This window comes from Micromonospora sp. NPDC005299 (genome assembly GCF_042872345.1).
GTDB lineage: Bacteria > Actinomycetota > Actinomycetes > Mycobacteriales > Micromonosporaceae > Micromonospora.
On sequence record NZ_JBIAKG010000009.1, the window covers coordinates 50,900 to 108,570 of the forward strand.

Genomic DNA, 57,671 nt, shown 5'->3' on the forward strand with positions numbered 1-57,671 from the left:
CCGGTGGGCGGGGGGGGGCGGCGCCGGGCGCCACGCCCCCACCACTCCTCCCCCCGGTCCCCGGGCGCCCCGCCGGGGGCCCCCCCGGGGCCCCCCCCCCCCCCCCCCCCCCCCCCCCCCCACGCCTGGTGTCCCGTGCCGGGACCGGACGAACCGGTCAGGCCTTGGGGATCTCGATGTCGGGGACGACCTTGCCCGCGTTCACCTTGAACGCCCAGACCTTCACCTGAGCCGGGTCCAACTCGCCGGTGGACTCGAACTTGTAGGTGACGCCGGTCGCGCCGCCGGTGCCGTTGTAGGAGTTGATGAAGCTCAGCAGGTCGGCCCGGGTGCCCTTGCCGGCCTTGATGCCCTCGAGCATGATCTTCGTGATGTCGTACGACACGTCGGCGTAGGTGCCCGGCTCGGCGTTGTCGAAGGCCGCCTTGTAGTCGGTCACGAAGGAGCCCTTGGCCGCGGTGGCCGGGGCGCACGGGCAGGTCAGGATGGTGCCCTCGGCGACCTGCTCGCCGGCGACCTTGATGAAGTTGGCGTCGTTGACACCGTCACCGGCGACCATCGTGCCCTTCCAGCCCGCGCCCTTGAGCTGCTTGAGCAGCAGGCCGGCCTCGGTGTAGTAGCCACCGAAGAAGAGGACGTTCGCGCCGCTGCCCACGACCTTGGTGACCTGGGCGGAGAAGTTGGTCTGCTTGACCTGGATCTTGTCCTCGCCCGCGACCGCGCCGATGACCTTCTTCACCTCGTCCACCAGGCCGGCGCCGTACGCCGACTGGTCGTCGATGACGTACACCTTGTCGGCCTTCAGGACGTTCTTGATGTACCGGCCGGCGGCCGGGCCCTGCGAGGTGTCGTTACCGACGCCCCGGTGGAAGATCTTCCAGTTCTTGGTGCTCAGGCTCGGGCGGGTCGCCGACGGGGTGATGGCCGGCAGGCCGGCCTCGTCGAAGATCGGGTTGCCCACCTCGGACTCACCCGAGAAGGCCGGGCCGATGATGCCGACGACCTTGGCGTCGCCGACCGCCTGCTGCGCCAGGGCCGGCGCCTTGGCCGGGTCACCCTGCGAGTCGTACTCGGCGATCTGGACCTTGCAGTCCGCGTTGTCCTTGTTGTACTGGTCGATGGCCAGCTTGGTGCCGTTGCGCATGTGGATACCGAGACCCGCGGCGTCACCGGTCAACGGGCCGAAGAAGCCGATCTTCAGGTCGCAGGCGGCCTTGCTGCCACCCGCCTCACTACCACTGTCAGCCTTGCAGGCCGCGCCACTGAAAACGAGCGCACCGATGGCCACGCCACCCAGCACCCGTGCGAGCTTCTGCCTCACGGCTCGTACCCTCCTCCGTCCGATGGCCCGGAAACCACCCACCGCGAATTGGACCTTGCAGGGGGTGGCCGGACCGACCGCGATCCCGGTCTGGGCCGGGACGTTATCCCACCAGCGGGTCGCGAAGGTAGACCTGGGAAGCGGGGTTGACCTAACCGTTACGTTGAGTGGCCGGATTCACAGATGTGCTGTAACACACGGGACCGGAGGGAGAGAAAATCGGACATCCGACACTGACCGGAAAAGCCCTGGTGAGAGCCTCACGCGGGCCGCCAGGGACCCCGCGCCGACCACGCCTCCGCCCGCCCGCCGTCGTCCACCAGCAGCAGCGCCACCTCACCGGCCGCGGTCACCGCCACCGTCCGGTCACTGCCCGCCGGCACCGCCACCGGCAGCGCCACCGGCGACCACCGCACGCCGTCCGCGGAGAACCATCCCGCCCCCGCTGCCGACCCGGCCACCACCGCCCACAGACCGTCGCCGCGCGCCGCCAGCCCCCACACCCGGCCCGGCGAGTCCGTGCCCACGCCCCCCAGGCCCCCGCCCGGCCGCCAGGCGTCACCCTCCCCCAGCCACGCGCCCAGGCCGTCGCCGCGCCGGCCCACCGCCACCGTCCGGTCACCCGCCCGGACCACCCGCTGCAGGTCCTCCGCCGCCCCCGGCAGCACCGCGCGCCGCCAGGCCGACCCGTCCGCCGAGGACCACACCACCGCCGCCGATCCGGTACGCCCCGACGACAGCACCGAGCCCACCATGAGCCAACCCGACTCTGTCGCCGTGCCGTCCGCCGCCCAGGGCCGGCCGCCCGCGTCCGTCGCCAGCCCCGGCACGGCGCTCACCAACCGGAAGTCCACCCCGTCCGGCGACACCCACGCCGCCGCGCCGGTCGCCCGGTTGCCGGAGATCAGCCAGCCGCGCGGCCCGCCCGCGATCCGGCCCGCGTTCACCGCGTCCGCGCCCCCGAACACCTCGAACTCGGCCGGCACCTCGACCAGCGAACCGTCCGCCACCTGCCGCCAGGTGCTGATCCGCGGATTGCCGTGCACCCCGCCGCTCTTGCCGCCCACCGCCGCCAGCCGGCCGTCCCGGCAACCCGCCGCGGTCAGCACGTTCTCCTCGCCGTACGGGCTGCGCGGCACCGGACGCAGGGCCGTCCACGTGGCCGCGTCGGCGCTCGACCAGGCCGCCGGGTGCGTCGCCCCCGCCGCGTCCACCACGGCGCCGACCACGAACCACCGGCCCGCGCAGGCGGCCGCGTCGCGCAGCGCCAGCCGGCCGGAGAGGCCGGGCGGGACCGGCAGGGCGATCGGCTGCCAGGCCGGACGCAAGGGCTCGGGCGCGGGCTCGGCCCGGCCGGACGAACGGCAGGCAGCGAGCAGCACCACGAGCAGGCCGAGCACCGCCAGCGGACGCCGCATGGCGGCGATCGTATCGACCGGCCACGACGCGGGGAACCCGTCGAGCCAGGTCCCCGGATGGCCTGGGGCCTGCCCGACGCGGCGTTTCCCTCCGGCACGGCCGTCGGGCCGACGGAACGCACTGGGGGCGGCCCGACCGGGCGGTCGGGCGGTCGGGCGGGAATCAGGAGGCGGGCTGTGCCACCTCGCCGCCGGCGGTCTCGGCGAGGATCCGCTCGGCGACCTCCTTCATGGTCATCCGGTGGTCCATCGCGGTGCGCTGGATCCACTTGAACGCCTGCGGCTCGGTCATCCCGTACGCCGTCATGAGCGCGCCCTTGGCCCGCTCGACGGTCTTGCGGATCTCCAGCCGGTCGGTGAGGCCGGCGACCTCCGCCTCCAGCGCCGCGATCTCCGAGTAGCGCGACAGCGCGATCTCCACGGCCGGCACCAGGTCGCTCTTCTGGAACGGCTTGACCAGGTAGGCCATCGCGCCGGCCGCGCGCGCCCGCTCCACCAGGTCACGCTGGCTGAACGCGGTCAGGATGATCACCGGGGCGATCCGCGCGCCGGCGATCCGCTCGGCGGCGGCCAACCCGTCCATGATCGGCATCTTGATGTCGAGGATGACCAGGTCCGGCTTCAGCTCCTCGGCGAGCTTGACGGCGGTCTCGCCGTCACCGGCCTCGCCGACGACCTCGTAGCCCTCTTCCACCAGCATCTCGGCCAGGTCCAGCCGGATGAGCGCCTCGTCCTCGGCGATCAGAACGCGCTTGCGCTCGGCATCCGCCTGCATCTCGGCCACGAGCCACTCCCACCAGTTCATGCCCGACACCGCCGTGCCGGGTGTCGTCGCCCATAGCCTAATGGGTAGTCTGTCGAAGCCGGATTACGGAACGCCCCTGTACTCCAACCGGAAGAGAGACGGAGCTCAAACCTCCGACAGTGTGGGTTCGAGTCCCACCGGGGGCACCGAAAGTGTCGTACGGGCGTTCGAACATGTTGCCGTGCATCCACCCCGTCTGCGGGCACGCGCCCGCGAACTTCACTCCTGGGGCGGCAGTATCCGGTCGGTTGCCCGCACCCTCTCCCTGCCCTACACCACCGTCTGGCACTGGTGCGTCGATCGGCCGAAGCCGGCGGTCGTGGGCACCGCGGCCCGCTGCTTCCGATGCTCGCCCGACGTCAGCAATCCGACAGACCCCGCCGCCTACGCCTACCTGCTCGGCCTCTACCTCGGCGACGGCCATCTAGCTGTCTCCCCGAAGGTCCCTGTGCTTCGCGTCGCCTGCACTGACACCTATCCGGGCCTGATCGACGCCTGCGCGGACGCGATGCTCGCCACCCTCGCCCTGAAGGTCCAGCGCATACAGAAGAAGGGCTGCGTCTCCGTCGAGAGCAGCGGCGCGCACTGGCCCTGTCTGCTACCGCAGCACGGGCCGGGCAAGAAGCACGAGCGGCCGATCGTCCTGGCCGACTGGCAGCGGTCCATTGTCGAGCGGCACCCGGGCGACTTCCTCCGCGGCCTGTTCCACTCCGACGGCTGCCGATTCGCCAACCGGGTCACCGTGCGCGGCAAGCAGTACGTCTATCCCCGCTACATGTTCACCAACGAGTCGGCCGACATCTTGGGCCTCTGTCAGTGGGCCCTCGACCTGCTCGGCATCGCCTGGCGGATGAACCGCCGCAACTCGCTGTCGGTGGCGCGGCGGGACGCGGTGGCGGCGCTGGACCGCCACGTCGGCCCGAAGTCCTGACCCCTCAGAGCACCCCGAGCGCCTGCGCCAGGTCGGCGCGCAGGTCCTCCGGGTCCTCCAGCCCGACCGAGACGCGCAGCAGCCCGCCGCACGGCTTGGCGTCGTCCTCGACCGGCCGGTGGGTGAGCGAGGCCGGGTGCTGGATCAGCGTGTCCACGCCGCCGAGCGACACGGCGTGGGTGATCAAGCGGCAGGCCCCGGCGACGGCGGCCGCGGCGGGGGCGCCGCCGCGTACCTCGAAGGCGAGCAGGCTGCCGGGGCCGGACATCTGCCGGCCGACGAGCCCGGCCGGGTCCTCGACGCTGGGGTGGTGCACCCGGGCGACGGCGGGGTGGTCGGAGAGCCAGGCGGCGAGTTTCTCGGCGCCGGCCTGCTGGGCGCGGACCCGCAGCGGCAGGGTCTGCAGGCCGCGGTGCAGGAGGTAGGCGCCGAGCGGGTGCAGGACGGCGCCGGTGACGGCGCGGACCTGGCGCAGCCGGGTGGCCCACTCGGGGGCGCAGGCGACGACGCCGGCGAGGACGTCGCCGTGCCCGCCGATGCTCTTGGTGGCGCTGTGCAGCACGAGGGCGGCGCCGTGCCGGGCGGGTTGCTGGAGCACCGGGGTGGCGACGGTGTTGTCGACGAGCAGCGGGACGTCGCCGGCGGCGGTGGCGAGGGCGGCGATGTCGACCAGGTCGAGGGTGGGGTTGGCCGGGGTCTCGACGACGACCAGGGCGGTGTCGGGGCGGATCGCGGCGGCGACCTCGTGGGGCCTCGCCCAGGTGACCTCGGTGCCGAGCAGGCCGGTGGCGAGCACGTGGTCGGTGCCGCCGTAGAGGGGGCGGACGGCGACGACGTGCCGTTTCCCGTCGCGGGTGGCGGCGAGCAGGGTGGCGGTGAGGGCGGCCATGCCGCTGGCGAAGGCGACGGCTTCGGCGGTGCCTTCGAGTTGGGCGAGGGCGGTCTCGAAGCGGGCGACCGTGGGGTTCCAGAGCCGCTGGTAGACGGCGCTGCCGCCGGCGGGGAGGGTGCCGCCGGTGGCGAGGGTCTCGTAGTCGTCGCCGCCGCCGGCCACGGAGGGCAGCGGGTTGGTGGTGGAGAAGTCGATGGGCGGTACGTGGACGCCGAGGCCCGCGAGGTCCTCGCGCCCGGCGTGCACGGCTGCGGTGTCCACGGCTGTCATGGCGGAAGCGTCGAACATGAGGCCGTGATCAGGCAAGAGGAGCGAAGGAGATTCTGTTCGGAGCCCTTCCGGGGGAGGGAAGTTCGGGGAAGGATGTTCACATGCCTGTCGCACCGAATGATGTACGGCCCTTCGCGGCGCTGGACGACACCGACCGCGCGATCCTCGCCGAGCTGGCGGCGGACGGCCGGTTGCCGAACAACGCCCTCGCCGAGCGGGTGGGGGTGGCCCCGTCGACGTGCCTGACGCGGACCCGGGCGTTGCGCGAGTGCGGGGCGATCCTGGGGTTCCACGCGGAGGTGGACCCGGCGGCGGTGGGGTTGCCGTTGCAGGCGCTGGTGTCGGTGCGCCTGGCGGCGCACGAGCGGGCGGCGGTGGACGCGTTCCGGGCCCGGTCGGTGCGGCTGCCGGGGGTGGTGTCGGTGTTCCACGTGGCGGGCGCGGAGGACTACGTGCTGCACGTGCGGGCGGCGTCCGGGGACGCGCTGCGGGACTTCGTGCTGGACCATCTGGCGGTGGATCCGGCGGTGCAGCACACCCAGACGAGTCTGATCTTCGAGCAGGCGCGGGGTATGGGCTAGGGCACTCCGAGGGAACAGATCCGGCGCGCGGCGTGTTGGTGTGGCGTGTGATCGACGTACCCATGTCTGTTCTTGATCTTGCCCCGGTGGCCGCGAGCGGCAGCGCCGGTGAGGCGCTGCGGCACACCACCGAGCTGGCCCGCCGCACCGAGGAGCTGGGCTACCGCCGGTTCTGGGTTGCCGAGCACCACAACATGCCGGCGATCGCCAGTTCCGCGCCGGCGGTGCTGCTGGCGCACCTGGGGGCGCACACCTCGACGATCCGGCTGGGTTCCGGCGGGGTGATGCTGCCCAACCACGCGCCGCTGGTGGTGGCGGAGCAGTTCGGCACCCTGGAGGCGCTGCACCCGGGCCGGATCGACCTGGGCATCGGCCGCGCGCCGGGCACCGACCAGGTGACCGCGCTGGCGCTGCGCCGGAGCATGGAGGGGCTGTCGGCGGAGCACTTCCCCCGCGAGCTGGCCGACCTCATGAACTACTTCAGCGGCGCGGAGCCCGGGCCGATCACGGCGACCCCGGGCCGGGGGCAGTCGCCGGAGGTGTGGCTGCTCGGGTCGAGCGGGTTCAGCGCCCAGCTGGCCGGCCTGCTCGGGCTGCCGTTCTCGTTCGCGCACCACTTCAGCGCGCAGAACACCATCCCCGCGCTCCAGCTCTACCGGCAGAGCTTCCGGCCGTCGCAGTGGCTGGAGGAGCCGTACGCGATGGTGGCGGTCAACGCGGTCTGCGCGGAGACCGACGAGCGGGCGGAGTGGCTGGCCGGTCCGGCCGGGTTGTCGTTCCTGAAGCTGCGGTCGGGGCGGCCGGAGCCGCTGGTCAGCCCGGAGGAGGCGGCGGCCTACCCGTACTCGGAGCTGGAGCGGGAGTTCGTGGTGCAGCGCCGGGAGGGCCAGGCGACCGGTTCGCCGGAGACGGTGGCCCGGCAGCTCGGCGCGCTGCTGGAGCGCACCGGCGCGGACGAGCTGATGCTGACCACGATGGTCTACGACGTGGCCGACCGGGTGCGCTCGTTCGAGCTGATCGCCGAGAAGGTGGCCGGTGGCCTGCGCCGGAAGGGCTGAAACACGCTCTTCATAGCCACGTCACCCCACCGTCGCGTAGGCCGCCTACCTTTATTGCCGGTGGTGGTACGGCATTCCCGGTCGGGACGGGTCGGGAGTGCTGCGGTGTGGTGCACCGGGTCGCCGGCTCAGCGGATTCCGCGGCCGGCGGCCCGGTGCCTTCGTTTTCAGCGCAGGTAGATGTTCGGCGCGGGCGGGGTGCTCATGCCGTCGCCGAGGTGGAAGCCCGGGTGCGGCGGCTGGTTGTAGGCGGTGTTCTGCCAGGCCACGGCCACCCGGTACTGCGGGTCGTGCATCAGGGTCGGCAGGCGCAGTCCGGTCGTGACGGGCGTGCTGTAGACGCGCAGCGCCGTGCTGTCGGCGGTCCGCCAGACCACCTCCTCCCGCCAGTCGCCGAGGATGTCGCCGGAGAGCGCCGGGGTGGACTTGGTGCCGTTGTTCGCCGCGACGCCGCTGCCGGTGAGCAGCCGGGTGTCGCCGCCGGTGCCGTACTTGTCGATCCGGGTGCCGTCGAGGAGTTCGCGCACCGGGTCGCCGTCCCACCAGGCGAGGAAGTTCGCCGAGGACGGCTTGCGGCCGACGTTCTGCCCCTTCGTGTTGAGCAGGCCGTCGACGGCGGAGGACCAGGACTCGGCGCCGGGGCTGCCGGCCCAGACGTCGTCGGAGACGCCCCGGCCGTTGTCGCCGTTCGGCGCGGTCTGCCAGAGCAGCTGGCCGGTGCGCGCGTCGGCCAGCCACGAGCTGGGCCTGCTGGCGTCCTCGTCGACCTTGAAGACCTCCAGTCCGGCGCGGGCCGGGTCGAGGTCGCCGACGTGCATCGCGTCGCCGTGCCCGGTGCCGGTGGACCACAGCAGCCGGCCGTTGTCGTCGATGGTGGCCGCGCCGTACACGATCTCCTGGCGGCCGTCGCCGTCCACGTCGGCCACCGACAGGTTGTGGTTGCCCTGGCCGGCGGCGGCGCCGTTGCCGCTGGCGTTGGAGTCGAAGGTCCACCGCTTGCGCAGGGTGCCGTCGCGGAAGTCCCAGGCGGCGATCACCGCGCGGGTGTAGTAGCCGCGGGCCATGACCAGCGAGGGGCGCTGCCCGTCGAGGTAGGCGGTGGCGGCGAGGAACCGGTCGACCCGGTTGCCGTAGGAGTCGCCCCACGAGGAGACGGTGCCGCGCGGCGGGTCGTAGTCGACGGTGGACAGGGCGGCGCCGGTGCGGCCGTCGAACATGGTCAGGTACTCGGGTCCGGCGAGCACGTAGCCGCTGGAGTTGCGGTGGTCGGCCGACGACGAGCCGATCACCTGGCCGGTGCCGGAGCGGGTGCCATCGGCGGTCTTCACGGCCACCTCGGCGTCCCCGTCGCCGTCGTAGTCGTACACCTGGAACTGGGTGTAGTGGGCGCCGGCGCGGATGTTGCGGCCCAGGTCGACGCGCCACAGCCGGGCGCCGGTGAGGGTGTAGGCGTCGAGGTAGACGTTGCCGGTGTAGCCGGACTGGGAGTTGTCCTTGCTGTTGGAGGGGTCCCACTTGAGCACGAACTCATAGCGGCCGTCGCCGTCGAGGTCGCCGACGCTGGCGTCGTTCGCCGAGTAGGTGTAGGCCTCCCCGGTGGGGGTGGTGCCGCCGGGCGGGGCCTGGATCGGCACGTCCAGGTAGCCGCCCGCGAACTGCAGCGCCGGGGCGGAGGCCGCCTGCTCGGCGCCGTTCACCACGGCCCGCACGGTGTACGCCGAGCCGGCGGCCGCGCCGCTGTCGAGCCAGCTGGTGGCGCCGGTGATCGGCATGCTGTTGACCTTGGTGGCGCCGCGGTAGAGGTTGAACGACACCCCGGAGGTCTCGGTGCCGAGCAGCCGCCAGGAAACCACGTTCCCGCTGCCCGAGCGGACGCTGACCAGACCCCGGTCGAGCTTCTCCATCTGCTTCGCCCCGGCCGGCGGGGCGGTGGTCGTCGGGGTCGGCGTGGGGCTGGCCGAGGTGGGCGGCGGTGCGCTGGTGGGCGTGGTCCCGCCGGTGCAGGTGGTCCCGTTGAGCGCGAAGCTGGTCGGGGCCGGATTGCTGGCGTCGTTCCAGGACGCGTTGAAGCCGAAGGTCGCGGCGCCGCCGGTGCCGATGGCGGCGTTCCAGCCGACGTCGCGGGCGGTGAGCTGAGCGCCGGCCTGGCTGACCGTGGCGTTCCAGGCCTGGGTGACCTGCTGCCCGGCGGGGTAGCTCCAGGTGAGCGTCCAGCCGTTCACCGGGTCGCCGAGGTTGGTGAGGGTGACGTCGGCGCCGAAGCCGCCGCCCCACTGATTGGTGATCCGGTAGTCGACGCGGCAGCCGGTGGCCGCCGCGGCGGCGGTCACCGTGCCGAGGATGCCGGCCAGGAGGGTGGCCGCCGAGGCCGCGGCGAGCAGCGCGGTCCGGCGGCGCGGGATGAAGGGGTGCACGAGGATGCCTTTCGCGGAGGTCAGGCACGGGACGCGAGCCGGCCTGCCCGGACCGGCGGAAAGGGGGTACGCCGCGCTGACGTGACGGGAGACGCCGCAGATCGACGTCGGTGATTAGCTCCGCGCCCCGTCAGGGTAGGACAACGCTTTCCCGCGGCACAACCGCCCACTCCGGTACGGATGGCGGGCGGTGCCTCGACGCCGGTCCCCGCGATGGTCGTCCACGGCGTCGCGGGCGCCGGGCCGGCGCGTACGTCCGGGCCGGTCAGCCCTCGACGGCGGCGGCGAGCCGGCGGGGCTCCTCCGCGGTGGCGGCGGCCGCGGTGGCGGCGACCGGCCGCACGGCCGAGGTGGCCGGGTCGCCGGCGGGGGTGGCCGGGTCGCCGGCGTGGGTGACCGGTTCGCCGGCGGGGGTGACCGCGTCGCCGGCGGACTGGGCGGCGAGGGTGGTCTCGGCGGTGGCCCGGGCCCGGCGGGTGCGGCGCATCGCCCGCGTGGCCAGCACCAGGGCGACCAGCCAGCCGGCGCCGAGCACCGTGTAGGCCAGCGCCGGGACCGGGCCGCCCAGCTCGCCGGCGCGCAGCAGGGTGCGGGTGTTGGTCAGCACGATCACCCCGCCGATGACGGCGCCGAGCAGCTGCGCGGGCACGATGCGGACCAGCCAGGCGGCGATCGGCGCGGCGATCAGGCCACCGATCAGCAGCGCGGCCACGGTGGGCAGCAGGAAGCCCTCGGAGCCGAGGCCGATCAGGAAGCCGATGCTGGCCGCGCCGGCCACCAGGAACTCGGAGGTGTCGACGGAGCCGATCACCTTGCGTGGCTCCATCCGGCCGGAGACCAGCAGCGCCGGGGTGGCGACCGGGCCCCAGCCGCCTCCGCCGGTGGCGTCGACGAAGCCGGCGAACAGGCCGAGCGGGGCCAGGAAGCGGCTGCGGAGCCGGCCGGCGGCCCGGTTGGCGCGCAGCGGCCGGGAGAAGCGGACCAGCAGGTAGGCGCCGAGGCTGAACAGGATGGCGGCCATCCACGGGGCGGCGGACTCGGTGGAGATGGAGCTGAGGAAGGTGGCGCCGGCGAACGCGCCGACCGCGCCGGGCAGCGCGATCCGGCCGACGACCCGCCAGTCGACGTTGCCGAACCGCCAGTGCGAGACCCCGGCGGCGAGGGTGGTGCCGATCTCGGCCAGGTGCACCGAGGCGGAGGCGGCGGCGGGGGCCACCCCGGCGAAGAGCAGCAGGGTCGAGGAGGTCAGTCCGTACGCCATGCCGAGCGCGCCGTCGACCAGTTGCGCGGCGAGCCCGACGAGGGCGAGGACCAGCAGCTTGCGCACGAGCGCCCCCTGACTTTTCGGTATCTCCTATCGACTTGGTCGACAATGCGGCACGGCGGCGCTCCGGTCAAGTCCTCCATCCGGTTGGTGGGAACGCGCCGGACGGCGCGGCGGGCGCGCGGGACGGCGGCGCCGGGACGCCCGAGGGGAGCGTCAGCTCCAGGCGCTGGGGTCGGCGGCGAGGTCGTTGATCCGGCCGGGCAGGCTGCCGCTGGCCACGTCGGCGATGGTGACCAGTTCGAGGATCTCCCGCTCGCTGGCCCGCAGGGCGATCCACACGTCCTGCAGGGCGCGCGCCGCGCCCTGGTAGCCGAGCTGCTCCGGGCGCTGGCCGCGGACGTGCGCCAGTGGGCCGTCGATCACCCGGATCACCTCGGCGAGGGAGATCTCCGCCGCGGGCCGGGCCAGCCAGTAGCCGCCCTCGGGGCCGCGCTGGGCGTGCACGATGCCGCTCCGGCGCAGCTGGAGCAGGATGCTCTCCAGGAACTTCGGCGGGATCTCCTGGGCGCGGGCGATCTGCTCGGCGGTCACCGGCCGGGTCCGCCCGGCGGCCGCGCCGTCGGCGACCGAAGCCAGCTCGGCGGCCGCGCGGAGGGCGTAGTCGACCCGAGCGGAGAGGCGCATGCCGGCAAGGTTAGTCCCCTGGTCAGCCGCCCGGTCTCCCGACCCTCGGCCGAACGGTCACGGATTCCGGGTCAGGCGCCGACCCGGCGCAGCAGCCCCTCCTGCACGGCGCTGGCGATGTGCCGGCCGTCGGTGGTGAACATCCGGCCGGTGGCCAGGCCCCGGGCGCCGGACGCCGACGGGCTCCAGCAGTCGTAGAGGAACCACTCGTCGGCGCGGAACGACCGGTGGAACCAGAGCGCGTGGTCGAGACTCGCGCCCACCACTCCCCCGGGCCCCCACACCTCGCCGTGCACCGACAGCACCGAGTCCAGCAGCGTCAGGTCGGAGGCGTAGGTGAGGGCGCAGGCGTGCAGCAGCGGGTCGTCGGGGAGCTTGCCGTCGAGGCGCATCCAGACCCGCTGGTGGGGTTCGGCGGGGCGGTCGCCGGGGCGTACCCAGCCGGGCTCGCCGACGTAGCGGACGTCGATCGGGCGGGGGATCTGGCCCCAGATGCCGAGCCGCTCCGGGTAGCGGGAGAGCCGGTCGGTCATGGTCGGGACCTCGTCCGGGGCGGGCACGTCGGGCGGGACCGGCGCGTGGTGGTCCAGCCCCTCCTCCTGCCGCTGGAACGAGGCCGACATGAAGAAGATCGGCTTGTCGTGCTGGAGCGCCACGGAGCGGCGCACCGAGAAGGAGCGCCCGTCCCGGACGTTCTCCACCTGGTATTCGATCGGCTCCACCGGATCGCCGGGGCGGACGAAGTAGCCGTGCAGGGAGTGCACGAAGCGCTCCGAATCGACGGTGCGTCCGGCGGCGACCAGGGCCTGGCCGGCGACCTGGCCGCCGTAGACCCGCTGCGGGCCGACCGGCGGGCTGATCCCGCGGAAGGTCATCCCGCCGGTCTGGTCGAGGTCCAGCACCTCCAGGAGCTGGTCGACCGCCGCCTGACCGGTCGCCACCGGACGCTCGGTCACTGAGCCGTCTCCGTTCGCGACTGCGGGGCTCGCAGGCCCGGCTCGCTCCTCCCGCTCACTGAAGAGCCCGGGCGGAGGCGGCGTCGACCAGCGAGCCGAGCTGGTGCACGCGCAGCGTGTTGGTGGAGCCGGGGGTGCCGGGCGGGCTGCCCGCCACGATCACCACGTAGTCGCCGGGGTTGGCCCGGTTGAGGCCGAGCAGCGCCTGGTCGACCTGGCGGAACATGTCGTCGGTGTGCTCGACGAACGGCATCAGGAACGTCTCCACGCCCCACGAGAGCGCGAGCTGGTTGCGCACCTCGGGCACCGGGGTGAAGGCCAGCAGCGGCAGGTCGCAGTGCAGGCGGGCGAGCCGCTTGACGGTGTCGCCGGTCTGCGAGAAGGCGACCATGGCCTTGGCGCCGATGGCCCGGGCGATCGAGGAGGCGGCGACGGTGAGCGCGCCACCGTGGGTACGCGGGTCGTGCTGCAGCCGCGGCACGCCGATCGAGCCGGCCTCGGTGGTGGTGACGATCTTCGCCATGGTGCTGACCGTGAGGACGGGGTACTTGCCGACGCTGGTCTCGCCGGAGAGCATCACCGCGTCCGCGCCGTCGAGCACCGCGTTGGCCACGTCCGAGGCCTCGGCGCGGGTGGGGCGCGAATTCTCGATCATGGAGTCGAGCATCTGGGTGGCCACGATGACCGGCTTGGCGTTCTCCCGGCAGAGCTGCACGGCGCGCTTCTGCACCAGCGGCACCTCGTCCAGCGGCAGCTCGACGCCGAGGTCGCCGCGGGCCACCATGACGCCGTCGAAGGCGAGCACGATCGCCTCCAGGTGGTCGACCGCCTCGGGCTTCTCGACCTTGGCCAGCACCGGGCGGAGCACGCCCTCCTCGGCCATGATCGAGTGGACGAGCTTGATGTCCTCGGGCGAGCGGACGAAGGAGAGCGCGATCAGGTCGACGCCCAGGCCGAGGGCGAAGCGCAGGTCGTCGGCGTCCTTCTCCGACAGGGCCGGGACGCTGACCGCCACGTTCGGCAGGGAGACGCCCTTGTTGTTGGAGACCGGGCCGCCCTCGGTGACCAGGACGCGGATGTCGTTGCCGGTGACGTCGCTGACCTCGACCGCGACCCGGCCGTCGTCGATCAGCAGCCGGTCGCCCGGCTTCACCTCCTGCGGCAGCTTGCGGTAGGTGCAGGAGACCCGCTCCTTGGTGCCGACGATGTCGTCGCCGGTGATGACCACCGAGTCGCCGGTGCGCCACTCGTGCGGGCCCTCGGCGAACTTGCCGAGGCGGATCTTGGGACCCTGGAGGTCGGCGAGCACGGCGACCGGCTGCCCGGCCGCCTCGGCCGCCTCGCGGACCAGCCGGTAGACCGATTCGTGGTCCTCGTGACTGCCGTGGCTGAAGTTCAGCCTCGCCACGTTCATGCCCGCCTCGACCAGGCCCCGGATGCGCTCGGGGGACGAGGTGGCGGGGCCGAGGGTGCAGACGATTTTCGCGCGGCGTGTCACGCCCATCAGGCTAGTCTCTCCTTCGGGTCGGCCTGCCGGCCGGCCCCTTTCGGACTGCGGAACAGTTGTCCAACGACGCGCGATACCCGCGCGGGCGGGCGGTGTGGCACCGCACCGGGACGTCGTGTGTGGCGGGCATCGGCGACCGCGCGGCGGAAATGGTACCGCTCGCGTTCGTCCCTCGACCGGGTGCTCCCGGAGATCGACCGGCGCCGGCGTCCGCTGCCCCCGATCCGGGGCGCGGGCGGCGCGGGGTCGTCGCCGGGGGCGCCCAGATCGCCCGGGCGACAGTCAGCTCTGCGTCTTGGCGAGCGGGAACTCCAGCGAGCCGGCCGGGCAGAGGAAGGTGAGCACCTCGACGCGGTAGAGCCCGGCCTGCACCGCCGGGTCGGCCTCCATCACGCTGCGGACGTCGTCGACCGAGCCGGTGCGGGCCAGGCCGAAGCCGATCGGCGGGTCCGGCTCGCGGGCCGGGCCGTCCACCGAACCGTCGACCAGGACGATTCCCCGCCGTTGCAGCGCCTGGACGTGCCGCAGGTGCTCGGCCTGGAGCCGTTGCACGGTCTCCTCCGGCAGCGCCCGACCCGACGGTCCCGGGTAGAGCACGATGCACTCGTACGTGTCGAGCGCCAAGTCGAGCCGTGGCGTCGCGGCCATGCGCACCTCCAGACCACCGTTCCGCCCAGCGTCGCACGGCGGCGCCCGCCCCCGGGGTCGCTCGCCGCAAACTGCCCACCCTGCCGGGCGGCGGGTCGCGGCGGCGGCGGAAACGCCCTCCCCCGGATGTTGACGACGGCGATTCGCGGGAAAGACTTCCGGTCGGGGCGGTGACCGCCGCCGACGACGACGCGCAGGAGGAACGCCATGGCGACCAGCACCGGGCCCGCGAAGGCCTCGGGCACCTACCGGATCGGCGGGGACCTCCAGGTCGACCGGCTCGGCTACGGGGCCATGCAGATCACCGGCCCCGGGGTCTGGGGCGATCCGAAGGACCCGGCCGAGGCGGTGCGGGTGCTGCGGCGGGCGTACGAGCTGGGGGTCACCTTCATCGACACCGCCGACTCCTACGGCCCCTTCGTCAGTGAGCTGCTGATCAAGGAGGCGCTGCACCCGTACGCCGAGGACCTGGTCATCGCGACCAAGGCCGGGCTGACCCGCTCCGGCCCGGGCGACTGGCGGCCGGTGGGCCGCCCCGAGTACCTGCGCCAGCAGTGCGAGCTGAGCCTGCGCCACCTGGGCCTGGACTGCATCCCGCTCTACCAGCTGCACCGGATCGACGCGAAGGTGCCGCTGGAGGACCAGCTCGGCGAGCTGGCGCTGCTCCAGCAGGAGGGGAAGGTGCGGCACATCGGGCTCTCCGAGGTGACCGTCGCGCAGATCGAGGCGGCCCGGCGGATCACCCCGGTGGTGTCGGTGCAGAACCTCTACAACCTCGCCGACCGCAGCGCGGAGGACGTGCTGGACCACTGCGAGCGCAACGACCTGGCGTTCATCCCCTGGTTCCCGATCGCCACCGGCAACCTGGCCCGGCCGGGCGGCCCTCTGGACGCGATCTCCACCGAGCACGGCGCGACGCCCGCGCAGCTCGCCCTCGCCTGGCTGTTGCGCCGGTCGCCGGCCGTGCTTCCCATTCCGGGTACGTCGTCCGTGGCACACCTGGAGGAGAACGTCGCGGCGGCCGAGGTGCGGCTCAGCGACGAGGAGTTCGAGGCGCTCGCCAAGGCCACCTGACCCGGCCCCTTTCCGAAGCGTGATCGAGCCGCTACCGTCAGAAGGATTCTCACGCCCGGGACGAGCGGGGGTCCGGAGTGGACGGTTTCGACTACGTGATCGTCGGTGCCGGGGCGGCCGGGTGCGTGCTGGCCAACCGGCTCAGCGAGGACCCGGGCACCCAGGTGCTGCTGATCGAGGCGGGCGGCTGGGACCACAGCCCCTTCGTGCGCGTACCCAAGGCGTTCGCCCGGCTGATGGACGACCCCCGCACCGCCTGGCACTATCCGGCGACCATCGCACCGGGGCGGCGCGAGACCTGGCAGCGCGGTCGCATGGTCGGCGGCTCGACCTCGATCAACGGCATGATCTGGAGTCGCGGCGCGGCGGCGGACTGGGACGCGCTGGCGCCCCTCGGCTGGGGCTGGTCGACCATGCGGCCGATCTTCGCCCGGCTGGAGGACCACCCGACGCGCGGCGCCGGCGGCCCGGTGCGCCTGTCCGTCGCCACCGGCACCGACCCGCTCTGCGAGGAGATGCTGGAGACCGGGGCGGCGCTGGGCTGGCGCCGGGTCGACGACCTCGACGCCGACGACGGCGAGCGGATCGGCTACGCCACGGCCACCATCCACGCCGGGCGCCGGGTCACCGCCGCCGACGCCTTCCTGCATCCGGTGCGGCAGCGCCCGAACCTGACCCTCGCGGTCGACACCGTCGCGCTGCGCGTGCTCGTGGAGGGCGGCCGGGCGGTCGGCGTACGGGTCGCGCACCGGGGCGGGGAGGTCGACCACCGGGCGGCCGCCGAGGTGATCCTCGCCGCGGGCGCCCTCGCCACCCCGCACCTGCTGCAGGTCTCCGGAATCGGGCCGGCCGACACCCTGCGCGCAGCCGGCGTCCCGGTGCTGCTGGACCGGCCCCGGGTAGGGGCGGGCCTGCGGGAACACCGGCCGATTCCCCTGCAGTACCGGCTCGCCGAGCTCGGCGGCTACAACGCCCGGCTGGGCAGCCCGCTGGGCCAGGCCCGCGCCGCCCTGCGCTACCTGGTCACCCGCGGTGGCCCGCTCGCCCTGCCGGTGATGGACGTCGCGGCCCACGTCAGGTCCCGTCCGGAGCTGGACCGCCCGGACGTCCACCTGCTGATGGCGCCCTTCTCGGCGGCGTCACCGCGGCCCGGCCGGGCCCTGGAGCTGGAGCGGGAGCCGGGCCTGCTGTGCCTGGGCACGGTGACCCGCCCCGACAGCGAGGGCAGCCTCGCCGTCACCGGCCCCGACCCCCGCACGCCGCCCGCGATCGTGGCGAACTACTTCGCCACCGCGCACGACCGCCGGGTCGCCGTGGACGCGGTGCGCCTCATGCGGGACCTGTTCGCCACCGGGCCGATCGCCAAGCGGATCGCGGCGGAAACCCTGCCCGGACCGGCGACCCAGACCGACGAGGAAATCATCGAGGCCGGCCGGGCGCACGGCTACTGCGGCTACCACGCCATCGGCACCTGCGCCATGGGGCCCGACGACGAGCACGTCGTCGATCCCCAGCTCCGGGTACGCGGGGTGACCGCGCTGCGGGTGGTCGACGCGTCGGTGCTGCCCGTGATGGTGTCCGGCTGGACCAGCGCGCCGGTGACCGCGCTGGCCTGGCGGGCGGCCGACCTCATCCTCGGCCGGACCACCGGCTGAACCGGGCTCGACGGCCGCCGGCGCGGCGACCGTCGAGCCCGGCCCTGATCAGACCGCGAAGCAGTTGGGGCGGATCGCGGCGCCGGCGAGCACCTGCCGCACGACGCTGTACGTGGTGCCGTCCAGGATCAGGCCCAGATGGCCGACGATCCGCAGCGGGCACCACGCCTGCACCAGGACATTGGTGGCGCCGTCGGCGAGGGAGGCGTTGTCGACCGGCCGGACCAGTTCGTCCTGCCAGGTGCGGACGGTGGTCCAGCGGACCGCGCCCGGGGTGTCGTCGCCGCCGTTGAGGTCGGCGAGGAAGCTGGACCCGATGGACATCTGCTGGCAGGCGACGATGCCCACGCAGCTGCCCAGCCCCAGGAAGTTGATGATGTTGGCGACGTAGGTGCCCTGCTGCGGACTGCCCAGGCTGACGTAGCGGTCGACCTTGCCGGCGCCGCCGAGGAACTTCACGTACCAGCGGGAGACCAGGCCGCCCTCCGAGTGGGTGACCAGGTCCACCTTGGCCGCCCCGGTGGCGGCGCGCACCTGGTCGACATAGGACGACAGGGCCCGGGCGGACTCGCGGATGTCGCCGAAGCCGAGGTTCGGCAACTGGTAGATGGAGACCCGGTAGCCGCCGGCGCGCAGCCGGGCGGCGATCGGCTCGTACGCGATGGAGATTCCGATCAGGCCGCCGACCACGATGACCGGGTTGGCGCCGGCGGCGGCGAGGCCGGTGGCGTCGGCCGTGGTGACCTCGGCCGTGGTGGTGCCGGTGGCGGCTGCGGCGGCGGTGGTTTCGGTGGTGGTGGGCTCGGCGAGGGCGGCGGTGGCCGGGACGAGCAGGACGGTGGCGGCGGCGGTGGCGGCCAGGATCGTTCGGAGCAGCATGGGCTGCACCTCCGGTGGGAGGCCCCGATGTTCCGGGAGGGACGGGTGGGGGGATCCGATCGATCGTGAAAACGATGATGCGTGTCCGATTTCACACACGTCAATGGAAAGTTACGCGCTGGTAACCCCTTGTTCCACAGTGGGCACAAACCGGCGTATCCAGCGTCCGGTGGGGCCCCCGAACCGCCGGCACGGATGGCATGCTGAGCGCCGTGTCCGCCCCACCAACGCCGGAGAAGCCGCTACGGGTGATGCCCTGGTGGTTGGCGCTGCTCGGGCTGCTGCTCGCCGTCCTGCTCGGCTGGCTGGTGCTGGACCGGCTGCTCGCCGAGGCCGATCGGGCCGCCCAACCGGACACCCGGGCCACGCTGCGCGTCGACGCCATCCGCACCGGCCTCACCGTGGTCGCCGGCACCGGCGGCGGGCTGGCGCTGCTCCTCGCCGCCCGTCGACAGTGGATCAACGAGCGCGGGCAGCGGCACCAGGAGGCCGTGGCCACGCGCGACCAGGCGCACCGCGACCGGGTGCAGGCGCACGCCGAGACGGTCGCCGAGGCCGGGCAGCGGCACCAGGAGCGGCAGTCCGCCGCCGTCGAACACGACGCCGCCGAGCGGCGGCTCACCGAGCTGTACGTCCGGGCCATCGAGCTGGTCGGCAGCGACAACCCCGCGGTACGCCTCGGCGGCCTGCACGCCCTGGAACGACTCGGTCAGGACAACTCGGGGCAGCGGCCGACGATCGTGGCGGTGCTGTGCGCGTACCTCCGCATGCCGGCGCCCGACGACCCGCGCGAGACCGAGGTGCGCCGCACCGCGCAGCGGATGCTCACCCGGCACCTCCGCGCGGACGGGGACGACTGGTGGCCCGGCATCGCGCTGGACCTCACCGGCGCCCGGCTGCACGACTTCGACGCCGCCGGCTGCACCCTGGTGGACCTCGACCTCACCGGCGCGGTCTGCACCGGCAGCACCAGCTTCGCCGGGGCGGTCGTGCGCGGACGGCTGCGGCTGACCGCCGAGTTCGTCGACGCCGTGTTCGAGGAGCTCACCGGCGACGCGGACCTCGTGCTGGACGACGCCCGCTTCGCGGGCCAGGTGAGCTTCGACCGGGCCGACCTGGGCGGCGCACTGTCCTGCCGCGGGACGAGCTTCGGGCAGGTCTCGTTCCGGGGCGCCACGCTGCGGCAGCCCAGCAGCTTCGACCGGGCCCGGTTCGCGGGCAGCGCGACCTTCCGAGAGGCGGTGTTCCTGGCCGGACTGTCCATGGAGCACGCCACCTTCGAGGCGTACGCGGGCTTCCGCCGGACGCGGTTCGCCGACATGGCGCTGTTCCGCTGGACCGAGTTCGGCGCGGAGGCGTGGTTCGAGGGGGCCCGCTTCGAGGGGGCCGCCAACTTCGGCCGGGCCGTGTTCCACGGCCGGGCCAGCTTCGAGGGGGCGACACTGGCCCGCCGGCCAATGGTCGACCAGGCCCGCGCGTCGGCGTCCGTGACCCACGTCTGGCCGCCGGACACCACCGTCGGCCGGCGCGACGACGAGTGGCTCCTCCTCACCGACCCCTGACCACCGGCGGGGGTCGGCGCTCTCAGCTACCCAGCGCCTGGACCTTGGCGATCGTCTCCTGCACGTGCTGCCGGGCCGGCTCGCCGCCCTGCGCGGCCTGGGTGAGCGCCTGCCGGTAGGCGTCGATCATGTTGAGCAGCGGCCCGGCCGCCACACCCTCCAGCGCGCCCGCCACCAGTGCCCGGGCCTCGGCGGCGTCCTGCGCCGCGGCGGCCGTCCGGGCCTTCGCCTCGTCCAGCTTCTGGGCCGCCGCCGCCAGCCTCGCGATGATGTCCGCCGCGCTCACGCGCCCTCCCCTGCTCGCCTGTCCAGCAGCCTACGTGACGGCCGGGCGCCGAGCCGGGAGCCGAATTCGCGGCGCTCAGCTGAGCAGCCGGAACACCACCAGGTAGAGGCAGAACAACGACGGGGCGACCAGCGCGCAGATCACGAAGCCGAGCGGCACGTACCGCCCCGGCGGGGTGTCGCCGCCGATCACCGCGCGGCCCCAGCGCCCCAGCACCAGGTGTCCGGCCAGGAAGGACAGCAGCGGGACGCCGGCGCACGAGACGGCGGCCACCAGGTCGAGCCCTGTGGCCGGCAGCGGCGAGCCGATCAGCGCCACCAGCATGAGCAGGGAGCCGGCCAGCGCGCAGGCCGCGTAGACGGCGACCGCCCGGGCCGGCGCCGACCAGGTGGGCAGCAGCACGGGTCGCCGCGCCAGAGCTTCGGCCTGCTGCCCGTGCCGGTCGGCCTCGTCGGCCAGCTGTGCGGCCGCAGCCAGCTCCGTCGCCGGGTCACCCGCGCGCGGGCCTGGCAGCGTTCCCTCGGGATACGCCCCGACCCCCGGCCGCCCCGGCGCGGCGGCTGCGCCGCCGGTCGCCCCGCCCCGGGTTCCGGGTGCCTGCACCCCGCCCGACAGGGGCGTGACCGGTCCGGCAGTGGCCGCGGCCGGCTCCGACCCGGACACAGCCGATCCCGAAGGCGGCGCTGTCGATCCCAGTCCCGGCGCGGCCGATCCGGAGCCAGGCGCGGCCGTTCCCGTGCCAGGTGACGCCGATCCGGCCGCGCGCGCGGCCGGTCCGGTGGAAGGCTGCGCCGGTTCCGCCGCCGACGGAGCGCCGACCGGGACTGCCGGCGCATCCGGGCTCTCGGCCGGAACCGAGCGCATCGGCAGGTTGATGGCCTGGCCGAGCTGGTCGAGGCGCTGCCCCTGGGCGGCGAGCCGCCGGCCGAGCTGGTCGACGGTGGACTGGAGGGCGCGCCGGCGTTCGGCCTCGGCGGCGACCGCCCGCTCGCCGCCCCGCTGCCGGGTGGAGAGTTCGCGGAGCAGGGCCGCGTACTCGTCGAACCCGGTCACGACTCGTCCCCGTCGCCGACGAAGGGCACGACCAGGGCGGTGCGCTGCTCGTGCCGGTCGACCAGCAGGGCCCGGCCGTCGCGCGGGGCGTAACCGAGGTCGTGCGCGCCCAGGTGCAGCCCCAGGTCGGCGGCGGGCACGTTCAGCGCGACCAGGCAGGCCACGTCGTCGCGGTTCTGGCTGCCGCCGAGGTCCTCGGCGAGCCGGCGCAGCCCGCGCCACCAGCCGAGCAGGTGCACCCCGTGCGCGGGGCCCTGGCGCAGCACCGCCCGCAGGTCGTCGTGGCCGGAGCGGAACGTCCCGGGATCGGCCGCGGCGAGCGCGCCGGCGGCGGCGTCCATCCCGAACACCACGAGGTAGGTCCGGGCGGCGCCCGGGGCGGGCGGGTCGGCCAGCTCGGCGAGGTGGGTGCGCAGCGCCGCCGCGTCGAGGCGGCGGACCGGGTGGCCCGCGGCGGCCAGGGTCATGGCCAGGTCGTCGGCCGTGCCGGTGGTGCCGGGCGCCAGGGGGACGAACAGGAAGCGGGCCGTGCCGGGGGCGTGCTGCCGGGCCAGGCCGAGCGTGGCCGAGTGGAGCACGTCCGCCCCGGCGGCGGCGGTGCCGACCACGGCCAGGTGCCGGCCGGGCACCGGGTCGAGGCGGAACGCGGCGGTGCTGCCGGCCACGTCGACGGTGCGGCCGACCAGGGCGAGCGGCGGCTCGGCGCCGGGGGCCAGGCCGGCCCAGGTGGGGTCGTCGGCGAGCCGGGGGGTCTCGTACCCGCGGAAGACGGCGGGTGGGCGGGCGCCGGCCGGCCGGGCCGCGAACAGCTCGTGGCGCAGGGCCGCGAGGTCGGCCGCGGCGGCGTGCGCGTCGGGGAAGTGGACGTCGGTGTCCGCGCCGGCCGTGCCGCCGGCGGTGTTGACCACGGCCGTGCCGAGGGTCAGCGCCTTCGCGGCGTCGTTGAGCGGGTCGAGCACGCCGCCCCCGCCGGGCAGCGCGACCCGGAGCGGGAACTGGCCGAAGATCGCCTCGGCCCGGCCGTAGAGGGCCTCGATGCCGGTGGTGCTCTGGCTGGCCAGCACCAGGTGCAGGCCGTACGAGCGGCCCTTGCGGGCCAGTTCCTCGATGAGGTCGACGGCCTGCCGGGCGAGCGCGTCGTTGCCGGCGAACAGGACCTGGAACTCGTCGACCACGGTGACGATCCGGGGCGGCCGGGCGTTCGGCGGCAGGTCGGCCAGCTTGCTGACGCCGTGCCGCTTGAGCAGGTCGGCCCGGCGGGTCAGCTCGGCGCGCAGCTCGCGCAGCACGGCCACGCCGTACTCGCGGTCGGACTCGATGCCGACCGCGCGGGCGTGCGGCAGCCAGGACGGGTCCCGTTCGGTGGGCACGAACTCGGTGAAGCTGACGCCCTCCTTGAAGTCGAGCAGGAAGAGCTGGAGCTCGGCCGGGGAGTAGCGGGCGGCCAGCCCGTAGAGCACGTCGAGCAAGAACACGGTCTTGCCGGCGCCGGTGCGCCCGCCGACCAGCCAGTGCGGGGTGGCGTCGTCGAAGGCCACGGTCACCGGTTCCCGGGCGCGGCCGAGCACGGTACGCAGCCCGGCGGCGGACGACTCCGCCCAGCGCCGGGCCGGCAGCAGGTCGGCGAAGGTGACCGCGGTGGCCCGCCGGACGGCCTCGGCGAGCCGCCGGGCCAGCCCGGTCACGGTGGCGTGGGACGGGTCCCCGTCGAGCAGGACGGGGGCGGCCAGGCCGCTGCCGTCGGCGCTGAACGGCCGGCCGGGCGGGTCGCCGACCAGGGCGTACCGCTCGTTGAGCCGGAGCTGGGTGGTGGCGCCTAGTGGCGGGGCCTCGCCCGGCCCGGTCGCCGGGTGGCCGGCCAGCAGCACGCAGACCGCCGCGGCGGGTCCGGCGTGGGTGAGCGCGGCGAGCCGGGCCAGCTCGCGCGGCGGCGGGGCGGACGCGGCGACGACGAGCAGCAGCTCCCGGTCCTCGGGCGCGGCCCGCTGGGCGGTCCGGGCGTGCCGTTCCGCCGCGTCCAGCAGGGCGGCCGTCTCCGCCACGGTGGTGGCGGCCGGGCCGAGCGCGCCGGCGTCGAGCAGCGGGCGCAGCGGCAGGAAGGCGGCGCCGAACGCGACCGGGTCGATGCCGGCCACCCGGACCGTGCCGGCGGGCGCGGCGGTGAGCAGCCGCACCACCAGGGCCCGCAGCAGCTCGCCCACCCGGGGGTCCCGGGCGTCGGTGTCGATCGCGAGGTGGGCGCCCGCGCCCAGCGGCACCAGCACGGGGAATCCGCCGTCCACGGTGGTCGCCTCGCCGAGGCGTACCGGAACGGGGTGGGTGGCGGCGCGGGCGGTGCCGGGCACGGGACCGGCCAGCTCGCCGCCGAGCCGGGCCAGCCGGGCGACCAGCTCGGGGCTGCCGACGGGCGCCGGGCCCGCGGCGGCCAGCGCCCGTCGGGCGGCCTCCCAGCGGCGCAGAGCCTGCCGGTGCAGGGCGACCGCCTGCCGGTACGCCGTCGCGAGCCTGCCCACCGTCCGCCCTCCGACGCCGCCGTCCCCGATCGAGGGGAACCCTAACGGACGCGCGGCGGCCCGGCACAGTACGCGGCACGCACCCGACGTTGGTCCACTGTTCATCCCACGGTGGCGGTTCCCGCCGGACGCCGTTCCCCCGGCCCGACTTGCCTCTGTCCCAGAGCAACGCTGTGAACAGGAAGGCGACGACGTGACCTCCTCCCCCATCTCCCGCCGGGCCGTGCTGCACGGCGGCGCGGCCGCCGGCCTCGGCATCGTGGTGGCCGGCAGCCTGGACGCCATCGCCGGCCCGGCTGCGGCCCGGGCCGCGTGCCGCCCGGCGGTCGGCTACGGCGACCTCGTGCCGGACCCGGCCGGCCTGCTGGCCCTGCCCCCGGGCTTCTCGTACACCGTCGTCGCCCAAGCGGGCGGGACCCTGCTGGAGTCCGGGCAGGCCACCCCGAGCGACGCGGACGGCACCGGCTGCTTCCGCGGCCCGAACGGCTCGGTGCTGGTGAACAACCACGAGATCGGCGGCGACGAGCCCTACCCGGTGCCGGCGCTGCCCGGGCTGACCTACGACCCGGGCGCCCGGGGCGGCACCACCACCATCGAGGTGGACCGGCACGGCCGGCGGCTGCGCGAGTACGTCAGCGTGGCCGGCACCCACAACAACTGCGCCGGCGGCATCACCCCGTGGGGGACCTGGCTGACCTGCGAGGAGACCGAGCAGAGGGCCGGCGGGCAGTACCTGAAGGACCACGGGTACGTGTTCGAGGTGGACCCGCACGACCGGGCCGCCAACCAGAACCCGGTGGCGCTGAAGTTCCTCGGCCGCTACGCGCACGAGGCGGTCGCAGTGGACCCGTACACCCACGCCATCTACCTGACCGAGGACGCGGGCGGCCCCAACGGCCTCTACTTCCGTTGGACCCCGCCGGCCGGCTTCCGGGCCGGCAAGGGCGCGCTGCGCGCGCTCGCCCAGCGCCCGGACGGGGACACCGCCGGCCGCCTCCAGGCACTGAGCTGCTTCCGGGGCAGCCAGCATGTGGCCGACCTGTCGGAGGCCACCACGCCGGGCACCCGCTACAAGGTGCGGTGGGTGGATGTGCCGGACCGGGACGCCCGGACCGTCTCCGTGCGCAAGCAGTTCACCGACGCCGAGGTGACCCGCAGCCGCAAGCTCGAGGGCGCCTGGTGGGCCGACGGCGGCGCGTACTTCGTGGCCAGCTTCGCCCGGCACGACGACGGCAGCGTCAACGAGCACGACGGCCAGGTCTGGTTCTACGACCCGCGCACCGAGACGGTGACGCTGAAGACCATCTTCGGCGTGAACACCGACCCGGACGCGGACAACGGCAACTTCGACGGGCCGGACAACATCACCGTGTCCCCGTACGGCGGGGTGATCCTGGCCGAGGACGGCGAGGGCGTGTCGCACCTGGTCGGGGTGACCGAACAGGGCAAGGCGTACCCGCTGGCGCGCAACGAACTCAACGACAGCGAGTTCACCGGCCCGACGTTCAGCCCGGACGGGAAGATCCTGTTCGCCAACATCCAGTCCCCGGGCTACGTCTTCGCCATCACCGGCCCGTGGGGCCGGCCGAGCAACGCGGACCACGCCGCGTCCTGACCGGACGGTGACGGCCGGCGGCGCCCCGGGGGCCGCCGGCCGCCGCGGCGTCAGCCGGGGCGGCAGCCCGGGTCGGGGCCCTCGTCGGCCACCCCGCAGGCGAACACCTCGACCGGCGGGGCGGCCACGTCGGGCACCCGGGCCACGGTGAGCAGCGCCAGCCGCTTGGCGACCGGCTCGCCGGAGTCCGGGGCGTACCGGATCAGGCCGCCCACCCCCGGGTAGCCGCCAGCGGCGTTCTGCCGCAGCACCTCGGCGTGCACCCCCACCGGGTTGACCGCGCGGGGGTCCCAGCGCCGGCCGGTGTCGGCGTGCCGCAGCCGGGCGGCGAGGCTCTCCAGCGCGCGCACCATCATCATCGAGGCGTCGTAGGCGAGGCTGACCCGCTCGCCGACGGGCGCGTTGACGCCGTCGCGGCAGCGCGGCGGGTCGAGCAGGTCGTCCGCGCCGATCCAGGTGAGGAAGCTGCCCCGGGCGTCGTCGCGCCGGGCCTGCGCGGCCCGCAGCGCGGCACAGGTCGCCAGGGCGGCCTTCGACACGTACGTCACCGGCAGGTTGCCCGGTGCGCTGGCCCGCAGCCCCGGGTTGGCCATGTAGCGGTTCACCGAGTCGTCGGCGACCAGGTGGCGGGGCGGGTCGGCGCCGCACTCCTTGAGCGCCCGCAGGAACCCGTCGAACTCCGACCAGCGCCCGGCGAAGAAGAGCATCCCGCGGTAGCCGCACTCCTGGGTCATCCGCCGCCCGCTGCGCCACTCGTCGAGCCGGGTGAGCCGGCTGCCGAACCGTTCCCGCAGCCCGTCGACCAGGGTGGCGACGTAGAGGTCCTCGGCCAGTGAGCTGCCCTCGCCGGTGGTCCAGTAGACGTGCGCCTCACCCACCCGCAGCACCTGCCGGGCGTACGCCTCGACCATCCGGGCCTGCTCCCGGTTGGGCGCCGACATGGCCAGGTAGAGGCTGGAGTTGGCGTCCATCTTGTCGGCCGAGAGAGTGGGCGCGAGCACCGGCAGGCCGACCCGGTTGAGTTCCCGCAGCGCGGACGCCGTGCTGGTGCGGCTGTCCACCAGCCCGATCACGCCGAGGACCGTGGGGTCGTCCCGGGCCAGCCCCTCCAGCAGCCGGACCGCGTCGCCGGCGTGCCGCATCTGCCGGCCGGCGTTGGCCACCACGATGTGCAGCAGCGCCGCGTCGTCCGCCGCCGCCGACTCCTTGAGCAGCGCGTACTGGGCGGTCGCCATCCCCTCCAGTTCCTCGCGCTCGGAGACGTACGACTCCTCGTCCGCCCGGGTGCGGTTGCCGGTGAGGCTGCCCAGGTAGACCAGGGTCAGGTAGGGCCGGCGGTGGTCGCTGCGCCGCCACACCTCCTCGGCGGCCCGGTTCTGCGCGAAGATCCGCCGCTGCACCGCGCGGAGCCGGTCCTGCCCGGGCTCGCTGTTGAAGACCTGGCCGGCGGTGTCGCTGTAGCCGACGCACTCGCCGCCGACCAGCCGCACGCTCACCCGGTCGGTCGGCCACGGGCGGCAGTCCGGGGCCCACCGCCCGTTGGCCCACACGGCCGCCCCGGCCAGCAGCACCAGGACCACCGCGGCCGGCAGGAACCGCCGCGACCACCAGGGCGGTTCCGGCGCGACCAGCCCCGGCGGGGCCACGCCCACCGGGGCGCCGACGTCCTCGCCGTCGATCCGCAGCACCACGAGCCAGGCGCCGGCGCGGCGCAGCCGCCGGATCTCCGGCAGCGCCTCGGCCCACTCCTCGTACGCCTCCTCGGCCTGAACCACCGGCCGGGTCGCGGCCCGCTCCGGCGGCGGGCCGGCGGCGACCGCCACCACCAGCAGCGGGTCGTTGCGGCCGGTCTCGTTGCGCACCTCGTCGAGGAGCCGGACCAGGGTGTGCCCGACGTTGTCCGGGCTCACCCCGTCGAGCAGCAGCACCGGGTACGCGGTGCGCCGCCAGTCACCCGGCCGCCAGAACCGCCGCCGGTACGCCTGCCGCAGGTCCTCCAGGAAGGCGTGCAGCAGCAACTTCTCCACCTGGGCCGGGTGCTCGCCGTCGCGCCAGCCGGCGGTGAGCCGCTCGGCGAAGCCGAGGAACGTCACGGACTGCCGGGGCGCGAGGTACTGCTGCCGCATGAACCAGCGGTACTGCCGCCCGAACACCGGTACCCGGCCGGAGACGGCGATCCGGAAGAGCACGCTCGGCATCGCCCGGCGCAGCAGCCAGAGCAGCACCTGGAGCGCGGTGCCGACGGCCGACCCGCCGCTTACCTGGGGATCGTCGCCGGCCCGCCGGCCCCGCCAGTCGCGCAGCCGGTGGACCAGTGCGGCCCGGCCGCTGTCCGCGGCGTCCACACCGACGGCCAGGGTCTGGTGCATCAGCCAGTCGGCCAGCGGGTAGTGCCGGAACCGCAGCCGGGCCGCCCCGAACGCCTCCACGGAGAGCTGCCGGTGCAGCTCGCGCAGCACTCCCGCGACGTCGTCGGGCCCCGGTCGGGCGGCCAGGTCCAAGACGGCGTGCGGCACTCGGCGCCGGTTGCCCTGGCCGACGAAGCGGCGCAGAAGAGCTCCCACGACGCCGTCCCCCGCCGGGCGGACCAGCCAGAGCAGGGGCAGCCGGCGGTCGCCGCGGCGGGGTCGCCGGAGCAGCCGCGCCAGCAGGGAGAGCAGTTCGAGGCCGCCCGCCGGGAGCTTCTCCCGGGCGGGCCGGGGCCGGGTCGCCGGTTCGCGCATTCGTCACCTCCGGGCCACGACGGGTGTCGCACCATTGTCGACACCCGGCGCAACGCCGGGGGACCCGTGCGTCCCTCGTGGACCGTCGGCGTCAGCGGGGCGCGGCCGGGTGGCGCAGGCCGTCCAGGGCGATGGCGAGCACGCGGTCGCGCTGGGCCGGCTCGGGGAACTGGTACGCCATGATCCCGCTGACCAGCCGCACGACGTCGTCGAAGGTGGCGTCCGGCCGGGCCACTCCGGCCTCCTGGGCGCGGCGCAGCAACGGTTCGCCGGCGGCGTAGATCTCGGTGCGGCAGCTGCGGAACACCTCGGAGTCGTGCACCAGTTCCTCGGCGAGGGCCCGCTTGGTGCCGACGTAGGCGACGAACCGGTGCAGCCAGGCGACCAGGGCGTCCCACGGGGGTCGGTCCGCCAGGTCGGCGGCGGAGGCGCTGAGCGCGCGCACCTCCTCGACGTAGACCGCCTCGAACAGGTCGAGTCGCTTCGGGAAGTTCCGGTAGAGCGTGCCGATGCCCACTCCGGCCCGCCGGGCGATCTCCTCGAGGGACGCGCCGGCGCCGCACTCGCCGAAGACCTCCTGGGCGGCGGCGATCAGCGCCTCGTAGTTCCGCCGGGCATCGGCCCGCTTCGGGCGCCGGGCGAAGACCTCACCCAGCTGGTCCGCGCTGGCCATGACGGGCGTCACCCCTCTCCCCTTGCAAGCGGAGGCACCCCTCCGCTACGTTAGTGGAGGCACCCCTCCGGAACTGACCGGAGCCTTGCCTCCGGATAGCTTACTCCGGCTTCCCCCGCCGATCCCACCCGCCGCGATCGGCGAACCAGACATCGGACCCGGGAGGTCCCACCATGCCCGCAACCCGCTGAGACACACCCACGCTCGGGGCCGCCACCGTCGCCCGATCCGCGCGAGCGGCCCTGCGACACCCTCTTCCTCGTCACGCGAACGGGAGCCATTTTCCGTGATCGACACCGTCCGGCGCGACTCGCGCCGGTTGACCTTCCTCGTCCTCGCCGCCGGCGCCGGCTTCTTCGCGATGCTCCAGTCGCTGATCACCCCGGTGCTGCCCACCATCCAGCACGACCTGCACACCTCGCAGAACACCGTGACCTGGGTGCTGACCGCCTACCTGCTGTCCGCGTCGATCTTCACCCCGGTCCTCGGCCGGGTCGGCGACATGGTCGGCAAGGAGCGGACCCTGGTCGTCTCCCTCGCCGCGCTCGCGCTCGGCTGCCTGCTGGCGGCCGTCGCCCCCACCATCGGCATGCTCATCCTCGCCCGGGTCGTCCAGGGCATCGGTGGCGCGGTCTTCCCGCTCTCCTTCGGGATCATCCGCGACGAGTTCCCCGCCGCCCGGGTCAGCTCGGCCGTCGCGGCGATCTCGGCGATCGTCGCCGCCGGCGGCGGCCTCGGCGTCGTGCTGGCCGGGCCGATCGTCGCCACCCTGGGCTACCGCTGGCTGTTCTGGATCCCGATGGTCGTCGTCGGCCTCACCGCGCTCGCGGCGCACCGGTTCGTCCCCGAGTCGCCGGTGCGCACCCCCGGCCGGGTCAGCTGGCCGGGCACCCTGCTCCTCTCCGGGTGGCTGGTGGCGCTGCTGCTGCCGGTGAGCAAGGGCGCCGCCTGGGGCTGGACGTCCGGCCGGGTGATCGGCCTGCTGGCGCTCGCCGTCGTGCTCCTGGTCGGCTGGCTGGTGGCCGAGACCCGCTCGGCGAACCCGCTCATCGACATGCGGATGATGCGCCTGCCCGCGGTCTGGACGACCAACCTGGTCGCCCTGCTCTACGGCGCCTCGATGTTCGCCGTCTACGCCTTCCTGCCGCAGTTCGTGCAGATCCCCACCAGCGCCGGGTACGGCTTCGGCGCGAGCATCACCCAGGCCGGGCTGCTCATGCTGCCGATGCTGGTCGGCATGTTCGTGGCCGGCCTCGTCGCCGGCCGGCTGGCGGCCCGGTTCAGCGCCAAGGCGCAGCTGGCCACGGGCGCCGTGTTCAACGTGCTCGCCGCGGCGATGCTGACCGTCGCGCACGACACCCGCTGGGAGATCGGCGTGGCCGGCGGCCTGGTGGGGCTCGGCATCGGGCTGGCCTTCGCCTCGATGGCCAACCTGATCGTGGCCAGCGTGCCGGCCCGCCAGACCGGCGTGGCGACCGGCATGAACGCCAACATCCGCACCATCGGCGGCGCGATCGGCGCCGCGGTGGCCAGCAGCGTGATCACCGCCCACCCGCAGGCGAGCGGGCTGCCCCGGGAGGCCGGGTTCACGATGGGCTTCCTGCTGCTGACCGGCATCTCGCTGGCCGCCGCGCTGGCCGCCCTGGCGGTCCCCTCCGGCCGCCGGGCGGCGCGGGGACGGCACGGCCAGCCGTCGGTGCGGAGCACCGAGCCGGAGCTGACCGGCGAGCTGGTGCCGGCGCGCTGACCGGGCCGGACACCTCCCTCACAACGGCGGGCGGCCGGCGGTCCATCCCGGACCGCCGGCCGCCCGCCGCGTCGGATCAGCCGATCGCGGCGGTCAGCGCGGCCAGGTAACCGCGGCGGTAGCCGTCGGCGTCCGGGTGGTACGCCTCGATGAGCCCGCTCACATCGTTGATCCACGGGTCGGTCGCGCAGACGCCGTGACCGGCGAAGAACGGCCGGGCGTCGACGAAGGTCGCCCCGGCCGCCCGGGCCCGGTCGGCGATCACCGTGGCGAGCAGGTCGGCGGCGTTGTTGAGGATGGTCCGCTTGTAGGTGCTCATGGCCAGCAGGCCGCAGTAGCCGGTCTCGAACAGCCGCGGGTAGCCGAGCACCACGAGCCGGGCGTTGGGCGCCCGGTTCCGGATGGCGGCGTACGTGTTGTCGAGCCGGCCGGGCAGGGTGGCGGTGGCGAAGGCACGGCTGTCGTTGACGGCGTTCTCGCAGCTCGACGTGCTGCCGAAGCGGCAGCTGGTGATGACGTCGGCGAAGCCGGCGTCGTTGCCCCCGATGGTCACGGTGACCAGGGTGGTGCCGGTGCTCAGCGAGTTCACCTGGCTGCCGATGACGTCGGCGGTGACCGCGCCGCCGCAGGCCGGGAACCGGAAGCTGGTGACCGCGTGCGCGGCGGCCCAGAGCGGGGCGTACGACTTCTGGCTGCGCAGGCAGGTGGAGAGGTCGTACGGGCCGGCCCCGACGCCGGAGGAGTAGGAGTCGCCGAGGGCGACGTAGTTGACGGTGGCCGCCCGGGCGACGCCGGGGACGAGCACGGCGCCGAGGAAGGCCGCGAGCAGCGCGGCCAGGGCGGTGCGGACGCGACGGGACATGACAGGACCTCCACGGGACAGGGGTGGTGGAGCCCGTTGACCGCGCGCGTGGCCAGGGGGGTCGGTGCTTGTTACTAGTCGGTAATGGTATCGAAACATTGCCACAAATTGAATAGCGCCCGCTCGCCTTCCGGGGCAGACGTGTTCATCACCGTCGATTAGGTTTGGCGGTGCGTACACCCCGATGGAGGGAGCCCACCTCGTGCGACGCGTTCTCACGGCGGCCATCGCCGCCCTGACCGTCACCACCGCCGGCACCGTCGTGACCGGCGCCCCCGGCCAGGCCGCCCTACCGGGCTGGGGCCGGCCGAAGCCCGCGGCGGCCACCCCGACCCCGGGCAGCCCCGGGCTGGGCGACAGCTACTTCCCCGACTACGGCAACGGCGGCTACGACGTCGGCCACTACGACATCCGGCTGCGCTACGAACCGGCCACCGACCGGCTCAGCGGCACCACGACGATCCTCGCCACCGCCACCCAGGACCTGTCCCGGTTCAACCTCGACTTCGTCCTCGGCGTCGAGTCGGTCCGGGTCAACGGCTGGTCCGCCGGCTTCGCCCGGCAGGGCGCGCACGAGCTGGTGGTCACCGCGCCCCGGCCGATCCTCAAGGGACAGCAGCTCACCGTCGTGGTGAAATACGCCGGCATCCCGTCGGAGACGCTGGTCCAGGGCTACACGGGCTGGACCCGGGTCGCCGACGGCGCCCTCGCCGTCAACGAGCCCGAGTCGGCCTGGTGGTGGTTCCCGAGCAACGACCACCCGAAGGACAAGGCCACCTGGGACATCTCCGTCTCGGTGCCGACCGGCCTCGAGGTGGTCAGCAACGGCGTGCAGCCGCGCGCCCCGCTGCCCGAGGCCGGCAACCGCACCCGGTGGAGCTGGCGCAGCGTGAAACCGGGCGCCACCTACCAGGCGTTCCTGGCCATCGGGCAGTACGAGATCGTCACCGACACCGCGCCGAACGGGCAGCCGGTGTCGAACGCGTACAGCACCACGCTGGGCGATCTCGGGCCGGCCGCCCGGGCCAGCATCGAACGCACCGCCGAGATCATCGACTGGGAGAGCGGCGTGTTCGGGCCGTACCCGTTCGAGGCGCAGGGCGGCGTCGCCGGTCCGGTCGACGGCATCGGCTTCGCGCTGGAGACGCAGAGCCGCCCCGTCTACGGCCCCGGCTTCTGGCGGCGCGGCGCCAACACGTCCGTGGTGGTGCACGAGAACGCCCACCAGTGGTTCGGCGACTCGGTCTCGGTCGCCGACTGGCGCAACATCTGGCTGAACGAGGGCTTCGCCTCGTACGCCGAGTGGCTCTGGTCGGAGGAGCAGGGCGAGGGCACCGCCCAGGAGCTGTTCGACTTCACCTACGCCAGCTACCCGGCCGACTCGGAGTTCTGGCAGGTCCTCCCCGGTGACCCGGGGGCCGGCGACATCTTCGACGACGCGGTCTACGACCGGGGCGCCATGGCACTGCACCAGCTCCGGCTGGCCGTCGGCGACGAGGCGTTCTTCCGGATCCTGCCGGCCTGGACCGCCGAGCACCGCTACGGCAACGGCACCATCGCCCAGTTCCAGGCGCTCGCCGAGCGGATCTCCGGCCAGGACCTCGACGCGGTCTTCACGACCTGGCTGTTCACCGCCGGGCGCCCCGAGCCGGCCGCCGCCGCACGCGGGGCGCTCGCCCCGGCGCAGCCGAAGTCGTGGACGAAGATCCGGGAGGCCCACCGGCTGCTGAAGCACTGACCGGCGCCGGCCGGGGCCCGCTCGGATGATGCGGGAGCGGGCCCGGCCGGGGTCAGGCGGCGGGGCAGCCGTCGCGGTGCGCGAACGGCGACCGCAGATCGGTCGAGCGGGAGCGGCGCCGGCCCCGGTGGGGCGCGCAGGCGGCGCAGTCCTGCGCCGCGTGGGCGGCACGGCTGGACCGGAGCCGGCCTGCGCCGGGACGCGCGCCGGCCCCGGTGGCGGGAAGCGCCACCGGGGAGGCGCCGGCCAGCACCGTCGGCCGGGGCAGCGCCGCGGCGTGAACGGCGCCAAGCCCCGCACCGGCCGGGCGGACGACCCGGGCGGCGGTGGCGGCGACCCGGCGGACCGGGCGGGCGGCGGGCGCGGCCAGCACCCGGGTGAGCCGGTGCCCCAGCCGGCGCTCGCGGAGCCGGTCCAGGGCCACGCCGGCGGCCGCGGTGGCGACGGCGGTGACCGTGCCGGCCAGCACCAGGGTCTGCCGGGGGCCGGCGTGCTCGGCGAGCCAGCCGAGCAGCGGCGCGCCCACCGCCGCGGAGACCGAACCGGTGACGGCCAGGGCGGCCAGCACCCGGCCGCGCATGGCGTAGTCGGTGTCGAGCTGGGCCCGGGCGCCGACCGTGGTGTCGATGACCACCGCCGCGGCCGCCACCGGCAGGATCACCGCGGCGAAGCTCAGCGTGCCCGGGGCCAGGCCGGCGACGATCTGCAGCGCGCTGGCGAGCAGGCCGGCCCCGACCAGCACCCCGTACCGGAGGTCCGCGCGGCGCGCCGCGAACAGGGCGCCGAGCACCGTGCCGACGGCGAAGACGGTGGAGAGGAGGCCGTAGCCGGACACGCCGCCGTGCAGCGGCCCGTCGCTCATCGCGGCCATGGTGACCTGGTAGTTGCGGCCCAGGCTGCCGAGCACGAAGGAGAGCGCCAAGGCCACCAGCACCACCGGCTGGCCTCTCAGGTAGCGGAAGCCGGCCCGGATGCCGCCGTCGGCCGGGGCCGCGTCGGCCGCCGCCGGCTCGCCGGCGTGCCGGTCCCCCTCGCGTACGGCGAACAGCGCCACGACGACCGCGACGAAGCTGACGGAGTTCGCGGCGAAGAGCAGCGCGGGGCCGACCGCGGCGACCACGACGGCGCCGAGGCTCATGCCGAGGATCCGTCCGGCGGAGTTGGTGAGCGAGCCGAGCGCCAGGGCGTTGCCGAGGCTCTCCCGGTCCACCAGGGTGGAGGCCCAGCGGCCCATCACCGGCCCCTCGATCGCCGAGACCGCGCCGGTGGCCAGCGAGATCGCAAAGATCGCCGGGAGACCGCCGACGCCGGTGACGGCCGCCACGGCCAGCCCGGCGGCGAGCAGCGCGTGGGCGGCCTGTGCGCCGATCAGCAGCGGCTTCGCGGGCAGCCGGTCGGCCAGCGCGCCGCCCCAGACGCTCAGCACCAGGGTGGGCAGCGCCTGGAGCAGGACGGTGAACCCCATCGAGGTGGCCGACCCGGTTTCGGCCAGCACGTACCAGTTGACGCCGAGGACCTGCATCCAGGTCCCGATGACCGACACGAACCCGGCCGCGGCCCAGATCCGGTAGTTGCGGTGGCGCAGCGCGGCGAACGTGGCGCCGAGGGCCATGAGTGTTTTCCCCGTCCAGACGGTGACACGACGAAGCCGGACCCCCCGCGGGTCCGGCCAGCCGACAAGTCTGGCCGCGGTCAAACCTCCCGACGACAGTTGGTGAGAGGGTTCACCAGCCGGGTCGGGCGGTCGGGGCGCGGCGGGCACGAACCGGACCCGGACGGCACGACACCCCCGGTCCGCCCGGGGACCGGGGGTGTCGGTGACGCGTCGCGTCAGCGAGCGGCGAGCGGCTGCCGGGCCGGGTCGACCGGCGCGGGCAGCGTCCCGGCCCCGCCCAGGTACGCGTGGATGGCCGCGGCGGCGGCCCGGCCCTCGGCGATCGCCCAGACGATCAGCGAGGCGCCCCGGTGCATGTCCCCCGCCACGAACACGCCGTCGGCGTCGGTCTGCCAGTCGGGGCGGGCGTCGACCGCGCCCCGGCCGTTGCGGGTCACCCCGAGCTGGCTCAGTAGCGGCTGCTCCTCGGTGCCCTCGAAACCGATGGCGAGCAGCACCAGGTCGGCCGGGATCTCCCGCTCCGAGCCGGGCAGCGCCGTGACGATCCGCCGGCCGTCCACCTTCTCGACGGTCACCTCGGCGATCCGGACCGCCCGGACCTGGCCGGTGCCGTCGTCGACGAACTCCTGCACCGCCACGGCGAAGACCCGCGCGCCGCCCTCCTCGTGCGCCGGGTAGCTGCGCAGCACCCACGGCCAGGTGGGCCACGGGTCGCGGGCGGCGTCCCGGTCGGCCGGGGGCTCCGGGTAGAGGTCGAGCTGGTGCACGCCGGCCGCGCCTTGCCGGTGGGCCACGCCCAGGCAGTCGGCGGCGGTGTCGCCACCACCGATGATCACCACGTGCTTGCCGGCCGCGTCGATCGGCGTGCCGTCCGGGAGCGTGGCCAGGGCCGGCCTGCCCTCCCCCGCCGCGGCGACGACGCGGTTGGCGGCCACCAGGTGCGTCATGGCCTGGTGTACGCCGCGCAGCGCCCGCCCCGGCGTCTCCGGGGTGTCCCGGCCCTGGAGCGCCCCGCAGGCGAGCAGCACGGCGTCGTGCTCGGCGCGCAGGTGTACGGCCGTGACGTCGACGCCGACGTCCACCCCGGTGCGGAAGCGCACCCCCTCGGCGGCGAGCTGGGCCAGCCGCCGGTCGATGTGCCGCTTCTCCAGCTTGAAGTCGGGAATGCCGTAGCGGAGCAGGCCCCCGAGCGCGTCGTCCCGCTCGTACACGGTGACGGCGTGGCCGGCGCGGGCGAGCTGCTGCGCGGCGGCGAGCCCGGCGGGGCCGGAACCCACCACGGCGACCGACTTCCCGGTCGGGGCCGGCACCGGCTGCGGACGCAGCCCGCCCCGGGCCACCGCGGCGTCGGCGATCTCCACCTCGACCTGCTTGATGGTGACCGGCTGCTGGCCGCCCAGGCCGAGCACGCAGGCCGCCTCGCAGGGCGCCGGGCAGAGCCGGCCGGTGAACTCGGGGAAGTTGTTGGTGGCGTGCAGCGACTCCACCGCGGCGTCCCAGCCGCCGGTGCGGACCAGGTCGTTCCAGTCCGGGATGCGGTTGCCGAGCGGGCAGCCGTCGTGGCAGAACGGGATGCCGCAGTCCATGCACCGGGTGGCCTGCTCGCGGATCAGCTCCTCGCCGGCCGGCGGGTAGACCTCCCGCCAGTCCATGATCCGCACCGGGACCGGGCGGCGGGCGGGCAGCCGCCGGTCGTAGCGCAGGAAACCGTTCGGGTCAGGCACGAGCCACCTCCTGGGCGACCGCCCGGGGCGCGGGCGGCACCAACGCGGCGGACGGCGCAGAGAGTGCGCTCATCACCGCGTCGTCGACGTCGTGGCCGGCGGCTTCGGCGGCCCGCATGATCTCCAGCACCCGGCGGTAGTCCCGGGGCACCACGGCGGTGAACTCCTCCACCGCCTCCGGCCAGCGCTTGAGCAGCTCCTCGGCGACCGCCGAGTCGGTCTCGGCGAAGTGCCGCTGGACCAGCTCATGCAGTCGCTCCCGCTCCTGGACGCCCAGCGGCGACAGGTCGACCAGCTCGGCGTTGACCAGTCGCCGGTCCAGGCGGTGCACGAACGCCGTGCCGCCGGACATGCCGGCGGCGAAGTTGCGCCCGGTCGGCCCGAGCACCACCACCGTGCCGCCGGTCATGTACTCGCAGCCGTGGTCGCCGACGCCCTCGACGACGGCCACCGCGCCGGAGTTGCGCACCGCGAACCGCTCGCCGACCCGGCCGCGCAGGAAGACCTCGCCGCCGGTGGCGCCGTACAGGATGGTGTTGCCGGCGATGATCTGGTCCTCGGCGCGCCCGCCGGGGTCGGCGTCCACGCCGGCGAACGGCGCGGCGGCGTCCGGGCGGACGACGAGCCGGCCGCCGGAGAGGCCCTTGCCGACGTAGTCGTTGGCGTCGCCGTGCAGGCGCAGGGTGACGCCGCGCGGCAGGAACGCGCCGAACGACTGACCGGCGGTGCCGTGCAGCAGGAACTCGACGGTGTCGTCGGGCAGCCCCGCGCCGCCGAAGCGGCGGGTCACCTCGCCGCCGAGCATCGCGCCCACGCTGCGGTGCTCGTTGCGCACGGCCACCTCGACCCGGACCAGGGTGCCGTCGCGCAGGGCCGGCTCGGCCAGGGCGATGAGCTGGTTGTCCAGCGCCAGCTCCAGGCCGTGGTCCTGGGCCCGGATCCCGCGCCGGGCCGCGCCCTCGGGCAGCTCGGGCAGGTGCAGCACCCGGCTGAGGTCGAGCCCGTGGCCCTTCCAGTGGTCGACCGCGCCGGTGACGTCGAGCAGCTCGGTGTGCCCGATCGCCTCGGAGATGCTGCGGAAGCCCAGCTCGGCCAGGTAGCCGCGGACCTCCTCGGCGAGGAAGAGGAAGAAGTTCTCCACGAACTCCGGCCTGCCGGTGAAGCGCTCGCGCAGCACCGGGTTCTGGGTGGCGATGCCGACCGGGCAGGTGTCCAGGTGACAGACCCGCATCATCACGCAGCCCTCGACGATCAGCGGGGCGGTGGCGAAGCCGAACTCCTCGGCGCCCAGCAGCGCCGCGACCAGCACGTCCCGGCCGGTCTTGAGCTGGCCGTCGACCTGCACGGTGACCCGGTCGCGGAGCTTGTTGAGCAGCAGCGTCTGCTGCGCCTCGGCCAGGCCCAGCTCCCAAGGGGTGCCGGCGTGCTTGAGCGAGTTGAGCGGGGAGGCGCCGGTGCCGCCGTCGTGCCCGGAGATCAGGATGACGTCGGCCTTGAGCTTCGCCACGCCGGCCGCCACGGTGCCCACCCCGACCTCGCTGACCAGCTTCACGTGCACCCGGGCGGCCGGGTTGACGCACTTCAGGTCGTGGACGAGCTGGGCCAGGTCCTCGATGGAGTAGATGTCGTGGTGCGGCGGCGGGGAGATCAGGCCGACGCCCGGCGTGGCGTGCCGGGTACGCGCGATCCACGGCCAGACCTTGTTGCCGGGCAGCTGGCCACCCTCGCCGGGCTTCGCGCCCTGGGCCATCTTGATCTGCAGATCGTCGGCGTTGACGAGGTATTCGCTCGTGACGCCGAACCGGCCGCTGGCGATCTGCTTGACCGCCGAGCGGCGCCGCGGGTCGTGCAGCCGCTCGACGTCCTCGCCGCCCTCACCCGTGTTCGACTTGCCGCCGAGGCGGTTCATGGCCACGGCCAGAGTCTCGTGCGCCTCCGCCGAGATCGACCCGTACGACATGGCGCCGGTCGCGAACCGCTTGACGATCTCGCTCGCCGGCTCGACCTCGTCCAGCGGCACGGGCGGGCGCACCCCGGTGCGCAGGGTGAACAGCCCGCGCAGCGAGCCGCCCTGCGCGGCCAGCTCGTCGACCTTCGCGGTGTACTGCCGGAAGACGTCGTACTGGCGGCTGCGGGTGGCGTGCTGGAGCAGGAAGACCGTCTCCGGGTTGAACAGGTGCAGCTCGCCCTCGCGGCGCCACTGGTACTCGCCGCCGACGTCCAGCCGGTCGCTCGCCCGGGCGCCCGCGGGCGGCCAGGCCAGCGCGTGCCGGGCGGCCACCTCGGCGTGGATCTCGGCGAGCCCGATGCCGCTGATCGTGCTCGGGGTGCCCCGGAAGTAGCGCTGCACCAGCTTGGTGTCCAGGCCGACCGCCTCGAAGACCTGCGCGCCGCAGTACGACGAGACCGTCGAGATGCCCATCTTGGACATGATCTTCAGGACGCCCTTGCCGAGCGCCTTGACGTAGTTGCGGATGGCCGTGCCCGGTGCCGTGCCGACCAGCGCGCCCGTGGAGATCATGTCCTCGACCGACTCGAAGGCCAGGTACGGGTTGACCGCCGCCGCGCCGTAGCCGATCAGCACGGCGGCGTGGTGCACCTCGCGGCAGTCGCCCGACTCGACGATGAGCGCCACCTGGGTGCGGGTCTGCTCCCGCACGAGGTGCTGGTGCACCGCGGCGGTGAGCAGCAGCGACGGGATCGGGGCCAGGTCGGCGTTGGAGTCCCGGTCGGAGAGCACCAGGATGCGCACGCCGTCCTCGATGGCCTCGGAGACGTGCCGGCAGATCTCGGTGAGCCGGGCCTTGATGCCGGCGCCGCCGTCGCGGACCCGGTAGAGCCCGGAGACCCGGACCGCCTTGAAGCCGGGCAGGTCCCCGTCCTCGTCGATGGAGAGGATCTTGGCCAGCTCGTCGTTGTCGATCACCGGGTACGGCAGCACGATCTGCCGGCAGCTCGCCGGGCCCGGGTCGAGCAGGTTGCCCTCCGGGCCGATGGTGGACGCCAGGCTGGTCACCAGCTCCTCGCGGATGGCGTCCAGCGGCGGGTTGGTGACCTGCGCGAAGAGCTGGTGGAAGTAGTCGTAGAGCAGCCGCGGCCGGGCGGACAGCGGGGCGATCGGGGTGTCCGTGCCCATCGAGCCGATCGGCTCCGCGCCGCTGCGGGCCATCGGGGCGAGCAGGATCTTCAACTCCTCCTCGGTGTAGCCGAAGGTCTGCTGCCGGCGGCGTACCGAGTCGTGGGTGTAGACGATGTGCTCGCGCGGGGGCAGCTCGTCCAGCTCGATGAGGCCGGCGTGCAACCACTCCCCGTACGGCCGGGCGGCGGCCAGCTCGGTCTTGATCTCGTCGTCCTGCACGATCCGGCCGTTGACCGTGTCGACCAGGAACATCCGACCGGGCTGGAGCCGGCCCTTGGCGACCACGGTGGCCGGATCGAGGTCGAGCACGCCCGCCTCGCTGCCCAGCACCACCAGGCCGTCGGCCGTCCGCCACCAGCGGCCCGGGCGCAGCCCGTTGCGGTCCAGCACCGCGCCGACGATCTCGCCGTCGGTGAAGGCCACCGAGGCCGGGCCGTCCCACGGCTCCATGAGGCTGGCGTGGAACCGGTAGAAGGCGGCCTTGTCGGCGCGCATGTCCGGGTCGTTCTCCCAGGCCTCCGGGATCATCATGAGCACCGCGTGCGGCAGGCTCCGCCCGGCCAGGTGCAGCAGCTCGAGGACCTCATCGAAGTTGGCCGAGTCGGAGGCCGCCGGGGTGCAGACCGGGAAGACCCGGCGGATGTTGCCGGGCAGGTGCGGGCTGCGCAGCAGCGCCTCGCGCGCCTGCATCCAGTTCCGGTTGCCGCGGATCGTGTTGATCTCGCCGTTGTGCGCGATGAACCGGTACGGGTGGGCCAGCGGCCACGACGGGAAGGTGTTGGTGGAGAACCGCGAGTGCACCAGCGCGATCGCGCTGACCACCCGCTCGTCGGTCAGGTCCGGGTAGAACGCCGGGAGCTGGTCCGGGGTGAGCATCCCCTTCCACACCATGGTCCGCCCGGACAGCGACGGGAAGTAGGCCGGCACGCCCCGCTCGGCGGTCTCCCGCTCGACCTGCTTGCGCAGGCAGAACGCCACCCGGTCCAGGTCGAGCCCGGTCAGCGGGGAGCCGGCCGGGCCGGCGGGCGCGTCGGTGAGCCGGTGCGCGGCCAGGAAGAGCTGCCGGACCCGGGGCATCGCCGCGAGGGCGGTCTCGCCGAGGCCGGCCGTATCGGTGGGCACGTCCCGCCAGCCGAGGATGTCGGCCCCCTCGACCAGCGCGTACTTCTCCACCACCCGACGGGCCCGGGCCTCGGCCGCGTCGTCGTCGGGCAGGAAGACGAGGCCGGTGGCGTACTGGCCGGCGGGCGGCAGCGGGAAGTCGACGACCGTACGCAGGAACGCGTCCGGCACCTGGATCATGATGCCCGCGCCGTCACCGGTGTTGTGCTCCGCGCCCCGGGCGCCCCGGTGGTCCAGCCGGCAGAGCGCCCCGAGGCCGTTCGCGACGACCTCGTGCGAGCGGCGCCCGTGCAGGTCGGCCACGAAGGCCACGCCGCAGGCGTCGTGCTCGTGCGCGGGGTCGTAGAGCCCCGTGGTCTGCGGGGCCGGCTGGGGGCTGAGAGGGTACGGAAAGGCCACCGGGCCTCCTGTCGTCACTCAGGTTGAACATGGTGGGGACGACGTCGGCCCTCGGGGGTTTTATTGAGTCTACGTTAGGGCGTCCGGCGCAAGGCCAGTTCAGATTGATCACACTTCCAGCATCTGGGACATGTAGTCTCGCGCGGTGGATGTCGTACGCGCTGACGTGCTCGACCGGTTGGAGCGTTTCTACGACGCGGTGCCCCGGGACGGGGCCCGGACGGAGGAACACGGCGCCCTCGTGCTGTTCGTCCGGGACGGGGCCGGTTGGCCGTTCTACGCCCGCCCCCGGCCGGGCGCCACCGAGCCGCCCGCACTCGCCGACGTGACCGCCGTCCGGGCCCGGCAGCGGGCACTGGGCCTGCCGGAGGCGTTCGAGTGGGTGCACGAGGTCACCCCGGACCTGCTGGCGGTGGCCCGCTCGGCGGGGCTGAGCGTGCTGGAGGCGCCGCTCATGGTGCTGGAGCCCGACCGCCTGCCCGACCCGGCGACGCTCAGCGACGTACCGGTGCGGGTGCTCGACCCCGGCGACCCCGGCTTCGCGGCGGACGTGGCGCTGCGCCGGGCGGTCGCCGCGGTGGGCTTCTCGCACCGCGGCACCGCGCGCGGCGAGGCCGGCCCGGCCGAGCGGGACGCCGCGGTCTCCCGGCTCGACGTGGCCGCGCTGGAGGAGGAGGCGGCCCGCATCGCCGACGGCCGGCGCATCTCGGTGCTCGCCGGGACCCCCGACGAGGGGGCGCTGGCCAGCGGGATGGCCATGCGGGTCGACGACGTGGCGGAGATCGCCGGGGTGGCCACCCTGCCGGCCGCCCGCCGGCGCGGCCTGGGCGCGGCGGTGACCGCCACCCTCGCCCACCGGCTGCGCGCCGCCGGCACCGACCTGGTCTTGCTCTCCGCCGGCAGCGAGGAGATCGCCCGGGTCTACCTTCGGGTCGGCTTCCGTCGCGTCGGCACCGCCTGCATCGCCGAACCGACCGCCGTGATCGGCTGACTGCCGCTCGTCGTGCGACCGGTCCGGTCCGGGGCGGGCCGGGCCGCACCCGGGGCGCGGTCAGGCCGGCGGGTGCCAGGAGGCCGCGGCGGTCGCCGCCGTGTTGCGCAGCCGCGGGCTGATCGTGCCCAGGGCGGCGTCGCGGGCGCGCAGCGCCAGCCGGCCCCGGGTCTGGAGCACCGCCGACATCCGGCGGGTCTGCCGCACCATGGTGGCCGCGCGGGGCCGGCGCAGCCGGTCGTAGCCGGCCACCGCGTCGGGGAGCCGGGACTCGCGCAGCAGCGCCGACAGGGTGGCCGCGTCCTCGAAGGCGAGGCAGGCGCCCTGCCCGAGGTGCGGCGGCATGGCGTGCGCGGCGTCGCCGAGCAGCACCACGCCGCCCGGCCCGGCCGGGAACCCGTACGCCCGGGGCAGCGGGCGCAGCTCACGGATCTCCTGCTGCACCACGTCGGCCGGGTCGGTCGCATCGAGCAGCGTGGCGATCGGTGCGGGCCAGCCCGCGTACCAGCGCTTGAGCAGGGCGAGCTGGGTCTCCGGCGGCTCGGGGCGGGGCGCACCGGCGGCGGTGGCCACCCAGTAGATGCCGCCTCGGCGGGAGGCGCCCGCGGCGCCCCGGTCGCCGAGGGAGGCGGCCACAAAGCGGTAGCCCGCGCCGAGCGTCTCGCCGTGCACCGGCTGGTCGTCGGGGAGCTGCGGGGCGCGGTACCAGGGGATGACGGCCCGCCACGCGGCGCAGCCGGAGCTGACCACGGTCGTCTCCGGGGCGAGCTGCCGCCGAATCTCGCTGTCGGTGCCGTCGGCCGCGACCACCAGGTCCGCCTCGACGGTGTGCCGGCCGTCGCCGACCGCGGGACGCTCGCCGGGCGTCGCCCGCACGGTCCGCACGGTCACCCCGGTGCGCAGCTCCACCTGGTCGCCCAGGCCGGCGATCAGCGCGTCGTGCAGGTCCTCCCGGTGCACCACCACCGGCATCCGCTCGGCCGGGGTGGGGCGGGGCTGCACCAGCCAGTGCCCGTCGGGTCGGCGCACGCCGCCGTCGGGCAGCGGGGTGGCGATCGCGTCCAGCCCGGCGCCGAGGCCGAGGGCGCGCAGCGCGCGTACCCCGTTGGGCCAGAGCACCACGGCGGTCGTCTCCGGACGGACCCGGTCGGCCCGTTCGAGAAGGGTGACCCGCCAACCGGACCGGGCCAGCGCTCCGGCCGTCGCCAACCCGCCGAGGCCGGCGCCGACCACCACCGCGCTCCGCATGACTCCCCCGCTCAGCTGTCCCGGTCGGCGGGGCGGGCGCCGCCGGCGCCGGCCCGGTCCTCGTCCGCGCGGTCCGGGCCGGGCCGCGCCTCGCCGGCCGGCTCGCGCTCCGCGTCGGTCGCGGCCTCGGCGGTCGCGGCCTCGGCGGTCGCGGCCTCGTCGGCCTCGTCCCGGTCGGCCTCGTCCCGGTCGGCCTCGTCGGTCGCCGCCGGCTCGTCGGCGGGGACCTCGCCGGTCTCCCGGTACGTGCGGAACTGCTCCTCGGTCACCACCCGGTAGCCCTCCGGCGCGACCGGCCGCGCCCCGGCCTCCCGAGCGGAGAGGTCGACCTGGGACACGTCGCCGCCCGCCGGCGGGACCGGGGCGGCCGGCTCGCCGACCGGGATCAGGTATTCGCGCGGCCCACGTACCCGCACGAAGTAGACCAGCGCGCCGAGGAAGACCAGCGCCGCGGTCCACACGTTGAGCCGCAGGCCGAGGATGTGGTTGGCCTCGTCGGTCCGCATCAGCTCGATCCAGAACCGGCCCGCCGTGTAGCCCATCACGTAGAGCGCGAAGGCGCGGCCACGGCCCAGCCGCAGCTTCCGGTCGAGGACCACGACCAGCGCGGCGACGCCGATGTTCCAGAGCGCCTCGTAGAGGAAGGTCGGGTGGTAGAGCCCCGGCTGGAGGACCGGGTTGCCCGCGTCGTCGCGCAGCGCGTGCCCCGGGTTGTCCGGGTCCATCACGTGGACCTGCAGACCCCAGGGCAGGCTGGTGCGCCCGCCGTAGAGCTCGTTGTTGAACCAGTTGCCGAACCGGCCGACGGCCTGGGCCAACGGCAGCCCCGGCGCCAGCGCGTCGGCCACCACGGCGAACGGGATCCCCAACTGCCGGGCGGCGAACCAGGCGCCGACCGCGCCACCGGCCACCGCGCCCCAGATGCCGAGCCCGCCCTCCCAGATGGCGAACGCCTTGAGCGGCTGGCCGTCGGCGCCGAAGTATTTCTCGGGCGAGGTGAGCACGTGGTAGATCCGGGCGCCGACGATGCCCGCGGGCACCGCCCAGACGGCGATGTCGAGCACGGCACCCGGGGCGACGCCGCGGCGGCGCAGCCGGTACTCGGTGACCACGCAGGCCACCACGATGCCGACGATGATGCAGAGCGCGTAGGCCCGGATCGGAACCGGTCCGAGCTGCCAGACGGCGGTGCCGGGGCTGGGCAGGGCCGCCAGGGGGGTCATCGGGGCGAGGGTCACGGGTGCACACGGTACCGGGGCGGACCGTGCTCGCGGCACCCCCGGTCCGCCCGGGTTCGCGGGTCGGATGACTTCTGGTTTGCGCGGTCGTAGGCTCTTTGTCCATGAGCGCGCTCACCTGGGCGGTCGCCGCGGTCGTCACCGACCCCTCCGGCCGGGTGCTGCTCTGCCGTCAGTCCGGCGGCGGCCGGCGCTGGGCGCTGCCCGGTGGGCGGCTGCGCCGCGACGAGAGCCCGCCCGCCGCCGCGCGGCGGGAGATCCGCGCCGAGACCGGCTGGGAGGTCGAACTGGTCGACCTGGTCGGCCTCTACCGGCTCGGCGACCCCGCCGCTCCCCCTCCTGCCGCCGGCCACTGCGGTGCCCTACCGGACGTGCTGGTGCACGTGTTCCGGGCCCGGACGCTCGGCGTGGCGCCGGCCGGCATCCCGGCGGGCGGCTGCCACCTGGACTGGCATCTGCCGGACGCCCTGCCCGAGGCGCTCACCCCGACCACCCGCGCTGCCGTCGCCGACGCCCTGGCCGGCCGCTCCGGCGTCCTCCGCGACCCGACGCAGGACGGCGGCGAGGCCGGGCCGGCCGGTGCGGCGGCGGCCGCCCCGCCTGAGCAGCGATCCGGGGGCGAGCTGGGCACCACCCGGCGTTGACGCCCCCCGGGTACCGGCCCTACCACCGCGGCGCCGACGGGTCGCGGGCCGCCCCGGGCACGCCGCCTGCGCGGACCGGACCGATCGCTTTACTCCAGGACGGCGAGGTGGGGGCATCGGCGACCGCCGGATACCACCGCATCGGCGAGATGGAGTGGATTAAAAGAACAGAGGCGCCGGTCGTCAGCGGGCCGGGTTGCGGACGCCTTCGGCGAGTTCGGCGCTCAGGGCGCGCAGGGCGGTGAGGCCGGCCGCCTGGTCGGGGGCGTCGAGCACGCAGCGGACCAGCGCGCTGCCCACGATCACCGCGTCGGCGTACCCGGCCACGGTGCCGGCCTGGGCGCCGGTGCCCACGCCCAGCCCGACGCCGACCGGCAGGTCGGTGACCTCGCGCAGCCGGGAGACCAGGACCGGGGCCGCCTCGGAGGTCTGGGCCCGGGCGCCGGTCACCCCCATGATGGCGGTGGCGTAGACGAAGCCGCGGCAGTGCTCGACGGTCATCTTCAGCCGGGCGTCGGTGGAGGACGGCGAGACCAGGAACGTCCGGTCCAGGCCGTGCGCCTCGGAGGCGGCCAGCCACTCGCCGGCCTCCTCGGGGATCAGGTCCGGCGTGATCAGGCCGGTGCCCCCGGCGGCGGCCAGGTCGCGGGCGAACGCGTCGACGCCGTACTGCTCGATCGGGTTCCAGTAGGTCATCGTGACCACCGGCGCGCCGGTCGCGGCCACCGCGTCGATGATGCGCAGCGTGTCCGCGGTGCGTACGCCGCCGGCCAGGGCGATGTCGCTGGCCTTCTGGATGACCGGGCCGTCCATCACCGGGTCGGAGTAGGGAATCTCCACCTCGATGACGTCGACGCCGGCCTCGACCATGGCGGTCATCGCGGCGATGCTGCCCTCGACGGTCGGGAAGCCCGCCGGCATGCAGCCGACCAGCACCGCCCGCCCGTCGGCCCGGGCCTTGTCGAAGGCGACCCCGATCCGGCTCACGCTCTCACTCCTTGTCGAGGATGCCGAAGTATCCACCGGCGGTGTGCACGTCCTTGTCGCCCCGGCCGGAAAGGTTGACCACGATGACCGGCTCCCGGCCCAGCTCGGCGGCGAGCTGCGGGGCGATCTTCCGGGCGCCGGCGAGCGCGTGCGAGCTCTCGATCGCCGGGATGATGCCCTCGGTGCGGCAGAGCAGCTCGAAGGCGGCCATCGCCTCGTCGTCGTCGACGGGCAGGTAGGTGGCCCGGCCGCTGTCGTGCAGCCAGGCGTGCTCCGGCCCGACGCCCGGATAGTCCAGGCCGGCCGAGATCGAGTGCGACTCGATCGTCTGGCCGTCGGAGTTCTGGAGCACGTACGTCCGGGTGCCGTGCAGGACGCCCGCCGAGCCGCCGGTGATGCTGGCCGCGTGCCGGCCGGTCGCCACGCCCTCGCCGCCGGCCTCGAAGCCGTAGAGGCGCACCCCGGTGTCGGGCACGAAGGCGTGGAAGATGCCGAGCGCGTTGGAGCCGCCGCCCACGCAGGCCGCCACGGCGTCCGGCAGCGCGCCGGTGAGGTCGAGGCACTGCTGGCGGGCCTCGACGCCGATGCCGCGGACGAAGTCCCGGACCATCTCGGGGAACGGGTGCGGGCCCGCGGCGGTGCCGATCAGATAGTGGGTGTTCTCGACGTTGGCGACCCAGTCCCGCATCGCCTCGTTCATCGCGTCCTTGAGCGTGCGCGAGCCGGTGGTGACCGGGACGACGGTGGCGCCGAGCATCCGCATCCGGGCCACGTTGAGCGCCTGCCGCTCGGTGTCCACCTCGCCCATGTAGACCACGCAGTCGAGGTCGAACAGGGCGGCGGCGGTGGCGGTGGCCACGCCGTGCTGGCCGGCGCCGGTCTCCGCGATGACCCGCTGCTTGCCCATCCGCTTCGTGAGCAGCGCCTGGCCGAGCACGTTGCGGACCTTGTGCGCGCCGGTGTGGTTGAGGTCCTCCCGCTTGAGCAGGACCCGAGCGCCGATCTGGGCGGAGAGCCGCCGGGCCTCGTAGAGCAGCGAGGGGGTGCCGGCGTAGTCGCGCAGCAGGGCGTCGAACTCGGCGAGGAAGCTCTCGTCGGTCATCGCCTTCCGGTACGCCGCGTCGAGCTCGTCGAGCGCGGCGACCAGGGCCTCGGGGACGAAGCGGCCACCGAAGCGGCCGAAGTGACCGGCGGCGTCGGGGAGCTGGCCGGTCGGGGCCGCGGCGTCAGTGCTCATCGCGGAAGTCCTCTCGAGACGTGTCGGGCCCCGGCGCGGGGTTAGCGCACCGGGCGGGGCGTGGCCGGGTGGTTGCCGGCGTTGACCAGCTCGGCGACCGCCTCGCGGGGGCTCTTCTGGGTGACCAGGCCCTCGCCGACCAGGACCGCGTCGGCGCCGGCCGAGGCGTACCGGATGAGGTCGTGCGGGCCGCGCACGCCGGACTCGGCGATCTTGACGACGCTGCTCGGCAGGCCGGGCGCGATCCGCTCGAACACCGAGCGGTCGACCTCCAGGGTACGCAGGTCACGGGCGTTGACGCCGATCACCTGCGCGCCGGCCTCCATGGCGCGGTCGGCCTCCTCCTCGTTGTGCACCTCCACGAGCGCGCACATGCCCAGCGACTCGATCCGCTCCAGCAGCCCGACCAGGACGTTCTGCTCCAGCGCGGCGACGATCAGCAGCACCAGGTCGGCGCCGTGCGCGCGGGCCTCGTGCACCTGGTAGCTGGAGACCACGAAGTCCTTGCGCAGCACCGGCACGTTCACCGCGGCCCGGACCGCGGCGAGGTCGTCCAGGGACCCGCCGAACCAGCGGCCCTCGGTGAGCACGCTGATCGCCCGGGCGCCACCGGCGGCGTAGTCGCCGGCCAGGTCGGCCGGGTCGGCGATCTCGGCCAGCCGTCCCTTGGACGGCGATGAGCGCTTCACCTCGGCGATCACGGCCACGCCGGGCCGGCGCAGCGCCGCGTACGCGTCCAGCGGCGGCGGCGCGGCGGCGGCCAGTTCGCGGATCCGCTCCAGCGGAACCTGCTCCTGTCGCCGGGCCACGTCCTCGCGCACGCCGGCCAGGATCTCGTCGAGCACGCTTGCGGACGCCGCCGAACCGGCCTCGTCCCCCTCCGCGTGCGCATGCTCAGCAGTCACCAACGGACTCCCCTCTCCGGGTGTCATGGGCCGATGCTAGGGGGCGCCACCTGGAAGCAAGTGCCCGGGGGTATGGCGCTCCTCACGGAATGGGCTGTGGCATGATGACCGACTTGCGGTGAACACGGTGTCACGCAGCGCCACCGCGCCCATCGACCGGCGCCACCCGGGCGCGCCCCGCGCCCCCGGCCGCCATATCGACCGCCACCCATGACCCATCTCACCATGGCGGCCCGCTGCGTGCAGGACCATGACGGTCGTCGATGCTGTGAGCAAGCTCAAGGCCGAACGGCCCTGCCCAGGTCGGACCGCCTGCCGCAGAGTTGACCTGCGTTTCACGCGGGCGAAACGTGAGCCCGGCAGCATCTTCCTCGGGCAGACTCGATGAGGCGGCTGCCGACCGTCGCCAACGATCACGTGCGGGGTGACCATGAGCGCCAACGGGCCGAACCAGACCCTCGGATTCACCACCATCTCCCGGAGCGTCGCGTCGCTCGCCGTCGGCGTGGTGCACAGCCTGGAACGCGCCATGGCCGGCGACGGCCGGATGCGCACCGCCCGGGGCAACGCCTGGGAGGCGGTCTGCGCCGACCGGGCCCGCGCCGCCCAGCGCCGCGAACTGGAACGCCTGGTGGCCGAACTGGCCGCCGCCCGCGCCGCGGCCCGCGAGCGCCGGGACGCGCGCGCGACGCCCAGCCGGTGAGCTGACCCGGCGGACGCCGTGACGCTCCGGACGCGCCCGACGGTCAGCTGACCGTCGGGTCCTCGCCGCGGTCCAGCGCCTCCCAGGCGTCCCGGGTGCCTCGCTCGACCGCCGGCCGGTCCTCGCCGGCGGGCCCGGCCGGCCGCTCCGCCCGCCGCTCGTAGCGGGCGCCCATCGCGGGCCAGTCGCCGCCGCGCAGCGCCGTGAACAGCCCGCCGGCCACCAGGACCAGCCCGCCCGCCAGCACCAGCGCCGGCCACTGCCGGCTCACCCCGGACTCGGTCAGGCCGTAGCCGCCCCCGGCCGCCACGCCGAGCCCGATCAGGGCCAGCAGGCCGCCGAGCAGCCGCCGGACCCGCCCCCGGGTGGCCAGCACCGCGCCGGCGCCGGCCAGCCCGACCAGGGCCAGCGCCGACACCCAGGGCAGCAGTTCCGCGCCGGTGCGGGCGTGCCGGCTGGGCGGCAGCGAACCGCGCGCGGTCACTTCGACCGACCAGGTCCGGGTCACCGCCCAGAACGCCAGGCCCGCGCCGGCCAGGCAGAGCAGCACGGCGTACGTCAGCTCGCGCCGGCCCCGCGCGGCGGATGCGCCGGTCGACGCGCTCATCGCGCGGGCCGCAGCGTCTCGGCGGCGGCGATGGCGACGAGCACGGCGGCGGCCTTGTTCCGGGTCTCCTGGTCCTCCGCGGCGGGATCGGAATCGGCCACCACACCCGCCCCGGCCTGCACGTAGGCCCGGCCCTCGCGGATCAGCGCGGTCCGGATGGCGATCGCCATGTCGAGGTCGCCGCCGAAGCCGAAGTAGCCGACGGTGCCGCCGTAGAGGCCGCGCCGGGCCGGCTCCAGTTCCTCGATGATCTCCATGGCCCGCACCTTGGGCGCGCCGGAGAGGGTGCCGGCGGGGAAGGTCGCGGCGAGCGCGTCGAAGGCGGTGCGGTCCTCGCGCAGCTCGCCGACGACCGTGGAGACGATGTGCATGACGTGGCTGTACCGCTCGATGGTGGCGAACTCCGGCACCTCGACCGTGCCCGGTCGGCAGACCCGGCCCAGGTCGTTGCGGCCCAGGTCGACCAGCATGACGTGCTCGGCGCGCTCCTTCGGGTCGGCGAGCAGCTCGGCGGCGAGCCGGGCGTCCGCCTCGGGGGAGCCGCCGCGCGGCCGGGTGCCGGCGATCGGGTGCAGCAGCGCCCGGCGCCGCCCGTCCGCGCCGGTGCTCACCTTGAGGTGCGCCTCCGGCGAGGAGCCGACGATGTCGAAGCCGTCGAAGCGCAGCAGGTACATGTACGGGCTGGGGTTGGTGGTGCGCAGCACCCGGTAGACGTCGAGCGGGTCGGCGTGGGTGGGGCGCTCGAAGCGCTGGCTGAGCACGATCTGGAAGCACTCGCCGGCCCGGATGGCCTCCTTGGCCGCCTCCACCGCCTTCGGGTAGCCGCCCTCCGGCGTGCGGCTGACCACCTCGCCGACGCCGGGCCGGGCGACCGTCGAGATCATGGGCGGAATCGGTCGGGACAGGGCGGTGGTCATGGCGTCCAGCCGCCCCACCGCGTGGTGGTACGCGGCCGCGACCAGCGACTCCCGGTCGGGCGCGTCGAGCGGGGGCAGCACCGCGTTGGCGACCAGGATCGCCGAGCCGTCGTAGTGGTCGAGCACCACGAGGTCGGTGGCGAGCATCATGCCCAGCTCGGGCACGTCGAGTTCGTCCTCGGTCAGCTCGGGCAGCCGCTCGAAGCGGCGGACCAGGTCGTACCCGAGGTAGCCGACCATGCCGCCGGTGAGCGGCGGCATGCCGCTGGCCGGATCCCAGGCCGGGCCGGCCAGTGCGGCGACGGTCTCCCGCAGCGCGGCCACCGGGTCGCCGGCGGCCGGCACCCCGGCGGGCGGCTCGCCGGCCCAGACCGCCGCGCCGTCCCGCTCGGTCAGGGTGGCGCTGCTGCGTACCCCGATGAAGGAGTAGCGCGACCAGGCCATCCCGGCCGAGCCCACGCCCTGCTCGGCGGATTCCAGCAGGAACGTGCCGGGGCCGCCGGCGAGCTTGCGGTAGACGCCGACCGGGGTCTCCGCGTCGGCGAGCAGTCGCCGGGTGACCGGCACGACCCGCCAGCGGGCCGCCAGGTCGGCGAAGGCGGCCTGGTCCGGGCTGACCGTGCCGTCGGTCATGAGGTCGCCTCCGGGGTGCTGACCGGCAGTTCGGTGAAGAAGCAGGTGCGGTGCCCGGTGTGGCAGGCCGCGCCGACCTGGTCGACGCTGACCAGCAGCGCGTCGCCGTCGCAGTCCAGGGCGACCGAGCGGACGTACTGGTGGTGGCCGGAGGTGGCGCCCTTGACCCAGTACTCCTGGCGGCTTCGCGACCAGTAGGTGGCCCGGCCGGTGGTCAGGGTGCGGTGCAGCGCCTCGTCGTCCATCCAGGCGACCATCAGCACCTCGCCCGAGTCGTGCGCGCGGACCACGGCGGCCACCAGGCCGTCGGGGGTGCGGCGCAGCCGGGCCGCGATGGCCGGGTCGAGCCGGGAGGGGCGGTCCGGGCCGGGGGCCGTGGCGGCGCCGGAGCTGGCGGGGGCGCCGGTCACGGGCGCGTCAGAGGCGGGCACGGTTGACCATTCTCCCGTACGCGGCACCGGCACCGCCGACGTGTCCCGGGGAGCGGGCGCGGGGCGGTCCAGCGCCCGGGTGAGCTGGCCGAGATAGCGGTCCAGCCGGCCGTCGACCAGGGCCGCGGCCAGGTCCGCGCCACCGACCGCGGCGATCTCCCCGGCGTACGGGCGGACCAGCGGGACGGTGCCGGTGACCAGCCGGCCGGCCGCGGCGCCCACCTCGGCGGTGCCGCCGGGGCGCAGCCCGAGGCAGAGCAGCATGTCCTCGCGGTAGCCGGGCGGCGCGACCGGCAGGTCCAGCGCGGCGGCCAGGGCGGCCCGGCGGGACACGACCCGACCGAGGGGTTGGCCAGGCGCAGCACCGAGGGGCAGAGCCGGGCCAGGTCGGCGGCGGCGAGCCGGACACCCACCGGGTCGCCGGCCCAGCGGGCGCCGGCCGCCTTGCCCAGGGTGGCGATCAGCTCTTCGAGGCGGGGCTCGTCGGCGGGCTGGCAGAGCACCGGCAGGTCGATCCGGCGCCGCCATTCCGGCGCCGCCCAGAGCAGCCGGGCCGGCGCGGTGACCGGCAGCCCGAACGCCCAGTCGGCGGGCTGGCCCAGCCGGTTCACCCAGGAGCGGACGTCCCGGGCGGCCACGGAGACGTGCACGAGCCGGCCGTCGAACTCGGCCAGGTAGGCCCGGCGGGCCGCGTACGGGGTGCCGTTGAAGGCGGGACCCGCCGCCCCGGGTGCCGTGAAGAGGGTGCCGGGGCGGGCCGGACCCGCCGCCCCGGTTTCTGGGGCGGCGGGTGGCTCGCCGGTGCCGCCGGGCCGCTCGTCGTCGACGGAGACCAGCACGTCGACGTCGACGTCGCTGTGCTCGGTGGCGGCCTGCCGGGCGTGGCTGCCACGCAGCATGATCCCGACGACGGGACGGTCGGCGGCCTGCCGGAGGCGGGCGGCCCAGTCGTCGAGGAATTCCGGCAACGGCAACGGAGCGGGACCCACGGCGTCATGGTGCCGGACGCCCGATCTTGGCGCAATGACCGATGCCGGACCAGGTGTCCGCTGCTGGGCGCTAGTGCCCCACCGTTCGCATTCCTGCCGGGGTGTACCTTTCCCCGGCGACGGCGCCGGCGGGCACCGCCCCGCCCAGCCGGTCCCGCTGCTCCGGGGTGAGCCGCAGGTCGGCCGCGGCGGCGTTCTCCTCCAGGTAGCGGACCCGCTTGGTGCCGGGGATCGGCAGGACGTCCTCGCCCTGGGCGAGCAGCCAGGCCAGCGCCGCCTGGGCGGGGGTGCAGCCCAGCTCGCCGGCCACCGCGCGGACCGCCTCGGCCAGCTTCAGGTTGGCGTCGAGGTTGCCGTCGGCGAACCGGGGCACGGTGCGCCGCCAGTCGTCCTCGGCGAGCTGCTCCCGGCTGGTGATGGCCCCGGTGAGCAGGCCCCGCCCGACCGGCGAGTACGCCACCAGGGACACGCCCAGCTCCCGGCAGGTGGCCAGCATCTCCCCCTCGACGTCCCGGGTGAACAGCGAGTACTCCATCTGGACCGCCGAGATCGGGTGCACCGCGTGCGCGGCCCGCAGGGTGGCCGGGCTGACCTCGGAGAGGCCGATCAACCGCACCTTGCCGGCCTGGACGAGCTCGGCCAGCGCGCCGACGGTCTCCTCGATCGGGGTGGCCGGGTTGCGCCGGTGCAGGTAGTAGAGGTCGATGGTGTCGATGCCGAGCCGGGCCAGCGAGGCGTCGCAGGCCTGCTTCGCCCAGGCGGCGCTGCTGTCCACGTAGGCGCCCGGACTGCCGGTGCCGCCGAAGTTGTCGCCGCTGGTGCGGTTGCCGAACTTGGTGGCCAGGAAGACGTCGTCCCGCCGGGCCCGGACCACCGGCCCGAGCAGCCGCTCGTTCGCCCCGAAGCCGTACATGTCGGCGGTGTCGAGGTGGTTGACCCCGAGGTCGAGGGCCCGGTGCAGGGTCCGGGTCGACTCGGCGTCGTCGGCGCCGCCGTAGGCGAAGCTCATGCCCATGCAGCCCAGCCCGATGGCCGAGACCTCCGGGCCGCTCGCGTCCACTCGTCGCTTGATCATGCCAGTTCCTCCTCTGCCCGGCGGTACGCGTCGATCTTGTGGTCGAGGACCTTGAGGTCCTCCTCCAGCTCGGCCATCCGGGCCAGCACCCGGCTCCGGTGCGCCTCGAACAGGGCCCGTCGGGCACCGAGCGTGCGGTCCCCCTGCCGGGCCAGTTCGGCGTAGCGCCGCATGTCCCGTACCGGCATGCCGGTGCGCCGCAGCCGGGTGAGCAGGAACAGCCAGTTGACGTCGGACTCGGTGTAGCGCCGGCGGCCCGCGGAGTCGCGGCCGACCGGGGCGACCAGGCCCTCCTGCTCGTACCAGCGCAGTGTGTAGGTGGTCAGGCCGACCCGTTCCGCCGCCTCACCGACGGTGAGGCTCATCTCCCGCGTGCTGATGTCCACGTCCCCAGGCTTCCAGTTCGAGGGCACTCGAAGTCAACCTTGCGCCCAACCGGGCAACTCATCTAGCGTTGAGTTCAACGGTTGATGAGTTTTTGGAGGCGGGCATGGACGACGCGGTGTCGGTCCGTGACCTGGTGGTCGAGCGGGGCCGGCAGCGGGTGCTCCAGGGCATCTCCTGCGCGGTGCCCCGCGGCTCGGTCACCGGGCTGCTCGGGCCGAGCGGCAGTGGCAAGACCACCCTGATGCGCGCGATCGTCGGGGTGCAGACGGTCGGCTCGGGCACGGTCACCGTGCTGGGTCGGCCCGCCGGGGCGGCCGAGCTGCGCCGCCGGGTCGGCTACCTGACCCAGGCGCCCAGCGTCTACGCCGACCTGACGGTCCGGGAGAACGCGCGTTACTTCGCCGTGCTCCAGGGGCGGGGCCGGGCCGAGGCCGACCGGGCGGTGGCAGACGTGGGGCTGGCGCAGGCCGCCGACCAGCTGGTCGGCACCCTCTCCGGCGGGCAGCGCAGCCGCGCCTCGCTGGCCTGCGCCCTGGTCGGGGACCCGGAGCTGGTCATCCTCGACGAGCCCACGGTCGGCCAGGATCCGGTGCTCCGCGCCGACCTGTGGGCCCGGTTCCACGCCATGGCCGCCGCCGGCACCACGCTGCTGGTCTCCAGCCACGTGATGGACGAGGCGGCCCGCTGCGACCGGCTGCTGCTCATCCGGGACGGCCGGCTGGTCGCCGACGACACCCCCGACGCGGTCCGCGCCACCACCGGCGTGGACGACCTGGAGGAGGCCTTCCTCCGGCTGATCAAGGCGAACGAGCAGGAGGCCGACCAGTGAACCCCCGCATCCTCGCCGCCACCACCGGCCGGATCCTGCGCCAGCTCCGGCACGACCGGCGCACCGTGGCGATGCTGGTGGTGGTGCCCACCGTGCTGCTCACGCTGGTCTACTTCATGTACGTCGAGCAGCCCACCCCGCCCGGCCGGCCGAGCGTCTTCGACCGGGTCGCGCTGATCATGCTGGGCTTCTTCCCGTTCATCATCATGTTCCTGGTGACCAGCATCGCCATGCTGCGCGAGCGCACCACCGGGACCCTGGAGCGGCTGCTCACCACCCCGCTCGGCAAGATCGACCTGCTCTTCGGCTACGGCATCGCGTTCGGGCTGGCCGGAGTGCTCCAGTCGACCGTCGCCTCGCTGGTGGCGTACCAGGTGTTCGGGCTGGACACCGCCGGCAGCCAGTGGCTGGTGGTGATGATCGCCGGCCTCAACGCGGTGCTGGCCGTGGCGCTCGGCCTGCTCTGCTCCGCGTTCGCCCGCACCGAGTTCCAGGCCGTGCAGTTCCTGCCGGTGGTGGCCCTGCCGCAGCTGCTGCTCTGCGGGCTCTTCGTGCCCCGCGGCGAGATGGCCGGCTGGCTCCAGGCGATCAGCGACGTGCTGCCCCTGTCGTACGCCGTCGAGGCGCTCCAGGAGGTCGGCGCGCACGCCGACCCGACCGGGACGATGTGGCGGGACGTGGCGATCGTCGCCGGCGCGGCGGTGGCGGCACTGGTGCTGGCCGCCGCGACGCTGCGGCGGCGCAGCGGGTGATGGCCCGGCGCACCGGCCGGCGACCGGGCAACCCGGACACCCGGGAGGCCATCCTCGCGGCGGCCCGGGCGGCGTTCGCCGAGCGCGGCTTCGACGCCGCCTCGATCCGGTCGATCGCCACGGCCGCGGGGGTGGACCCGGCGCTGGTGCACCACTACTTCGGCACCAAGGAGGAGCTGTTCCGGGCCACCGTGGCGATTCCGGTCGACCCGGCGCAGCTCGTGCCGGCCGTGCTGGCCGGCGACCCGGATCAGGTGGGCGAGCGCCTGGTCCGCACCTTCCTGAGCGTCTGGGACTCGCCGGTCGGCGGGGCCGCCGTGGCCCTGCTCCGCTCGGCGGTCAGCAGCGAGTGGACCGCCCGGCTGCTGCGCGAGTTCCTGGTCACCCAGGTGATGCGGCGGGTCCTCGACCAGCTCGACGTCGACCCGGCGCAGCTGCCGCTGCGGGGCGCGCTGGTGGCCACGCAGGTCGCCGGCCTGGCCATGATGCGCTACGTGATCCGCCTCGAACCGGTCGCCTCCGCCGACCCGGAGACCCTGGTCGCCACGATCGGCCCGACCATCCAGCGCTACCTCACCGGCGACCTGGACTGACTCGTCAGCGGGTCTGCTCCAGCCAGGAGGCGTAGAGCAGGGCGTAGACCGACTCCGGGTCCCGCAGCAGCTCGTCGTGCGGGCCGCGCTGCACGATCCGCCCCCGGTCCACCACGATCACCTCGTCGGCGGCCTGGGCGGTGGACAGCCGGTGGGCGATGGCCAGCGTCGTCCGGCCCCGGGTGACGGCGTCCAGGGTGCGCTGGAGGCGTACCTCGGTGGCCGGGTCGACGGCGCTGGTCGCCTCGTCGAGCACCAGCAGGTCGGGGTCGGCCACGTACGCCCGGGCCAGCGCGACGAGTTGCCGCTCGCCGACGCTCAGCGCCTCACCGCGCTCGCCGACCGGGGTGTCCAGCCCAGCCGGCAGCCCGTCCAGCCAGTCGGCCAGGCCCAGCTCGGAGAAGGCGGCGGTGAGCTGCCCGTCGGTCAGCTCCGGGCGGGCGAAGCGGACGTTCTCCCCGACCGTGGCGTCGAAGAGGAAGCCGTCCTGCGGCACCATCACCACCCGGGAGCGCAGCGACTCGAAGCGCACCTCGCGCAGCGAGACCCCGGAGAGCAGCACCTCGCCCTCGGTCGGGTCCATGAGCCGGGTGAGCAGCTTGGCGAAGGTCGTCTTGCCGCTGCCGGTCTCGCCGACCACGGCCACCCGGCTCTTCGCCGGGATCTCCAGCGACACGTCGTGCAACACCGGCGGCCCGCCCGGGTAGGCGAAGGTCACCCCGGCGAAGCGGATGTCCAGCGGTCCGTCCGGCAGCTCCCGGCCCTGCTCCCCCGGGTCGGCCACGTCCGGCGCGACGTCCAGCACGTCGAGCACCCGGCGCCAGCCGGCGATCGCGTTCTGCGCCTCGTTGAGCACCTCGGTGGCGATCTGCACCGGCTGGATGAAGAGCGTCACCAGGAACAGGAACGCGGTGAGCTGGCCGATGGACAGGGTGCGGTCGACGCCGAGGTTGACCCCGACCACCACCACGCCCGCGAGGGCCAGGCCGGCCGCCAACTCACCGACCGAGCTGCCCACGATGCTGATCCGGATCGCCCTCTGCTGGGCCTGGCGCTGCCCCTCGATGGCCGCGTCCAGCCGCCGGGCGGTGCGCCCGGAGATGCCGTACGCCCGGATCACCGGCGCACCCACCACGCTCTCGCCGATGGTGCCGAGCAGGGTGCCCATCCGCTGCCGGACCAGCCCGTAGGCGCCCGCGAGCCGGCGCTGGAGCAGCCGGATCACCAGCACCGCCGGCGCGAACGCGACGAGCACCACCAGGGTCAGCTGCCAGGAGTAGGCGAGCATCACGGCCGTGGTCACCACGAGCTGGCCCAGGTTGACGATCAGGATCACGCCGCCCCACTGGAGGAACTGGGTGATCTGGTCGACGT

Annotated in this window: 46 protein-coding genes, 1 tRNA gene and 1 pseudogene (1 of these 48 cut by a window edge); 16 read left to right on the plus strand and 32 right to left on the minus strand. The window is 74.7% G+C overall.

All coding sequences use genetic code 11. The annotated features are described in order from the left end of the window. Positions 1-157: 157 nt before the first annotated feature. The 3 genes from ACFYPD_RS24010 to ACFYPD_RS24020 form a co-directional block, all read right to left on the minus strand. Positions 158-1,321 carry a branched-chain amino acid ABC transporter substrate-binding protein gene (locus tag ACFYPD_RS24010; protein WP_387117505.1) on the minus strand — a complete coding sequence of 388 codons (1,164 nt, stop codon included), beginning with the start codon at positions 1,319-1,321 and terminating at the stop codon, positions 158-160. A 260-nt stretch (positions 1,322-1,581) separates the two neighbouring features. Continuing rightward, positions 1,582-2,739: a hypothetical protein gene (locus ACFYPD_RS24015; RefSeq protein WP_387117508.1), complete on the minus strand. Its 1,158-nt coding sequence runs from the start codon at positions 2,737-2,739 to the stop codon at positions 1,582-1,584. Positions 2,740-2,902: 163 nt separating this feature from the next. Next, positions 2,903-3,523: an ANTAR domain-containing response regulator gene (locus tag ACFYPD_RS24020; protein WP_387118107.1), complete on the minus strand. Its 621-nt coding sequence runs from the start codon at positions 3,521-3,523 to the stop codon at positions 2,903-2,905. 93 nt (positions 3,524-3,616) lie between these two features. Between ACFYPD_RS24020 and ACFYPD_RS24025 the strand changes: the two genes are divergently transcribed. Both ACFYPD_RS24025 and ACFYPD_RS24030 read left to right on the plus strand, forming a co-directional pair. Then, a tRNA-Leu gene (locus ACFYPD_RS24025) sits at positions 3,617-3,690 on the plus strand. A 35-nt stretch (positions 3,691-3,725) separates the two neighbouring features. After that, on the plus strand, positions 3,726-4,475 hold the full coding sequence (locus tag ACFYPD_RS24030) for a transcriptional regulator (RefSeq protein ID WP_387117511.1): 750 nt from the start codon (positions 3,726-3,728) through the stop codon (positions 4,473-4,475). Between the two features lie 4 nt (positions 4,476-4,479). Here ACFYPD_RS24030 and ACFYPD_RS24035 read toward each other — a convergent pair whose 3' ends face one another. Next, positions 4,480-5,655 (minus strand): trans-sulfuration enzyme family protein, encoded by a 1,176-nt coding sequence (locus tag ACFYPD_RS24035; RefSeq protein ID WP_387117514.1) that lies wholly within the window; start codon positions 5,653-5,655, stop codon positions 4,480-4,482. Between the two features lie 83 nt (positions 5,656-5,738). Here ACFYPD_RS24035 and ACFYPD_RS24040 point away from each other — a divergent pair, with 83 nt between their 5' ends. Continuing rightward, positions 5,739-6,218, plus strand: a complete 480-nt coding sequence (locus ACFYPD_RS24040; RefSeq protein ID WP_387117517.1) for an Lrp/AsnC family transcriptional regulator — start codon at positions 5,739-5,741, stop codon at positions 6,216-6,218. Positions 6,219-6,280: 62 nt separating this feature from the next. Then, positions 6,281-7,276 carry an LLM class flavin-dependent oxidoreductase gene (locus ACFYPD_RS24045; RefSeq protein WP_387118110.1) on the plus strand — a complete coding sequence of 332 codons (996 nt, stop codon included), beginning with the start codon at positions 6,281-6,283 and terminating at the stop codon, positions 7,274-7,276. A gap of 167 nt (positions 7,277-7,443) precedes the next feature. On the opposite strand, the gene ACFYPD_RS24050 is transcribed toward ACFYPD_RS24045, so the two are convergent. The 6 genes from ACFYPD_RS24050 to ACFYPD_RS24075 form a co-directional block, all read right to left on the minus strand. After that, positions 7,444-9,690 (minus strand): cellulose binding domain-containing protein, encoded by a 2,247-nt coding sequence (locus ACFYPD_RS24050; protein WP_387117520.1) that lies wholly within the window; start codon positions 9,688-9,690, stop codon positions 7,444-7,446. A 265-nt stretch (positions 9,691-9,955) separates the two neighbouring features. Next, a complete protein-coding gene (locus tag ACFYPD_RS24055; protein WP_387117523.1) occupies positions 9,956-11,017 on the minus strand; it encodes a sulfite exporter TauE/SafE family protein in 1,062 nt (353 codons plus the stop codon). Positions 11,018-11,170: 153 nt separating this feature from the next. Beyond that, positions 11,171-11,641 (minus strand): RrF2 family transcriptional regulator, encoded by a 471-nt coding sequence (locus tag ACFYPD_RS24060; protein WP_387117526.1) that lies wholly within the window; start codon positions 11,639-11,641, stop codon positions 11,171-11,173. A 71-nt stretch (positions 11,642-11,712) separates the two neighbouring features. Then, positions 11,713-12,582, minus strand: coding sequence for an acyl-CoA thioesterase (locus ACFYPD_RS24065; protein WP_387118113.1), 870 nt, complete (start codon positions 12,580-12,582; stop codon positions 11,713-11,715). Positions 12,583-12,652: 70 nt separating this feature from the next. Further along, positions 12,653-14,101, minus strand: coding sequence for a pyruvate kinase (gene pyk, locus ACFYPD_RS24070; RefSeq protein WP_387117529.1), 1,449 nt, complete (start codon positions 14,099-14,101; stop codon positions 12,653-12,655). A 285-nt stretch (positions 14,102-14,386) separates the two neighbouring features. Further along, positions 14,387-14,752, minus strand: coding sequence for a YciI family protein (locus ACFYPD_RS24075; RefSeq protein WP_387117532.1), 366 nt, complete (start codon positions 14,750-14,752; stop codon positions 14,387-14,389). A 207-nt stretch (positions 14,753-14,959) separates the two neighbouring features. Here ACFYPD_RS24075 and ACFYPD_RS24080 point away from each other — a divergent pair, with 207 nt between their 5' ends. Then, positions 14,960-15,826, plus strand: coding sequence for an aldo/keto reductase (locus tag ACFYPD_RS24080; RefSeq protein WP_387117535.1), 867 nt, complete (start codon positions 14,960-14,962; stop codon positions 15,824-15,826). 77 nt (positions 15,827-15,903) lie between these two features. After that, complete coding sequence (locus ACFYPD_RS24085; protein ID WP_387117537.1) at positions 15,904-17,481, plus strand: GMC family oxidoreductase; 1,578 nt, start codon at positions 15,904-15,906, stop codon at positions 17,479-17,481. A gap of 48 nt (positions 17,482-17,529) precedes the next feature. Here the strand turns inward: ACFYPD_RS24085 and ACFYPD_RS24090 are convergent, their stop codons facing one another. Continuing rightward, entirely contained in the window at positions 17,530-18,360 is an 831-nt protein-coding gene (locus tag ACFYPD_RS24090) for an esterase/lipase family protein (RefSeq protein ID WP_387117540.1), read from the minus strand. A gap of 212 nt (positions 18,361-18,572) precedes the next feature. Here ACFYPD_RS24090 and ACFYPD_RS24095 point away from each other — a divergent pair, with 212 nt between their 5' ends. Beyond that, a complete protein-coding gene (locus ACFYPD_RS24095; protein ID WP_387117543.1) occupies positions 18,573-19,922 on the plus strand; it encodes a pentapeptide repeat-containing protein in 1,350 nt (449 codons plus the stop codon). A 22-nt stretch (positions 19,923-19,944) separates the two neighbouring features. On the opposite strand, the gene ACFYPD_RS24100 is transcribed toward ACFYPD_RS24095, so the two are convergent. The 3 genes from ACFYPD_RS24100 to ACFYPD_RS24110 all read right to left on the minus strand — a co-directional run bounded on the left by ACFYPD_RS24100 (position 19,945) and on the right by ACFYPD_RS24110 (position 23,774). Continuing rightward, complete coding sequence (locus ACFYPD_RS24100; RefSeq protein WP_091267883.1) at positions 19,945-20,208, minus strand: DUF6244 family protein; 264 nt, start codon at positions 20,206-20,208, stop codon at positions 19,945-19,947. A gap of 75 nt (positions 20,209-20,283) precedes the next feature. Beyond that, positions 20,284-21,261: a hypothetical protein gene (locus ACFYPD_RS24105; RefSeq protein WP_387117546.1), complete on the minus strand. Its 978-nt coding sequence runs from the start codon at positions 21,259-21,261 to the stop codon at positions 20,284-20,286. Beyond that, positions 21,258-23,774 (minus strand): FtsK/SpoIIIE domain-containing protein, encoded by a 2,517-nt coding sequence (locus ACFYPD_RS24110; protein WP_387117549.1) that lies wholly within the window; start codon positions 23,772-23,774, stop codon positions 21,258-21,260. Before ACFYPD_RS24110 ends, ACFYPD_RS24105 begins: the two co-directional genes overlap by 4 nt. A 193-nt stretch (positions 23,775-23,967) precedes the next feature. Here ACFYPD_RS24110 and ACFYPD_RS24115 point away from each other — a divergent pair, with 193 nt between their 5' ends. Beyond that, positions 23,968-25,389 (plus strand): alkaline phosphatase PhoX, encoded by a 1,422-nt coding sequence (locus tag ACFYPD_RS24115; RefSeq protein ID WP_387117552.1) that lies wholly within the window; start codon positions 23,968-23,970, stop codon positions 25,387-25,389. Positions 25,390-25,439: 50 nt separating this feature from the next. Here the strand turns inward: ACFYPD_RS24115 and ACFYPD_RS24120 are convergent, their stop codons facing one another. Beyond that, positions 25,440-28,112 (minus strand): hypothetical protein, encoded by a 2,673-nt coding sequence (locus ACFYPD_RS24120; RefSeq protein WP_387117555.1) that lies wholly within the window; start codon positions 28,110-28,112, stop codon positions 25,440-25,442. A gap of 91 nt (positions 28,113-28,203) precedes the next feature. Then, entirely contained in the window at positions 28,204-28,797 is a 594-nt protein-coding gene (locus tag ACFYPD_RS24125) for a TetR/AcrR family transcriptional regulator (protein ID WP_387117558.1), read from the minus strand. Positions 28,798-29,071: 274 nt separating this feature from the next. Between ACFYPD_RS24125 and ACFYPD_RS24130 the strand changes: the two genes are divergently transcribed. Continuing rightward, a complete protein-coding gene (locus ACFYPD_RS24130; protein ID WP_387117561.1) occupies positions 29,072-30,532 on the plus strand; it encodes an MFS transporter in 1,461 nt (486 codons plus the stop codon). Between the two features lie 76 nt (positions 30,533-30,608). On the opposite strand, the gene ACFYPD_RS24135 is transcribed toward ACFYPD_RS24130, so the two are convergent. Next, positions 30,609-31,394, minus strand: coding sequence for an SGNH/GDSL hydrolase family protein (locus ACFYPD_RS24135; protein WP_387117564.1), 786 nt, complete (start codon positions 31,392-31,394; stop codon positions 30,609-30,611). Positions 31,395-31,596: 202 nt separating this feature from the next. Between ACFYPD_RS24135 and ACFYPD_RS24140 the strand changes: the two genes are divergently transcribed. After that, positions 31,597-33,132 carry a M1 family metallopeptidase gene (locus ACFYPD_RS24140; protein WP_387117567.1) on the plus strand — a complete coding sequence of 512 codons (1,536 nt, stop codon included), beginning with the start codon at positions 31,597-31,599 and terminating at the stop codon, positions 33,130-33,132. 52 nt (positions 33,133-33,184) lie between these two features. Here ACFYPD_RS24140 and ACFYPD_RS24145 read toward each other — a convergent pair whose 3' ends face one another. The 3 genes from ACFYPD_RS24145 to gltB all read right to left on the minus strand — a co-directional run bounded on the left by ACFYPD_RS24145 (position 33,185) and on the right by gltB (position 41,131). Beyond that, positions 33,185-34,744, minus strand: coding sequence for an MFS transporter (locus ACFYPD_RS24145; RefSeq protein WP_387117570.1), 1,560 nt, complete (start codon positions 34,742-34,744; stop codon positions 33,185-33,187). Between the two features lie 218 nt (positions 34,745-34,962). Then, positions 34,963-36,471 (minus strand): glutamate synthase subunit beta, encoded by a 1,509-nt coding sequence (locus tag ACFYPD_RS24150; RefSeq protein WP_387117573.1) that lies wholly within the window; start codon positions 36,469-36,471, stop codon positions 34,963-34,965. After that, positions 36,464-41,131, minus strand: a complete 4,668-nt coding sequence (gltB, locus tag ACFYPD_RS24155; protein ID WP_387117576.1) for a glutamate synthase large subunit — start codon at positions 41,129-41,131, stop codon at positions 36,464-36,466. Before gltB ends, ACFYPD_RS24150 begins: the two co-directional genes overlap by 8 nt. Positions 41,132-41,276: 145 nt before the next feature. On the opposite strand from gltB, the gene ACFYPD_RS24160 reads away from it, so the two are divergent. Further along, positions 41,277-42,122 (plus strand): GNAT family N-acetyltransferase, encoded by an 846-nt coding sequence (locus ACFYPD_RS24160; RefSeq protein ID WP_387117578.1) that lies wholly within the window; start codon positions 41,277-41,279, stop codon positions 42,120-42,122. Between the two features lie 60 nt (positions 42,123-42,182). Here ACFYPD_RS24160 and ACFYPD_RS24165 read toward each other — a convergent pair whose 3' ends face one another. After that, positions 42,183-43,370, minus strand: coding sequence for an FAD-dependent oxidoreductase (locus tag ACFYPD_RS24165; protein WP_387117581.1), 1,188 nt, complete (start codon positions 43,368-43,370; stop codon positions 42,183-42,185). Between the two features lie 11 nt (positions 43,371-43,381). Continuing rightward, a complete protein-coding gene (lgt, locus tag ACFYPD_RS24170; RefSeq protein WP_387117584.1) occupies positions 43,382-44,608 on the minus strand; it encodes a prolipoprotein diacylglyceryl transferase in 1,227 nt (408 codons plus the stop codon). A gap of 104 nt (positions 44,609-44,712) precedes the next feature. Here lgt and ACFYPD_RS24175 point away from each other — a divergent pair, with 104 nt between their 5' ends. Beyond that, the gene (locus ACFYPD_RS24175) at positions 44,713-45,252 is read left to right on the plus strand and encodes an NUDIX hydrolase (protein ID WP_387117588.1); all 540 of its coding nucleotides are present in this window, start codon (positions 44,713-44,715) and stop codon (positions 45,250-45,252) included. Positions 45,253-45,435: 183 nt separating this feature from the next. Here the strand turns inward: ACFYPD_RS24175 and trpA are convergent, their stop codons facing one another. The 3 genes from trpA to trpC are packed head-to-tail and all read right to left on the minus strand — an operon-like array spanning position 45,436 to position 48,321. Further along, positions 45,436-46,239, minus strand: a complete 804-nt coding sequence (gene trpA / locus ACFYPD_RS24180; protein WP_387117591.1) for a tryptophan synthase subunit alpha — start codon at positions 46,237-46,239, stop codon at positions 45,436-45,438. 4 nt (positions 46,240-46,243) lie between these two features. Beyond that, complete coding sequence (trpB, locus tag ACFYPD_RS24185) at positions 46,244-47,476, minus strand: tryptophan synthase subunit beta (RefSeq protein WP_387117594.1); 1,233 nt, start codon at positions 47,474-47,476, stop codon at positions 46,244-46,246. 41 nt (positions 47,477-47,517) lie between these two features. Then, a complete protein-coding gene (gene trpC / locus ACFYPD_RS24190; RefSeq protein WP_192579804.1) occupies positions 47,518-48,321 on the minus strand; it encodes an indole-3-glycerol phosphate synthase TrpC in 804 nt (267 codons plus the stop codon). 490 nt (positions 48,322-48,811) lie between these two features. Here trpC and ACFYPD_RS24195 point away from each other — a divergent pair, with 490 nt between their 5' ends. Next, complete coding sequence (locus ACFYPD_RS24195) at positions 48,812-49,084, plus strand: hypothetical protein (RefSeq protein ID WP_387117597.1); 273 nt, start codon at positions 48,812-48,814, stop codon at positions 49,082-49,084. Between the two features lie 43 nt (positions 49,085-49,127). Here the strand turns inward: ACFYPD_RS24195 and ACFYPD_RS24200 are convergent, their stop codons facing one another. The 6 genes and pseudogenes from ACFYPD_RS24200 to ACFYPD_RS24225 all read right to left on the minus strand — a co-directional run bounded on the left by ACFYPD_RS24200 (position 49,128) and on the right by ACFYPD_RS24225 (position 54,122). Then, positions 49,128-49,691, minus strand: a complete 564-nt coding sequence (locus ACFYPD_RS24200; protein ID WP_387117600.1) for a Trp biosynthesis-associated membrane protein — start codon at positions 49,689-49,691, stop codon at positions 49,128-49,130. Continuing rightward, complete coding sequence (locus ACFYPD_RS24205; protein ID WP_387117603.1) at positions 49,688-51,241, minus strand: anthranilate synthase component I; 1,554 nt, start codon at positions 51,239-51,241, stop codon at positions 49,688-49,690. Before ACFYPD_RS24205 ends, ACFYPD_RS24200 begins: the two co-directional genes overlap by 4 nt. Further along, positions 51,238-51,672: a phosphoribosyl-AMP cyclohydrolase gene (gene hisI, locus ACFYPD_RS24210; protein WP_387118116.1), complete on the minus strand. Its 435-nt coding sequence runs from the start codon at positions 51,670-51,672 to the stop codon at positions 51,238-51,240. The genes ACFYPD_RS24205 and hisI overlap by 4 nt, the downstream gene beginning before the upstream one ends. 228 nt (positions 51,673-51,900) lie before the next feature. Next, a pseudogene (locus ACFYPD_RS24215) lies at positions 51,901-52,571 on the minus strand (hypothetical protein); the annotation flags it as partial. A 160-nt stretch (positions 52,572-52,731) separates the two neighbouring features. Next, on the minus strand, positions 52,732-53,736 hold the full coding sequence (locus ACFYPD_RS24220; RefSeq protein WP_387117606.1) for an aldo/keto reductase: 1,005 nt from the start codon (positions 53,734-53,736) through the stop codon (positions 52,732-52,734). After that, on the minus strand, positions 53,733-54,122 hold the full coding sequence (locus ACFYPD_RS24225; RefSeq protein ID WP_154227799.1) for a MerR family transcriptional regulator: 390 nt from the start codon (positions 54,120-54,122) through the stop codon (positions 53,733-53,735). Before ACFYPD_RS24225 ends, ACFYPD_RS24220 begins: the two co-directional genes overlap by 4 nt. A gap of 104 nt (positions 54,123-54,226) precedes the next feature. On the opposite strand from ACFYPD_RS24225, the gene ACFYPD_RS24230 reads away from it, so the two are divergent. From ACFYPD_RS24230 to ACFYPD_RS24240, 3 genes are read left to right on the plus strand one after another with little or no spacing between them, the layout of a single operon-like run. Continuing rightward, entirely contained in the window at positions 54,227-54,952 is a 726-nt protein-coding gene (locus ACFYPD_RS24230) for an ABC transporter ATP-binding protein (RefSeq protein ID WP_387117610.1), read from the plus strand. After that, positions 54,949-55,704 (plus strand): ABC transporter permease, encoded by a 756-nt coding sequence (locus ACFYPD_RS24235; RefSeq protein WP_387117613.1) that lies wholly within the window; start codon positions 54,949-54,951, stop codon positions 55,702-55,704. Before ACFYPD_RS24230 ends, ACFYPD_RS24235 begins: the two co-directional genes overlap by 4 nt. Beyond that, on the plus strand, positions 55,704-56,297 hold the full coding sequence (locus ACFYPD_RS24240) for a TetR family transcriptional regulator (RefSeq protein WP_387117616.1): 594 nt from the start codon (positions 55,704-55,706) through the stop codon (positions 56,295-56,297). Before ACFYPD_RS24235 ends, ACFYPD_RS24240 begins: the two co-directional genes overlap by 1 nt. Positions 56,298-56,301: 4 nt before the next feature. On the opposite strand, the gene ACFYPD_RS24245 is transcribed toward ACFYPD_RS24240, so the two are convergent. After that, positions 56,302-57,671: the 3' portion of an ABC transporter ATP-binding protein gene (locus ACFYPD_RS24245; protein WP_387117619.1), read on the minus strand. 406 nt of this gene lie beyond the right edge of the window; only the last 1,370 of its 1,776 coding nucleotides appear in the window; its start codon lies beyond the right edge, outside the window; its stop codon occupies positions 56,302-56,304.

Bases quoted from the DNA above. Each gene is read 5' to 3' on its own strand.
- ACFYPD_RS24205 (WP_387117603.1), bottom strand. From the start codon at position 51,241: ATGACCGACGGCACGGTCAGCCCGGACCAGGCCGCCTTCGCCGACCTG.
- ACFYPD_RS24045 (WP_387118110.1), top strand. From the start codon at position 6,281: ATGTCTGTTCTTGATCTTGCCCCGGTGGCCGCGAGCGGCAGCGCCGGT.
- ACFYPD_RS24090 (WP_387117540.1), bottom strand. From the start codon at position 18,360: ATGCTGCTCCGAACGATCCTGGCCGCCACCGCCGCCGCCACCGTCCTG.
- ACFYPD_RS24195 (WP_387117597.1), top strand. From the start codon at position 48,812: ATGAGCGCCAACGGGCCGAACCAGACCCTCGGATTCACCACCATCTCC.
- ACFYPD_RS24015 (WP_387117508.1), bottom strand. From the start codon at position 2,739: ATGCGGCGTCCGCTGGCGGTGCTCGGCCTGCTCGTGGTGCTGCTCGCT.
- pyk (WP_387117529.1), bottom strand. From the start codon at position 14,101: ATGGGCGTGACACGCCGCGCGAAAATCGTCTGCACCCTCGGCCCCGCC.
- ACFYPD_RS24240 (WP_387117616.1), top strand. From the start codon at position 55,704: ATGGCCCGGCGCACCGGCCGGCGACCGGGCAACCCGGACACCCGGGAG.
- trpB (WP_387117594.1), bottom strand. From the start codon at position 47,476: ATGAGCACTGACGCCGCGGCCCCGACCGGCCAGCTCCCCGACGCCGCC.
- ACFYPD_RS24120 (WP_387117555.1), bottom strand. From the start codon at position 28,112: ATGCGCGAACCGGCGACCCGGCCCCGGCCCGCCCGGGAGAAGCTCCCG.
- ACFYPD_RS24135 (WP_387117564.1), bottom strand. From the start codon at position 31,394: ATGTCCCGTCGCGTCCGCACCGCCCTGGCCGCGCTGCTCGCGGCCTTC.
- ACFYPD_RS24035 (WP_387117514.1), bottom strand. From the start codon at position 5,655: ATGTTCGACGCTTCCGCCATGACAGCCGTGGACACCGCAGCCGTGCAC.
- ACFYPD_RS24220 (WP_387117606.1), bottom strand. From the start codon at position 53,736: ATGATCAAGCGACGAGTGGACGCGAGCGGCCCGGAGGTCTCGGCCATC.
- ACFYPD_RS24060 (WP_387117526.1), bottom strand. From the start codon at position 11,641: ATGCGCCTCTCCGCTCGGGTCGACTACGCCCTCCGCGCGGCCGCCGAG.
- ACFYPD_RS24075 (WP_387117532.1), bottom strand. From the start codon at position 14,752: ATGGCCGCGACGCCACGGCTCGACTTGGCGCTCGACACGTACGAGTGC.
- ACFYPD_RS24175 (WP_387117588.1), top strand. From the start codon at position 44,713: ATGAGCGCGCTCACCTGGGCGGTCGCCGCGGTCGTCACCGACCCCTCC.
- ACFYPD_RS24145 (WP_387117570.1), bottom strand. From the start codon at position 34,744: ATGGCCCTCGGCGCCACGTTCGCCGCGCTGCGCCACCGCAACTACCGG.
- ACFYPD_RS24200 (WP_387117600.1), bottom strand. From the start codon at position 49,691: ATGAGCGCGTCGACCGGCGCATCCGCCGCGCGGGGCCGGCGCGAGCTG.
- ACFYPD_RS24080 (WP_387117535.1), top strand. From the start codon at position 14,960: ATGGCGACCAGCACCGGGCCCGCGAAGGCCTCGGGCACCTACCGGATC.
- ACFYPD_RS24165 (WP_387117581.1), bottom strand. From the start codon at position 43,370: ATGCGGAGCGCGGTGGTGGTCGGCGCCGGCCTCGGCGGGTTGGCGACG.
- ACFYPD_RS24040 (WP_387117517.1), top strand. From the start codon at position 5,739: ATGCCTGTCGCACCGAATGATGTACGGCCCTTCGCGGCGCTGGACGAC.
- ACFYPD_RS24230 (WP_387117610.1), top strand. From the start codon at position 54,227: ATGGACGACGCGGTGTCGGTCCGTGACCTGGTGGTCGAGCGGGGCCGG.